Raw genomic sequence first — 55,759 nt, forward strand, 5'->3', positions numbered from 1 at the left:
CGCGCTGTCCGCGCCGCTGCTGACCTCTGGTGCGGTGCCGGCTGGCGAGTACTGCTTCCTGCTGGCCTGCTCGATGACCGGCGGGGTGGTGCTCGGCGCCGCCGGGGACCTGATCACCCTGGTCGTGGCGGTGGAGACGCTCACCCTGCCGCTGTACATCCTGGTCGGGCTGCGCCGGCAGCGGGCCGCCTCGGCCGAGTCGGCGGTGAGCTTCTTCGTGGTCAGCGTGGTGTCCACGGCGGTGGCGCTGCTCGGCGTGGCGTTGCTGTACGCCGCGTACGGCGCGGTGCACCTCGACCTGCTCGCCGGCGCCAGCGGCCTCGCCGAGCCGGCCGGTACGGTCGCCGGCGGCTCGGCCGACGGGCAGGCCCGGCTGGCCCGGGTCGGTGTGGTGCTGCTGCTGACCGGCCTGGCGTTCAAGGTGGCGGCGGTGCCGCTGCACGCCTGGGCGCCGAAGACCTACGACGGCGCGCCGCTGCCGGTCGCCGCGTACCTGTCGACCGCGTCGAAGCTCGGCGGCGTGGTGGCGATCGTCGCGGTGGTCACCGAAGGGCTCACCCCGCAGCTGGCCGCGTCCGGGCCGGTGCTGGCGGTGCTGGCGGTGGCGACCATGACGGTCGGCAACCTGGTCGCACTGCGGCAGCGGCGGATGGTGCGCCTGCTGGCCTGGTCGTCGATCGCGCAGGCCGGGTACATCCTGGTGCCGCTGGCGGCGGCCGCCGGGGTGGCCGGGCGGGGCGCCGAGGAGCAGGCGGTGGCCGTCGCAGCGGTCTTCGCGTACACCGTCTTCTTCGTGTTGTTGGAGCTGGCCGCCTTCGCGGCGGTGGTGGCGTTGCGGCCGGCGGCCGGCGACGGCGGTCCGATCGCCGCGTATGCGGGCGCGGCCCGCCGTCGGCCGTGGGTCGGTGCGGCGCTGACGCTGGCGTTGATCGGGCTGGCCGGTCTGCCGCCGGGACTGGCCGGGTTGTTCGCCAAGGTGGCGGTGGTCCGGTCGCTGCTGGCCGGCGGGGCCGGCGGGCTGGCGTTGGTGGTCGCCGCCAATGCGGTCCTCGGCCTGGTCTACTACCTGCGGGTCAGCGCCACGCTGTACGCCCGGGAGCCGGCGCCGGAGCCGGAGCCGACGCCGCCGTCGCCGTCGGCACCTGGTGGCGCGGTGGCGTGGCCGGTGGTGGCGACGCTCGCCGTCGCGACCGTTCTGGCGGTCTTGCTCGGGTTTGCACCACAGGTGGTCTTTGACGTCGTTGCGGGCTGAGCGCGAGTTCCTGCCTGAGTGAAACATGCCCGCCAGGTCTTGATTGACAGCCAACTCTCAGCTATTGCGGGATGCGCAGTGGGTACGTGAGCGTTGCACCTGCCGTGGGGTCCTCCAGATGACCCGGTGGAGAGGGAGTGAACGTGCACAGCCACCACAACGGTCTCAAGACGGCAGCCCTGCTCGGCCTGCTCACCGCCATGATCCTCGGCGTTGGCTACTGGTTCGGCGGCAGCGGCGGCCTGATCATCGCCGTCGGAGTTTCGCTGGCGATGAACGCCGGCACCTACTTCTGGTCCGACAAGATCGCGCTGCGCTCGATGCGGGCCCAGCCGGTCAGCGAAGCGGAGTTCCCGGCGCTGCATCAGATGGTCCGGGAGTTGGCCGCCGAGGCCGGGCAGCCGATGCCCCGGCTCTACGTCAGCCCGACCATGCAGCCCAACGCGTTCGCGACCGGGCGTAACCCGGCCAACGCGGCGGTCTGCGTCACCCAGGGGATCGTGCAGATCCTCGACTACCGCGAACTGCGCGGGGTGATCGGGCACGAACTGTCCCACGTCTACAACCGGGACATCCTGATCTCCAGCGTCGCGGCGTCGCTCGCCGGCATCGTCACCATGCTGGCCCACCTCGCCTGGTTCCTGCCGTTCGGCGGCGGGGACGACGACGAGGGCGCCAACCCGGCGGCGCTGCTCGCCATGCTGATCCTCGGCCCGCTGGCCGCGTCGATCATCCAGCTGGCGATCAGCCGTAACCGCGAGTACCAGGCGGACGCGTCCGGTGCCGCGCTGACCCGCGACCCGCTCGCACTGGCCAGCGCGCTACGCAAGATCCACATGGGTACGCAGCGCATGCCGCTGCCGGCCGAGGGTCAGCTGGCCAGCTCGGCCCACCTGATGATCGACAACCCGCTGCGTAAGGGCGGGTTCGCCGCGCTGTTCTCCACCCACCCGCCGATGGAGGAGCGGGTGGCCCGGCTGGAGCAGCTGGCGTACGCCGGTGCCGGCGGCCCGGTGCAACGCCGGTTGTAGATACGCCTGTGTGAGCGGCCTCGCACCCCGTACCGGACCGAAACCGGTGGGGTGCGGGGCCGTCAGCGGGTTAGGGTCGGCAGGCCGAGCGGTCGTTACCGCCGCCGGCCCATCGGCCGGTCCGCAGCACGTCGGCCGCCGGTGCCACCAGCCGGTGAAGGGAACGGAACAGTGTCCGGATTGCGGAAGTATGTCGCCGTCTGGCGCATCCCCGGCGGACCTACCCTGCTGATCCCGGGCGTCATCGGCCGGCTCAGCATCGGCATGACCCCGCTCGCCCTGCTGCTGGTGATCAGCGACTCCACCGGCCGGTACTCACTCGCCGCGATCGCCGGCGGCGTCTACGCCCTCGCCGGGGCGGCCCTCAGCCCGGTCGCCGGGCGGATCGCCGACCGGCTCGGCCCGAGTCCGGTGCTGCTGGCCACCGGGGTCGCCCACCCGGTCGCCCTGATCGCCCTGCTGTTCGCCACCCGCAGCGGCGGCTCGATCCTGCTCGTGTTCCTGGTGTCCGGCCTCGCCGGTGCCAGCTATCCGCCGCTCAGCGCCGCGATCCGGGGCGCCTGGAACAACTTGACCAGCCCGGCCAGCGGCCGGTACCCGCTGCGCAACACCGCGCTCGCCGCCGAGACCACCATCTTCGAGGTGGTGTTCGTGATCGGCCCGCTGCTCGTCGCCGGGCTCGTCGTGATCGCCGACGCCGCGGCCGCGCTGGTCGCCGCAGCCGTACTCACCCTGGCCGGCACCACCGTGGTGGCGCTCGGTAGGGCGATGCGCGGCTGGCGGCCCCACCTGCGGGAAGGCCACGCCCGGGGCCTCGGCCCGCTGCGGGTGCCCGGCTTCCCGGCGTTGCTCGCCTGCGTCGGCGGGCTCGGCATCGGCTTCGGTACGGCCGGCGTGGCGGTGCCCGCGTACGCCTCCAACTACCTGGGCACCAACGACGACGGCGGCAGCCTCGCCGGCGTACTGCTGGCGGTCTGGGCCGTCGGTAGCGCCACCGGCGGGATCTACTTCGGCATCCGCCGACCGGCGGTCGACGCGTCCCGGCAGTTCGCCTGGCTGCTCGCCGGGGTCGCCGCCAGCTTCGTCGTGTACGCGGTGATGCCGCACCCGCTGGCCCTGGGCGTGGCGCTGACACTCGGCGGCGCCGTGATCGCCCCGGCGCTGACCGTCGAGAACACCATGGTCGGCCGGATCGCGCCGGTCAGCATGCTGAACGAGGCGTACACCTGGGTGACCACCATGGCGGTCGGTGCCAGTGCGGCCGGCGGTGCGGTCGCCGGAGTGCTCGTGGACCGCGTTGGTGGCCCGGCGGCGGCGTTCCTGTTCGCCGCCGCCGCGCTCGCCCTGGCTGCGCTGCTGGCCGGCTGGCCGGCCGGTCCGATCAGCCGGGCCGAGGCCCGCGCGGCGGTTGACCTGGACCGAGCCCTGCTCGGCGATCCGGCCTGAGCTGGGTCAGCGGTAGTTGGTGAACTGCAGGGCGATGCCGAAGTCCTCCTGCTTGAGCAGCGCGATGACCGCCTGCAGGTCGTCCTTCTTCTTGGCGGTGACCCGGAGCTGGTCGCCCTGGATCTGCGCCTGGACACCCTTGGGCCCCTCGTCGCGAATCTTCTTGCTGATCGCCTTAGCCTTGTCCGACTCGATGCCCTGGATTACCTTGCAGTCGATCTTGTAGGTCTTGCCCGACGAGCGTGGGTCACCGGCATCCAGCGACTTGAGCGAGATGTTCCGCTTGACCAACTTCTCCTTGAAGACGTCCAGGCTGGCCTTGACCCGCTCCTCGGTCTCCGCCTGCAACGTCACGGCCTCCTCGCCGGACCAGGTGATCTCGGCGCCGGTGCCACGGAAGTCGAAGCGGGTGGACAGCTCCTTCTCGGTCTGCCGGAGGGCGTTGTCGATCTCCTGCCGGTCGACCTTGCTCACGATGTCGAACGACGGGTTGGCTGCCATGATCTGCTCCCTGCCAGTGCGGGTCTCGGACGGTGCGCGGGTCTCGGACGGTGTATCGGACGTTGCCGGACAGTTGACTCCCGCTGACGGTACCCGGTTGCGGGAGAGCCCCGGCATGCCGCTATCCTTTCCTGCGTCGCCTCGCGTGACGAGGCGGCACGCCCTGGCGGGTTGCCCGAGCGGCCAATGGGAGCGGACTGTAAATCCGTCGCGAAAGCTACAGAGGTTCGAATCCTCTACCCGCCACCAGGCGCACCAACAGCCCTTGACCTGCACCAACAGGTCAAGGGCTGTTGTCGTACGGGCTCCCGGCGCGTCCCGTCCGGTCCAGCCAGATCCAGCCGCCCCCGGCTTCCGGGACCAAGGCGCCGGACCCCAACGTGCCTCTGCGGCCTTGATGCCACAGGTGCATCTTGATGCACCTGTGGCATCAAGGCCGACCGGTGCCACCGACCCGGGGCGGTTGCTCTGCGTCAATCGATGGGTGCGTATCGTTGTCGGTGGGTCTCGGAGGTCAACGACGGGCCCGCGTGGTCCGGTCGGTGAAGGCCGGTCGGTTGGGGACCGGTCGGCAGGGGAGAGGTGCGTCAACTGGCCCGCGCGCCGCGCCCGCCGGCGCCGTCGATCCGGACTGGGTGGTGTTCTTGGCCGCAGTACACCGTTTGGGCTGCGATTTCCGAACTGGCGAGTAGCCACCGACACCGAGCCGTGACCGAAAAGGGTGCCATCGAGTGGCCGGCAGGGCTTAGCGTCGAGACCCGGCGACGGTCCGTTGTCGGCTGGCTGATGACTCGGTCAGTTGACCATCTATCCCGAATTTTAGTTGCATAAAAGAGCAACAAATCACTTCCTTCGTTGATTCGTAATAAATCCGGCATGTCGGTCATGATATTGGCCCAGTCGCCTCGCTGAGTGCGGGGTTTGCCTAGTGTCCGTGGCCGCCAATCCTCTTCGCGGCGTCACCGGCTGTCGCCGAGCCGGATCGCCCAGCCTGAGCAGCAGCGGGACGAAAGCCGCAGGGCAAAGCCGCCGCTAAGGTTCTCCTCGTCCGATTGGCTAGGATGGGCGGTGCCGAAGGTGCAGGCCGGCCGCGTCAACCTACCGTTGGTGCGGTCCGGTGTGGCACCATCAGGACTCTGCCCCTCATTCGCGTAACTCATTCGCCTCCTTGGACGGGAGTCTGTAACATGCGTGGACACACGATGGGCCGCCGGCTCGGCAGGGTCGTCGCGGTCGCCGCACTCGGGATTGCTGTCTCGTTCACCGCTGGGACCGCCGCCCAGGCTGCCCAAGCCTGGGTTACGGTCGGTGACGAAGTGCCTGTGGTTTCCCCGGTGGACAAGTACGGCTTCGACGCCACGGTGGATTCGCAGGTCTCGCTCTACGACTTCAGCTGGACCTGATCGCGGCATCCGACACCAAGGGGATCGAGTGCCAAGGCCACAGACGATCTCACGGCATTCTTCCGGGCGGGCCTGGTTCGTAACCGGGCCACTCGCTCTGATAGCCGTACTCATCTCTGTGGCCTTGGCCACCAGCCACCCCAATCCGACCGGAGATTGGCCGCTGGGCCTGCTGTTCTTCGGGCTGTTCCTCGCCGCGCATGCGGCAATCCTGCTGTTCGAGGTACGCCGGCAGTCGTTCACCCTCAACATCGGCGAGATCCCGTTTCTACTGGGTCTGTTCTTCCTGCCACCACTCACTCTGATCATCGGCCGGGTGCTGGCCGCCGTACTCGGCCATCTCAGCCGGCGGCAACCGCCGGTCAAGTTGTGGTTCAACGTCGCGAACGTGGCCGCCGGCACGTCGATCGCCACCGCGATAGTCGTCAACGCCGACGTGCTCGACGCGGCCGAGCCGCGTACCTGGCTGACCCTGGTCGGGGCGATGATCGCCTACCAGATCATCACCCTGGTCGCCGTGCTCGTCGTGATCACCCTGGCCCAGGGCCGGCTGTCCACCAAGGAGCTCACCACCACGACGGTCCCCGCCCTGGTCGTCGCATCCATCAACATCACCTTCGGTCTGGTGGTGCTGATTCTGCTGGCGCAGAGCGACTGGGCGCTGATCCTGCTGGTCGCGCTGATCACCTTCTTCGTGCTGGCCTACCGGTCGTACGCGAAATCACTGCGGCAGAACCGCACGCTCTCCGAGATCTACGCGTTGACCCGGGCGATCGCCGACACGCCACACGACGGGACGATCGTCGACGTCCTGCTCAAGCGGGTCCGGGAGGTGCTGCAGTCCGAGTACGCCACCCTCTGGCTGCCGAAACAGGGGCGGTACCCGGAGGTGCTGCTGTCCGCGACCGCCGACGGGCAGGGGCTGGTAGACACGGTCGGCGCCCCGGAATCGATCCGTGAACACGTCTTCGAGACCGGAAGTTCCCTGGCCGTCGGGGCGAAATTCGGCGACGGACCGTTCGACACCGCACTTCGGGAATGGGGCGCCAAGGACGCCGTCGTGGTGCCGCTGCGAGCCGGTTCCCTGGTGATCGGCTGCCTGGAGGTGTCCGGCCGGCTCGGGGACATCTCCCACTTCGGGCCCGGTGACCTGCGGCTACTGGAAGCGATCGCGGTGCACGCCGCGGTCGCCGTGGAGAATTCGCGCCTGGTCGACCGGCTGCGCTACGACGCGGCACACGACGGCCTGACCCGGCTGGCCAACCGCCGCCGGCTGACCGCCGCGCTCGACGAGTCGGTGGCCATCCGGACCCCGGGTGAAGTGGTCGCGGTCCTGCTCTTCGACGTCGACGGGCTACGGCAGGTCAACGAGTCGCTCGGCCATGCGGCCGGGGACAAGGTCCTGGCCGAGGTCGCCCGGCGGCTGCGGGACCGCGCCCCGTCGGCCGCGCTGGTCGGCCGCAGCGGCGGGGACGAGTTCGTGGTCACCCTGCGGATGGAGGCTGCGGAGTACGCCGTACAGCTCGCGGTCGAGCTCCGTGACCAGATTCGCGACCAGATGGTCTTCGGCGCGTTGACCTTGGACGTCGACACCGTGGCCGGTGTCGCGGTGCACCCCGACCACGGCAGCGACGCCGCGACCCTGCTGCAGCGGGCGGACCTGGCCGCGACGGCGGCGAAGTCGGTGTCCGGCGGCGTCCAGCTGTTCAACCCGGCGTTGGAGTCCCGTTCGGTACGCCGGCTCGGTCTCGCCGGTGACCTGCGGGTCGCGCTCGATGAGACGCAGCTGGAGGTCTACTACCAGCCGAAGGTGACGCTGCACGGCCGCCGACTGGTCGGGGTCGAGTGTCTGACCCGGTGGGAGCATCCGACCCACGGTTCGGTCTCGCCGGAGGACTTCGTCGCGGTCGCCGAACACACCGGTCAGCTCGGTCGGCTGACCGAGTTCGTGCTGCGCGAAGGGCTGCGCCGCAGCCGGGAGTGGAATGTCGGTCAACAGCCGTTGCCGGTGGCCGTCAACCTGTCCGCCCGTACCCTGACCGATCCGGAGTTTCCCGAGCTGGTCCGGACCCTGCTGGACGAGGCGCAGGTCGCTCCGGAGCTGCTCACCCTGGAGATCGCCGAGGCCGGTGTGCTGGACGGTACGGACCGGCCGATGCCGACCCTGCGGCGGCTGCGCGACCTGGGGGTGCGGCTGTCCGTCGACGATTTCGGCACCGGCTACACCTCGCTGGCGCACCTGCGCCGGCTGCCGGTGCACGAGGTGAAGGTCGACCGGTCGTTCGTGCAGGGGATGGCGACCGACCCGGGGGACCTGGCGATCGTCAACGCGGTCGTGACGCTGTCCCAGCAGTTCGGCCTGACCGTGGTGGCCGAAGGGGTGGAGAGCGAGTTGACCCTGGAGCTGCTGCAGGACATCGGCTGCCAGGTCGGGCAGGGCTTCCTGTTCAGCCGTCCGTTGCCGTACGAGCGGCTGGCCGCCTGGTACGAGGCCCAGGCCGACCCGGAGAGCCTGCAGTCCAGCGAGGTTCGCCGGCTGCGGGCCGTGCCCTGAACGCCGACCGGCAGCGCCTGAGCCCCGACCGGCAGCGCCTGATTCGCGACGGGCAGGGCCTCTGACCTGCGGCGGCGTGGCCGGGCCAAGCTGATTTCACCTCGCGGGGCGGGCCGTGTACTCTTACCCGTGCACATCCGCCCAGGCGGGTGGGTGTTCGGCCCCCTTAGCTCAGTCGGCAGAGCGTCTCCATGGTAAGGAGAAGGTCTACGGTTCGATTCCGTAAGGGGGCTCAGAGGGTTCCACTGGACCCGTCACGGCGGTGTAGCTCAGGTGGTAGAGCAAACGGCTCATAATCGTTGTGTCGCCGGTTCAAGTCCGGCCACCGCTACGGTCGGCTTCGTGGGTGAGGCCGGTGGTACGAAGTACGGGTGGGCGCCGCAGGCGCCCGCTTTGCATGTCCGCGCTGCCGCAAGCTACGCTGGCACGCTGTAGTTGTTCCGATAGCGAGGAAGGCACCCCGCCGTGGCCAAGGCGACCGACGTCCGTCCAAAGATCACTTTGGCGTGTGTGGAGTGCAAGGAGCGCAACTACATCACGCGGAAGAACCGCCGGAACGACCCGGACCGCATCGAGCTGAAGAAGTTCTGCCCCCGGGACGGCAAGCACACGCTGCACCGCGAGACCCGCTGACCATCGCCGTTCCGGGCGGCCCGCACGTCGTCCGGGTACCGGCCAGCGGGTAGGTTGCTGCGCATGCCCATGGATCCGTCCTTAGTCGGTCGCAGTTACCCGCCCGGCGGTACGTACCTGGTGGGGCGGGAGAAGATCCGCGAGTTCGCCGCCGCCATCGGGGCCAGCGATGCCGTCCACCACGATCCGGATGCCGCCCGCAAAGCGGGCTATCCGGACGTGGTCGCGCCACCGACCTTCCCGGTGGCGGTCACCATGTCCTCGTCCGAGCGGGTGATCTCCGATCCCGATCTCGCGATCGACTACAGCCGGGTCGTGCACGGCGACCAGCGGTTCCGGTACGTCCGCCCGGTGGTCGCCGGCGACGAACTGGTGTGCACCGACACCATCGAGGAGATCATGTCCCGGGGCGGACATGACTTTCTGACCGTCCGTACCGAGGTCGCCACTGCGGCGACCGGTGAGCCGGTGGTCACCGTCTGGATGAAGCTGGTCGTCCGGGGGGAGGACTGAGATGGAGCTGACTCCGCAACGGTTCCGGGTCACCCGGGCCGACCTCGTCCGCTACGCCGGAGCCTCCGGTGACTTCAACCCCATCCACTGGAGCGACCGGTTCGCCACCGGGGTCGGCCTGCCAGGTGTCATCGCCCACGGCATGCTCACCATGGCGTTGGCCGGGCGCGCGGTGACGCAGTGGGCCGGATCGGCGGACGCGGTGGTCGAGTACTCGGTCCGGTTCACCCGCCCGGTCGTGGTCCCGGACGACGACGAAGGCACCGAGATCGAGGTGACCGGGGTGGTCAAGGGCACCACCGAGGACGGGTTGACCCGGATCGACGTCACGGCCGTCTGCGGCGGCGAGAAGGTGCTCAGCCAGGCCCGGGCACTGGTTCGTACCTCGCGCTGACGGCCGGTGGTACCGGTCCGGGTACGCGCGGTGCCGGTACCGGTTGGGAAAGTGGTGGCTCTACCCGTACACTGGTCCGCCGTGGGGCCTGTGACCCCTGTTCAGTCCTGCGTGGCCCTGCGCCTCGCGGGGTTGGGTGGGGTTGCCGACCCGCACAGGGGTGTAGCTCAATTGGCAGAGCAGCGGTCTCCAAAACCGCAGGCTGCAGGTTCAAGTCCTGTCACCCCTGCGCCCAAGGCCTGACCGACCCGGTGGGTCGGCTGCCGTCCCCGTTGGCGGCCGTCCCGCAAGGGGAATGGCCGACGTGCACGACGCAGCGCGTCTGACCTGGCGCGCGACCCGATCACCCCGACGGAGGGCGAGATGGCCGAGAGGAACCGGCGTGGCGATGACGCCGCGGACGACCGCCCCGAGGACGAGTCGATCGACGAGACGTCGGTCGAGGACGAGGTCGACGACGACGAGCCGGCGGCGCGGGGTGGTACGGCCACCCGGAGCAAGGCCAAGGCGGAGTCGTCGGAGGGACGACCGAAGGCGAAGTCCGAGGCCGGGGTGGGGTTTTTCGGGCGGATCATCCGGTTCGTCCGCGAAGTGGTCGCCGAACTGCGTAAGGTCATCTGGCCGACTCGTAAGGAGTTGCTGACCTACACCGCCGTGGTGGTCGTGTTCATCGCGGTCATGCTGACCATCGTGGCCGGGCTGGACTTCGTGTTCGCCAAGGGTGTGCTGTGGGTATTCGGCAACCCCAGCTGATTTTGTGACGGAAGTGAGCAAGCGTGCCTGAGTACGACGAGACCGCCGGCGTCACCGACGACCAGTCGACGGTGGCCACGGCGGCGGCTGATGAGTCGGTTGAGGCCGCCAGCGCACCACCGGTCCCCGCTGCCGGGGCGGAGGACGAGTCCCCGGCCGACGCCAACGGCTCCGCCGTTGGGCCGGACAGTCCGGACAGTTCTGCGGCCGACGTCGCCGAACCCGTCGCCGCGGCCGACGACGAGGAGTTCGACCCGGTCGCCGAGCTGCGGCAGAAGCTGCGCTACGCGCCAGGCGACTGGTACGTGGTGCACTCGTACGCCGGCTACGAGAACAAGGTCAAGACCAACCTCGAGACCCGGATCAGCAGCCTCGACATGGAGGAGTACATCTTCCAGGTCGAGGTGCCGACCCGGGAGGAGGTCGAGGTCAAGAACGGCAAGCGGCTCCAGGTGCAGAACAAGGTCTTCCCCGGCTACATCCTGGTCCGGATGGACCTCACCCCGGAGTCGTACTCCTGCGTGCGTAACACCCCGGGCGTCACCGGCTTCGTCGGGGCGACCGACCGGGCCGACCGGCCGGCGCCGTTGTCGCTCAACGAGGTGCTCAAGTGGCTCGTCCCGGCGGTGGCGGCCGAGCCCAAGAAGGCCAAGCCCGAGGTCAAGGTGCTGGACTTCGAGGTCGGCGACTCGGTCACCGTGACCGACGGCGCGTTCGCCTCGTTGCCGGCCACGATCAGCGAGATCAACGCCGACCAGCAGAAGCTGAAGGTGCTGGTGTCGATCTTCGGCCGGGAGACCCCGGTGGAGCTGAACTTCAACCAGGTCGCCAAGATCTGACTCCGGCTCAGCCGGGCCGGCGGTTCTCCGGCGCCTGCGTAACCACTGCTGCACCGACGGCGGCAACCCCAGCTGGGGTTGCCGCCGTCAGCTGCGCTAACCTAGAACGTCGGCCCTGGGCCGCGCCTGACCGTGCGCGCGTGTCGAGGGTTCGCCAGCCCGTGCCGGACGACGGCCAGTCGCCGGTGACGTCCCGCAGATCCGGTGCGGAACACCAGATCAAGCCCCAGGAAGTGACATGCCTCCGAAGAAGAAGCTCGTCAAGACGTTCACGCTGCAGTTGCCGGCGGGTCAGGCCACCCCGGCACCGCCGGTCGGTCCGGCGCTGGGTCAGCACGGCGTGAACATCATGGAGTTCTGCAAGTCGTACAACGCGCAGACCGAATCCCAGCGGGGCGACATCGTGCCCGCTGAGATCAGCGTGTACGAGGACCGGTCCTTCACGTTCGTGCTGAAGACCCCGCCCGCTGCCCGGCTGCTGCTCAAGGCCGCCGGGATCCAGAAGGGCTCGGGTGTGCCGCACACCACCAAGGTCGGCCAGGTGACCACCGCCCAGCTGCGGGAGATCGCCGAGAAGAAGATGGCCGACCTCAACGCGAACAGCATCGAGCAGGCGGAGAAGATCATCACCGGGACCGCCCGGTCGATGGGCATCACCGTCAAGGAGTGACCGTCCCGACCCGCGACTGCGGGTCGGAGCCGACCGACGTGGGAGGGCGCGCGCACGGCGTCGCCCGCCAGTGACCACAGGAGCCAGAGACAATGCAGCGCAGTAAGAACTACCGCAAGGCCACCGAGCAGATCGACCGGACGAAGCTGTACGCCCCGGCCGAGGCGGTGAAGTTGGCCAAGGAAACCAGCTCGGCGAAGTTCGACGCCACGGTCGAGGTCGCGATGCGCCTCGGCATCGACCCGCGTAAGGCGGACCAGATGGTCCGCGGCACGGTCAACCTGCCGCACGGTACGGGCAAGACGGCCCGGGTGATCGTCTTCGCCGCCGGGGCGAAGGCGGAGGAGGCCGTCGCCGCCGGCGCGGACGAGGTCGGCACCGACGAGCTGGTCGCCCGGATCCAGGGCGGCTGGCTGGACTTCGACGCGGCGATCGCCACTCCGGACCAGATGGCGAAGATCGGCCGGATCGCGCGGATCCTGGGCCCGCGCGGCCTGATGCCGAACCCGAAGACCGGCACGGTCACCATGGACGTGACCAAGGCCGTCTCGGACATCAAGGGCGGCAAGATCGCCTTCCGGGTGGACAAGCACTCCAACCTGCACCTGATCATCGGGAAGGCCTCGTTCGGCGAGGCCCAGTTGATCGACAACTACGCGGCCGTGCTCGACGAGGTGCTGCGGGCCAAGCCGTCCGCGGCCAAGGGCAAGTACCTCAAGAAGGTCGTGCTGACCACCACCATGGGGCCGGGCGTGCCGGTGGACCCGAACGTGGTCAAGGACCTGCACGAGGCGACCAGCGAAGGCTGAGCGGTCCAGATCGACTGACGGTGGGGGTGGGGTCCGGCGGACTCCACCCCCACCGCCGTGCCGGGCGGATTTGGTGCCCGCCAGTGCGGTGCCGTACGCTTGCCGTATCCACACCCAAAGACCGCTGGTCACCGTGCCTCGGCACGGTTGAAGGTCCCGTTTCCACGGGCGGCCCGCGCAGGGGCGGAACGGACGATGAGTCATCGCCGTCGGCTGACGGCTGCCTCGCCCCGTGCGCCCTGCGCCCGGGGCGTTTTTCGTGGGCGCGGGATCTTCACGGCCGGCCGGCCACCCGCCGGCCGACCGCCAGCCTGGAGCACCAGAGAGGAGGGACATGGCGGACAAGCCGGTTCGTGCCGACAAGGCGACTGCGGTCGCCGACCTGACCGAACGGTTCCGTGCATCGGGTGCCACGGTGCTCACCGAGTACCGGGGTCTTACCGTCGCCCAGCTGACCCAGCTGCGCCGTTCGCTGGGGCAGAGCGCGACCTACTCGGTGGCGAAGAACACCCTGGCCAAGCGGGCCGCGTCGGACGCGGGCATCGACGGACTCGACGCGCTGTTCACCGGTCCTACCGCGCTCACCTTCGTCTCCGGCGACGTGGTCGAGGCCGCGAAGGGCCTGCGCGACTTCGCCAAGGCCAACCCGATGCTGGTCATCAAGGGCGGGGTCTTCGAGGGGCGCGCGATCACCGCGACCGAGGTCAACAAGTTGGCCGATCTCGAGTCCCGCGAGGTGCTGCTGGCCAAGCTGGCCGGTGGCATGAAGGCGAACCTGAGCAAGGCCGCGGCCGTGCTGCAGGCCCCGCTGTCGAAGACCGCCCGCCTGGCGGCAGCGCTGCAGGACAAGCGCGAATCCGAGGGTACGCAGGCCTGACCCGCCAGCGCCCCGTCAACGTACTCAATTCGAAAGGAAGCCGACCATGGCGAAGCTCAGCACCGACGAGCTGCTCGACGCGTTCAAGGAGATGACGCTGATCGAGCTCTCGGAGTTCGTGAAGCAGTTCGAGGAGACCTTCGACGTGACCGCCGCCGCGCCGGTGGCCGTCGCGGCCGCCGGTGGCGCGGCCGCCGCCCCGGCCGAGGCCGAGCCGGAGAAGGACGAGTTCGACGTCATCCTCGACGCGGACGGTGGCAAGAAGATCCAGGTCATCAAGGTGGTCCGGGAGCTGACCGGCCTCGGCCTCAAGGAGGCCAAGGACCTGGTCGAGGCCGCGCCGAAGGCCGTCCTCGAGAAGGCCAACAAGGAGACCGCCGACAAGGCCAAGGCCAAGCTGGAGGCGGAGGGTGCCAAGGTCACCCTCAAGTGACCTGACCCACACCGAGGTTGGTTGCGGGCGGCGATCCCCGACGGGGGTTGCCGCCCGTTTCCGTTCGCACACCCGGTGCGATTGCCCGATGATCAGGGCATTTCGCCCTTGGCCGGGGTCGACGGGCTGCCCGGCCGGCCGGCAACCGGCTGACGTAGTGGGCGATCTCCCCGTACGACAGGCCTTGACGCGGCACGGACCGGCAGGCACGCTGACTACAGCAAGCTGTTTCACGGGCTTGCGACGGCCAAAGCTGGGTAATGGCACCAGCAGCGGGTCGCCGGATCGGGAGACCGGTCAGGGGTCCCGGTGTTCGCCAGCCCCCACCAGGCTCCGTGGGAACGCCGCGTTCCGAGCGGTACGGAGGCACCGGTCCCGGTCGCCCCGACCAGCTCCGCGACGTCCTTCGGCGTCGGGCTGGACAGCGGTTAGCCGCTCGGCTACACTGCTAGTTTGCGCTGCCTTCCGACTTGCCTCGCGCTCGGAATGTCCGATCCTGGATATTTTGACCGAGGTTCTTTGGAGTGCGCGCGAAACAGCCGTCTGCAGCACCGGTCCTCGGAAGGACGCATCTTGGCAGCTTCCCGCCCTGCGAAGACCAGTCGTACGTCGAGCGCTTTCGCTCCTCGCCGAATCTCATTCGGCCGGATCACCGAACACCTCGAGGTCCCCAACCTTCTCTCCATCCAGACCGAGTCGTTCGACTGGCTGGTGGGCAACGAGGCTTGGCAGGGCCGGTCGGCTGACGACCCGCACGCACGATCCGGCCTCGCGGAGATCCTCGACGAGATCAGTCCCATTGAGGACTTTTCCGGCACCATGTCGCTCTCCTTCTCCAGCCCGCGCTTCGACGAGGTCAAGGCCTCGATCGAGGAGTGCAAGGAGAAGGACCTGACCTACTGCGCACCGCTCTTCGTCACCGCGGAGTTCACCAACAACACCACCGGCGAGATCAAGAGCCAGACGGTGTTCATGGGTGACTTCCCGATGATGACGCCGAAGGGCACCTTCATCATCAACGGCACCGAGCGCGTGGTGGTCAGCCAGCTCGTCCGGTCCCCGGGCGTGTACTTCGACAAGCAGCCGGACAAGACCTCCGACCGCGACCTGTCCAGCGTCAAGGTGATCCCTAGCCGGGGTGCCTGGCTGGAGTTCGACATCGACAAGCGCGACACCGTCGGTGTCCGCATCGACCGTAAGCGGCGTCAGGCCGTCACCGTCCTGCTCAAGGCCATCGGTTGGTCCGCCGACCGGATCCGGGAGCGGTTCGGCTGGTCCGAGCTGATGATGACCACCCTGGAGAAGGACCACATCGCCGGGGTGGACGAGGCGCTGCTCGACATCTACCGCAAGCTCCGTCCTGGTGAGCCGCCGACCCGCGAGAACGCGCAGACGCTGCTCGACAACCTGTTCTTCAACCCCAAGCGGTACGACGTCGCCAAGGTCGGCCGGTACAAGTTCAACAAGAAGCTCAACCTCGACGTCCCGATCAACTCCGGGACGCTCACCGAGGACGACATCGTCGCCACCGTCGAGTACCTCTGCCGGCTGCACGCCGGTGAGGAGGGCTACGAAGCCGACGACATCGACCACTTCGGCAACCGGCGGCTGCGTACCGTCGGCGAGCTGATCCAGAACCAGGTACGGGTCGGCCTGTCCCGGATGGAGCGGGTCGTCCGCGAGCGGATGACGACGCAGGACGTCGAGGCCATCACGCCGCAGACCCTGATCAACATCCGCCCGGTGGTGGCGGCGATCAAGGAGTTCTTCGGCACCTCGCAGCTGTCCCAGTTCATGGACCAGACCAACCCGCTGGCCGGGTTGACCCACCGCCGGCGGCTCAGCGCGCTCGGCCCGGGTGGTCTGTCCCGGGAACGGGCCGGCTTCGAGGTCCGTGACGTGCACCCGTCGCACTACGGTCGGATGTGCCCGATCGAGACCCCGGAAGGCCCGAACATCGGTCTGATCGGGGCGCTGTCCACCTTCGGGCGGGTCAACCCGTTCGGCTTCATCGAGACCCCGTACCGCAAGGTCATCGACGGCCGGGTCACCGACCAGATCGACTACCTGACCGCGGACGAGGAGGACCGGTTCGTCAAGGCGCAGGCCAACGCGCCGCTGATGGCCGACGGCACCTTCGCCGAGGACCGGGTCCTGGTCCGACGCAAGGGCGGTGAGGTCGACTTCGTCCCGCCGGCGGCCGTCGACTACATGGACGTATCACCGCGGCAGATGGTCTCCGTCGCCACCGCGATGATCCCGTTCCTGGAGCACGACGACGCCAACCGGGCGCTGATGGGCGCGAACATGCAGCGCCAGGCGGTGCCGCTGGTCAAGGCGGAGTCCCCGCTGGTCGGCACCGGCATGGAGTACCGCGCCGCGGTCGACGCCGGTGACGTGGTGATCGCCGAGTCCGGTGGTGTGGTCGAGGACCTGTGCGCCGACTACGTCACCGTGCACCAGGACGACGGCCACCGCCGGACCTACCTGCTGCACAAGTTCCGTCGCTCGAACGCCGGCTCCTGCGTCAACCAGAAGCCGACCGTCTTCGAGGGCGACCGGGTCGAGGCCGGCCAGGTCATCGCGGACGGCCCGTGTACCGACGACGGCGAGATGGCACTCGGCCGCAACCTGCTCGTGGCGTTCATGCCGTGGGAGGGTTACAACTACGAGGACGCCATCATCCTGTCCCAGCGGCTGGTGCAGCAGGACGTGCTCACCTCGATCCACATCGAGGAGCACGAGGTCGACGCCCGGGACACCAAGCTCGGCCCCGAGGAGATCACCCGCGACATCCCGAACGTCAGCGAGGAGATGCTCGCCGACCTCGACGAGCGCGGCATCATCCGGATCGGCGCCGAGGTGGTTCCCGGTGACATCCTGGTCGGCAAGGTCACCCCGAAGGGTGAGACCGAGCTGACCCCGGAGGAGCGGCTGCTGCGGGCGATCTTCGGCGAGAAGGCCCGGGAGGTCCGGGACACCTCACTGAAGGTGCCGCACGGCGAGACCGGCACGGTGATCGGCGTACGGACCTTCTCCCGCGACGACGGCGACGAGTTGCCGCCCGGCGTCAACGAGCTGGTCCGGGTCTACGTCGCGCAGAAGCGGAAGATCCAGGACGGCGACAAGCTCGCCGGCCGGCACGGCAACAAGGGCGTCATCTCCAAGATCCTGCCGGTCGAGGACATGCCGTTCCTCTCCGACGGCACGCCGGTCGACATCGTGCTCAACCCGCTCGGTGTGCCGGGCCGGATGAACATCGGCCAGATCCTGGAGACCCACCTCGGGTGGGTGGCCAAGACCGGGTGGAAGGTCGAGGGTGACGACGCCGAGTGGAAGGCCGCGCTGCGCGCCATCGGCTCGGACGACGCCGAGCCGGACACCAACGTCGCGACCCCGGTCTTCGACGGTGTCCGCGAGGAGGAGATCACCGGCCTGCTGGGCAGCACCCTGCCCAACCGGGACGGCGTGCAGCTGATCGGCAGCTCGGGCAAGGCCCAGCTGTTCGACGGCCGGTCCGGTGAGCCGCTGCCGGACGCGATCGCGGTCGGCTACATCTACATCCTCAAGCTCAACCACCTGGTGGACGACAAGATCCACGCGCGGTCGACTGGCCCGTACTCCATGATCACCCAGCAGCCGCTCGGCGGTAAGGCACAGTTCGGCGGCCAGCGCTTCGGTGAGATGGAGTGCTGGGCGATGCAGGCCTACGGCGCCGCCTACGCGCTGCAGGAGCTGCTCACCATCAAGTCGGACGACGTCCTGGGCCGGGTCAAGGTCTACGAGGCGATTGTCAAGGGCGAGAACATCCCCGAGCCGGGCATCCCGGAGTCGTTCAAGGTGCTGCTCAAGGAGCTGCAGTCGCTGTGCCTCAACGTCGAGGTGCTGTCCAGCGACGGCGTGGCCCTGGAGATGCGCGAGACCGACGACGAGGTGTTCCGGGCCGCGGAGGAACTCGGTATCGACCTGTCCCGGCGGGAGCCGAGCTCGGTCGAGGAAGTGTGAGGCGCGGTCGGCGGCCCTGACCCCAGGGCCGCCGACCGAGGCCCCGTGAACCAGCAGTAGCGACGACGACATAGGGGACACGAAACGTGCTCGACGTCAACTTCTTCGACGAGTTGCGCATCGGTCTCGCCACCGCCGACGACATTCGTCAGTGGTCCCACGGCGAGGTCAAGAAGCCCGAGACGATCAACTACCGCACCCTCAAGCCGGAGAAGGACGGGCTCTTCTGCGAGAAGATCTTCGGCCCGCAGCGGGACTGGGAGTGCTACTGCGGCAAGTACAAGCGCGTCCGCTTCAAGGGCATCATCTGTGAGCGGTGCGGCGTCGAGGTGACCCGCTCCAAGGTCCGTCGTGAGCGGATGGGGCACATCGAGCTCGCCGCTCCGGTCACTCACATCTGGTACTTCAAGGGCGTCCCGAGCCGGCTCGGCTACCTGCTCGACCTGGCGCCGAAGGACCTGGAAAAGATCATCTACTTCGCGTCGTACGTGGTGACCGGGGTGGACGCCGAGGCGCGCCACCGCGACATGTCGACGATCGAGAACGAGATCTTCGCGGAGAAGCGCCAGTCGGAGAACAGCCGCGACTCGGAGATCGAGAAGCGGGCCGCCAAGCTGGAGGCCGACCTGGCCGAGCTGGAGGCCGAGGGCGCCAAGGCCGACGTACGCCGCAAGGTCAAGGAGTCCGGCGAGCGGGAGATGCGCCAGATCCGCGACCGGGCGCAGCGGGAGATCGACCGGCTCGACGAGGTGCTCGACACCTTCCGCAAGCTGGAGCCGAAGCAGCTGGTCACCGACGAGCTGCTGTACCGGGAGCTGCGCGACCGGTTCGGTGAGTACTTCACCGGCGGGATGGGCGCCGAGGCGATCAAGACCCTGCTGCAGCACATGGATCTGGACGCCGAGGCGGACAACCTGCGGGAGATCATCCGGAGCGGCAAGGGCCAGCGCAAGATCCGGGCCTTGAAGCGGCTCAAGGTGGTCGCCGCGTTCCTCAGCACCCGGAACTCGCCCGGGGGCATGGTCCTCGACTGCGTACCGGTGATCCCGCCGGACCTGCGCCCGATGGTGCAGCTCGACGGTGGCCGGTTCGCCACCAGCGACCTCAACGACCTGTACCGCCGGGTGATCAACCGGAACAACCGGCTCAAGCGGCTGATCGACCTGGGCGCACCGGAGATCATCGTCAACAACGAGAAGCGGATGCTGCAGGAGGCCGTTGACGCGCTGTTCGACAACGGCCGCCGCGGCCGGCCGGTCACCGGCCCGGGTAACCGTCCGCTGAAGTCGCTGTCCGACATGCTCAAGGGCAAGCAGGGCCGGTTCCGGCAGAACCTGCTCGGCAAGCGGGTCGACTACTCCGGCCGGTCGGTCATCGTCGTCGGTCCGAAGCTGAAGCTGCACCAGTGCGGTCTGCCCAAGCAGATGGCGCTGGAGCTGTTCAAGCCGTTCGTGATGAAGCGGCTGGTCGACCTGAACCACGCGCAGAACATCAAGTCCGCCAAGCGGATGGTCGAGCGGCAGCGGCCGGTGGTGTGGGACGTGCTCGAAGAGGTCATCTCCGAGCACCCGGTGCTGCTCAACCGGGCGCCGACCCTGCACCGGCTGGGCATCCAGGCGTTCGAGCCGCAGCTGGTCGAGGGCAAGGCGATCCAGATCCACCCGTTGGTCTGCACCGCCTTCAACGCCGACTTCGACGGTGACCAGATGGCGGTGCACGTACCGCTGTCGGCCGAGGCGCAGGCCGAGGCCCGGATCCTGATGCTGTCGTCGAACAACATCCTCAAGCCGTCCGACGGCAAGCCGGTGACCATGCCCACCCAGGACATGATCATCGGGCTGTACCACCTCACCCACCGGACCGAGGGTCTGACCGGTGAGGGTCGGGTGTTCAGCTCGGACGCCGAGGCCCGGATGGCGTTCGACAACGGCGAACTGCACCTGCAGTCGCCGGTCCGGATCCGGCTGCACGGCGTGGTCGAGGTCGACAACGGTGCCGGCGCGTCGCGTTGGGTGGCACCCGAGGATTGGCAGCCGGGTACGCCGCTGATCGTCGACACCACCCTCGGCCGGGTGCTGTTCAACGAGGTCATGCCGGTCGGCTACCGGTTCGTCAACTACGAGGTCCGCAAGAGCCAGCTGTCGGCGATCGTCAACGACTTGGCCGAGCGGTTCCCGAAGGTGGCTCTCGCGGCGACCCTGGACGGGCTCAAGGAGGCCGGCTACCACTGGGCCACCTGGTCCGGCGTGACCATCGGCATGCAGGACGTCGTCGCGCCGCCGCACAAGCAGGAGACCCTGGAGCGGTACGAGGCGGAGGCCGCCCGGATCGACAAGCAGTACCAGCGCGGTCTGATGACCGGCGAGGAACGACGCGGTGAGCTGATCGAGATCTGGACCAAGGCGACCAACGAGATCGCCAAGGATCTGGAGACCTCGCTGCCGCACGAGAACCCGCTGTGGAAGATGATCCACTCTGGTGCCCGAGGCAACCTGCTGCAGCTGCGGCAGATCGCCGCGATCCGTGGTCTGGTGGCCAACCCGAAGGGCGAGATCATCCCGCGGCCGATCAAGTCGAGCTACCGGGAGGGTCTGTCGGTACTGGAGTACTTCATCTCCACCCACGGTGCCCGTAAGGGTCTGGCCGACACCGCGCTGCGGACCGCCGACTCCGGTTACCTGACCCGTCGACTGGTCGACGTGTCGCAGGACGTCATCATCCGCGAGGAGGACTGCGGCACCGACCGGGCGATCACCATGCAGGTCGGTGAGCGGCTCGACGGCAAGCTGGTGGTGCACGAGTTCGCCGAGACCGGCGTGCACGCCCGTACCCTCGCCGAGGACATCAAGGGTGCCGACGGCGAGGTCGTGGTCGAGCGCGGCGCGGACCTCAACTCGATCCTGGTGGACAAGCTGGTCGCCGCCGGGGTCGAGACGGTGCGGGTACGCAGCGTGCTCACCTGCGAATCCAAGCTGGGCGTCTGCGGCGCCTGCTACGGGCGTTCGCTGCCCACCGGCAAGACGGTGGACATCGGCGAGGCGGTCGGCATCATCGCCGCCCAGTCGATCGGTGAGCCGGGTACCCAGCTGACGATGCGGACCTTCCACACCGGTGGTGTCGCCGGTGAGGACATCACCCAGGGTCTGCCCCGGGTGCAGGAGATCTTCGAGGCCCGGGTGCCGAAGGGCAAGGCGCCGATCGCCGACACCCCGGGCCGGGTGCGGATCGAGGACGGCGAACGGTCCCGGAAGATCGTCGTCATCCCGGACGACGGCAGCGACGAGATCGTCCACGACAAGGTCTCCAAGCGGGTCCGGCTGCGGGTGCACGACGGTGACCACGTCACCGTCGGCGAGAAGCTCACCGAGGGCACCATCGATCCGCACGAACTGCTGCGGATCCTCGGCCCGCGGGCGGTCCAGGTCCACCTGACCCAGGAGGTCCAGGAGGTCTACCGCTCGCAGGGTGTGCTGATCCACGACAAGCACATCGAGATCATCATCCGGCAGATGCTCAAGCGGGTGACGGTCATCGACTCCGGCGGCACCGAACTGCTGCCCGGTGTGCTCGTCGACCGCGCGGTCTTCGAGTCGGAGAACCGCCGGCTCGTCTCCGAAGGCGGCGAGCCCGCCGCCGGTCGGCCGATGCTGATGGGCATCACCAAGGCGTCGCTGGCCACCGACTCCTGGCTCTCGGCGGCCTCCTTCCAGGAGACCACCCGGGTGCTGACCGACGCGGCGATCAACGCCCGCAGCGACTCGCTGATCGGCCTCAAGGAGAACGTGATCATCGGTAAGCTCATCCCGGCCGGTACCGGCATCAGCAAGTACCGCAACATCCGGGTCGAGCCGACCGAGGAAGCGAAGGCGAAGGTCTACTCGATGACCGGCTACCCGGAGACCGACTACGGGTTCGGGCCGGCCAGCGGTCAGGCCGTACCGCTGGACGACTTCGATTTCGGTTCCTACCGCTGATCAACGGCTGGTACGACTGTCCGGGCGCCTGCCCCGCCGCGACCGCGGCGGGGCAGGCGCCTTCAGCTTGTAGGCTGGCACCGTGCAGGTGACCCCGGTGCCCCAGGCCGCGCACCCGACGCCACGGCATCCGGCGGACCCCGACCCGGTGCGGTCCACCAAGGCCGGAGCCGTCTTCGCGCTCGGGCTGGTCGCGGCGATCACCGGGCTACTGGTCGGCGGCGTGGTGCCGGCCGTGGTGGCGCTGCTGCTGGCCAACCAGGCGCGCCGGGAGGCGTACTCGTCGCGGGGTTACCTGACCGGGGCGGGCTGGCTGCGCCGCGGCGAACGCCTGGCCGGGACGGGCCTGCTCCTCGCCGCCGTGACGTTGACCCTGGCGCTGGTGTTCGGCATCTTCGACTGGGCCACCGGTCCGGTCGGGCAGGACTTCGACCCCGGCATCGACTGACCGCAGCGGCACTGGCCGGCCCGGGCGACCGGGCCGCGTCACCGGCCGGTCACGGACGACCGGCTGGGCCGGTCGCAGGACGAGGAGGAACGCAGGTGACCCAGCCCTCGGGGTACGGGACCGCAGCGCCACCGGCCGGGCCGCCGATCGGGCCGCCGCCCGGTGCCCGACCGGTGGCCCCGCCACCGCCGGAGGGACGGCTGTCCCCACGGCGGGTGGAGCAGGTGCCCGGCACGAGTTTCGGGCTGGTGCACCTGGAGGTGTCGCCGGTGGTGTCCGGGCTGGCGGTGACGTCGTTGATCGCCGGCGTCATCTCGGTGCTGGTCTCGCTGACCGTCGGCTGCCTGGGCGTGGCCGGCGCGGACGGTGGCTGGGGCGGCTGGGCCGCCGGGGCGTTCACCCTGCTCGGCGTCGCCTTCGGAGGGGCGGCCGTCGGCCTGGGCCTGCTCGGTCTGCGCCAGGTCCGGCAGACCGCGCCACCGCCGGCGGTGCGGTTCACCGGCCGCGGTCTGGCGATCGCCGGGATCAGCTGCGGCGGGGTGGGGCTGGCGGTGACCCTGTTCAGCTTCGCCGTCGCGCTCCTGCTGGTCGCCGGCTGACATTCGCCGGAGTATCCGGCCAGTGCCCAGTACGCCGCCCGCCGGGCCGGCAGCCGGGCGAACCGGTACACTTGGTGACCGGAGCGGTCCGCTGCGGGCGGAGCAGACAGACGGCCGATCCGAGGTCCGGGGTTCGGGTTCCGAGATTACGGGGCCAGGGTCAGGAGTTCGGTGCCGCCGTTTTGACCTGCGCGCGCGTGGTGGGTACTCTACCCTCTTGTGCCCGGCCTGCCCGGGCAAGTCGTGCGTGCGCCCGATCCAGCCGATGGTCATCGAGCAGCGCAACGGCGGAGTGCAGATCCCGGTGGTTGACAGCTGACAGCCGGGTCCGTGTGCGGGCGACACGCCCGACCGCGGGTGCCGGTGCCCTGGCGGGTGGCCGGTCGGAGTGTAGGAGAGTCGGCCTGCGGGGCGGCTGAGGAAAAGTGCGGCCGCCTGTGCGGCCGGAGGGAGCAAAGGAACCCGGTGCCAACGATCCAGCAGCTGGTCCGTAAGGGCCGCCAGGACAAGACGAGCAAGACCAAGACGCCGGCGCTCAAGGGCAGCCCGCAGCGTCGTGGCGTGTGCACCCGTGTGTACACCACCACCCCCAAGAAGCCGAACTCCGCGCTGCGCAAGGTCGCTCGGGTGAAGCTGAGCAGCCAGATCGAGGTGACCGCCTACATCCCCGGCGTCGGCCACAACCTGCAGGAGCACTCCATCGTGCTGGTGCGCGGCGGCCGGGTGAAGGACCTTCCGGGCGTCCGCTACAAGATTGTCCGCGGTTCGCTGGACACCCAGGGTGTCCGCAACCGCAAGCAGGCTCGCAGCCGCTACGGCGCGAAGAAGGAGAAGAGCTGAGATGCCGCGTAAGGGCCCTGCTCCGCGTCGCCCCCTGGTCGCGGACCCGGTGTACAACTCCCCGCTGGTGACCCAGCTGGTCAACAAGATCCTGCTGCGGGGCAAGCGTCAGCTCGCCGAGCGGATCGTCTACGGCGCCCTGGAGGGCTGCCGGGAGAAGTCCGGCACCGACCCGGTCGTCACCCTCAAGCGCGCCATGGACAACGTGAAGCCGACCCTGGAGGTCCGCAGCCGCCGGGTCGGTGGCGCGACGTACCAGGTGCCGGTCGAGGTTCGCCCGTCCCGGGCGACCACCCTCGGGCTGCGCTGGCTCGTCCAGTACTCCAAGGCCCGCCGGGAGAAGACGATGATCGAGCGGCTGATGAACGAGCTGCTGGACGCGAGCAACGGTCTCGGCGCGGCGGTCAAGCGCCGCGAGGACACCCACAAGATGGCGGAGTCCAACAAGGCCTTCGCCCACTACCGCTGGTAAGCCGCTGTCATGCCCGCCGGCATAGCCGCGCAGACACAGTCGACGACGAGACGAAGTAGGGATTGAAGTGGCCGCCGTAGACGCGCTCGCCAAGGTACGCAACATCGGCATCATGGCGCACATCGATGCCGGTAAGACCACCACCACTGAGCGGATCCTGTTCTACACCGGTATCACCTACAAGATCGGTGAGGTCCACGAGGGCGCTGCCGTCATGGACTGGATGGAACAGGAGCAGGAGCGGGGCATCACCATCACCTCCGCCGCCACCAAGTGCGAGTGGAAGGGCCACACGATCCAGATCATCGACACGCCGGGCCACGTCGACTTCACGGTCGAGGTCGAGCGGTCGTTGCGGGTGCTCGATGGTGCGGTCGCGGTCTACGACGGCGTGGCCGGCGTGGAGCCGCAGACCGAGAACGTGTGGCGGCAGGCGGACAAGTACAAGGTCCCCCGGATGTGCTTCGTCAACAAGCTCGACCGGACCGGGGCCGACTTCTTCCGCTGCGTGCAGATGATGGTGGACCGGCTCAACGCCACCCCGCTGGTGCTGCAGATCCCGATCGGCCTCGAGAGCGGCCACATCGGTGTCGTCGACCTGGTCGAGATGCGGGCGCTCACCTGGCGTGGCGAGACGATGAAGGGCGAGGACTACGCGGTCGAGGAGATCCCGGCCGACCTCGCCGATTCGGCCGCCGAGTGGCGGGAGAAGCTGCTGGAGACCCTCGCCGACGTGGACGACTCCATCATGGAGAAGTACCTCGAGGGTGAGGAGTTGTCGGTCGAGGAGATCAAGGCGGCGATCCGCCGGGCCACCCTCGCCGACAAGGGCAACCCGGTGCTGTGCGGCTCGGCGTTCAAGAACAAGGGCGTCCAGCCGATGCTGGACGCGGTGGTCGACTACCTGCCGTCGCCGCTGGACATCCCGGCGATCGAGGGCACCGCGACGGACGGCGAGACGCCGATGCTGCGCAAGCCGTCGACCACCGAGCCGTTCTCCGGCCTCGCGTTCAAGATCCAGACCGACCGGCACCTCGGCAAGCTGACCTACGTACGGGTCTACTCCGGCACGCTGGACTCCGGGTCCCAGGTGATCAACTCCACCAAGGACCGCAAGGAGCGGATCGGCAAGATCTACCAGATGCACGCGAACAAGCGTGAGGAGCGGGCGACCGCGATCGCCGGCGACATCATCGCCGTCCAGGGCCTGAAGCAGACCACCACCGGCGACACCCTGTCCGATCCGGCGAACCCGGTCATCCTGGAGTCGATGACGTTCCCGGAGCCGGTCATCGAGGTGGCGATCGAGCCCAAGACAAAGGCCGACCAGGAGAAGCTCTCCACCGCTATCCAGCGGCTGGCCGAGGAGGACCCGACCTTCCGCGTCAAGAACGACGAGGAGACCGGGCAGACGGTCATCGCCGGCATGGGCGAGCTGCACCTGGACATCCTGGTCGACCGGATGCGCCGCGAGTTCAACGTCGAGGCCAACATCGGCAAGCCGCAGGTGGCGTACCGGGAGACCATCCGCCGGAAGGTGGAGAAGGTCGAGTACACCCACAAGAAGCAGACCGGTGGTTCCGGCCAGTACGCCCGGGTGATCATCAGTCTGGAGCCGCTGCCGCTGGACAACGAGGCGCCGACCTACGAGTTCGCCAACGCGGTGACCGGTGGTCGGGTGCCGCGGGAGTTCATCCCGTCGGTCGACGCCGGTGCCCAGGACGCCATGCAGTACGGCATCCTCGCCGGCTACCCGCTGGTCGGGGTCAAGCTGACCCTGGTCGACGGGCAGTACCACGAGGTCGACTCGTCCGAGATGGCGTTCAAGATCGCCGGTTCGATGGCGCTCAAGGAGGCCGCCCGCCGGGCGGACCCCGCGCTGCTCGAACCGATGATGGCCGTTGAGGTCACCTCTCCCGAGGAGAACATGGGTGACGTCATCGGCGACCTCAACTCCCGGCGTGGCATCATCCAGGCGATGGAGGAGCGCGGCGGAGCCCGCGTCGTCCGTGCCCTGGTGCCACTGTCGGAGATGTTCGGCTACGTCGGCGACCTGCGGTCGAAGACCCAGGGCCGGGCGAGCTACAGCATGCAGTTCGACTCCTACGCCGAAGTGCCGCAGAGCGTGGCGAAGGAGATCATCGCGAAGGCGACGGGCGAGTAACGGGTTGGGGAGTTGACCCTCCCCGGCCCGTCTCGGGCGAGCTGCATACCGGGCCTGAAGGCGTGACCGCCGCAAGACCCGAGCACTTCCCGGTCGCCGACACCGGACCGGAAAGGCTGTCGACAGAGTCCTAAGCGCCGAACGGCGCGCCGGGCGTACGAACCAAGAAGTCCACAGGAGGACACCAGTGGCGAAGGCGAAGTTCGAGCGGACTAAGCCGCACGTCAACATCGGCACCATTGGTCACATCGACCACGGTAAGACGACGCTGACGGCGGCCATCACCAAGGTCCTGCACGACAGGATGCCGGACCTCAACCCGTACACGCCGTTCGACGAGATCGACAAGGCGCCGGAGGAGAAGGCCCGCGGCATCACGATCTCGATCGCGCACGTCGAGTACCAGACCGAGGCGCGGCACTACGCGCACGTCGACTGCCCCGGGCACGCCGACTACATCAAGAACATGATCACCGGTGCCGCGCAGATGGACGGCGCGATCCTGGTGGTCGCGGCGACCGACGGCCCGATGCCGCAGACCCGCGAGCACGTGCTGCTGGCCCGTCAGGTCGGCGTCCCGTACATCGTCGTGGCGCTCAACAAGAGCGACATGGTCGACGACGAGGAGCTGCTCGAGCTGGTCGAGCTCGAGGTCCGTGAGCTGCTGTCGGCCCAGGAGTACCCGGGCGACGACCTGCCGGTGGTCCGGGTCTCCGCGCTGAAGGCGCTGGAGGGCGACCAGGAGTGGTCCGACAAGCTCATGGAGCTGATGAACGCGGTCGACACCGCGATCCCGCAGCCCGAGCGGGAGACCGAGAAGCCGTTCCTGATGCCGATCGAGGACGTCTTCACGATCACCGGTCGGGGCACCGTGGTGACCGGTCGCGCCGAGCGTGGCGTGCTCAAGCCGAACGAGGAGGTGGAGATCGTCGGCATCCGTGAGAAGTCGATGAAGACCACCTGCACCGGTATCGAGATGTTCCGCAAGCTGCTCGACGAGGCGCGGGCCGGTGAGAACGTCGGTCTGCTGCTGCGTGGTATCAAGCGCGAGGACGTCGAGCGCGGCATGGTGGTCATCAAGCCGGGTACCACCACCCCGCACACGGAGTTCGAGGCGACGGTCTACATCCTCTCCAAGGAGGAGGGCGGCCGGCACACCCCGTTCTTCCAGAACTACCGTCCGCAGTTCTACTTCCGGACCACCGACGTGACCGGTGTGGTCACGCTGCCGGAAGGCACCGAGATGGTCATGCCCGGTGACAACACCTCGATGAGCGTGAAGCTGATCCAGCCGATCGCCATGGAGGAGAACCTGAAGTTCGCGATCCGGGAGGGTGGCCGCACCGTCGGCGCCGGCCGGGTCACCAAGATCATCAAGTGAACTGGTAGCCCGATTGGCCTTGCCGTACCTCGGTACGGCATACTAGTCAGGTTGCGTCCGCGTAGGGTGGCTGGCTGCCCGGCAGCCAGCCACCCTCGCACGGCGTCCGGGGCAGATTCGCCGCGGCACCCGCACTGTTCGGCAGCGTACGGCTTCGCCGTTTCGCCGACCGGGGTGGTGATGCCGCTGGCCTGGCCCGGTGCCCAAGACCTCAGCGGTGGGGATCGTCTCCGCGTGGGGCCAGATCGCTCCGGAGTCCCGGGGCGGAGCCTGGTCAGCGGTTGCGACACGCCCGACCGCGGGGGTCGGACACCGAAATGAAACGGCAGCGCCGGGGTCCGACCGGCGGCATCCGCTCCGGCGAGCGGGCTCCATTGCGGGCGGAGAGAGAAGGAACAGAAGCCACCATGGCGGGACAAAAGATCCGCATCCGGCTCAAGGCCTATGACCACGAGGTCGTGGACTCCTCGGCGCGGAAGATCGTCGAGACGGTGACGCGCACCGGCGCTCAGGTCGCAGGCCCGGTGCCGCTGCCCACTGAGATCAACCGTTTCTGCGTCATCCGTTCGCCGCACAAGTACAAGGACTCGCGCGAGCACTTCGAGATGCGCACGCACAAGCGTCTGATCGACATCATCGACCCGACTCCGAAGACGGTCGATTCGCTGATGCGCCTCGACCTGCCGGCTGGCGTCGACATCGAGATCAAGCTGTAGGGACCGGACAATGGACAGGCAAGTGAAGGGCATCCTGGGCGCCAAGCTCGGCATGACCCAGGTCTGGGACAACAACCGGGTCGTCCCGGTGACGGTGGTGCAGGCCGGCCCGTGTGTGGTGACCCAGGTGCGGACCGCCGACAAGGACGGTTACTCCGCGGTCCAGCTCGCGTTCGGCGCGGTCGACCCACGCAAGGTGAACAAGCCGGAATCCGGTCACTTCGCCAAGTCCGGCGTGGCACCGCGGCGGCACCTGGTCGAGCTGCGCACCACGGACGCCAGCGAGTACGAGCTGGGCCAGGAGATCACCGTCGAGACCTTCGAGCCGGGTGCCCGGGTCGACGTCACCGGCCGGACCAAGGGCAAGGGCTTCGCCGGTGTCATGAAGCGGCACGGCTTCCACGGCCTGCGGGCCAGCCACGGTGTCGAGCGCAAGCACCGCTCGCCCGGCTCGATCGGCGCCTGCGCTACCCCGGGTCGCGTTTTCAAGGGCGTCAAGATGGCCGGCCGCATGGGCAGCGTGCGCTACACCGTGCAGAACCTCACCGTGCAGGCGGTCGACCCGGAGAGCAACCTGCTGCTCGTCAAGGGCGCGATCCCGGGCCCGGCGGGCGCGCTGATCCTGGTCCGCAGCGCGGCGAAGGCGCAGGCGAAGAAGGGCGGTGCCGCCAAATGACCACCGTTGACGTGATCAACCCCGAGGGTGCCAAGAGCGGCACCGTCGACCTGCCGGGCGAGGTCTTCGACGTACAGGCCAACATCGCCCTGATGCACCAGGTCGTGGTCGCCCAGCTCGCCGCCGCGCGGCAGGGCACCCACAAGACCAAGACCCGCGGCGAGGTCGCCGGCGGCGGCAAGAAGCCGTACAAGCAGAAGGGCACCGGCCGGGCCCGGCAGGGCTCGATCCGCGCGCCGCAGTTCGCCGGCGGTGGCGTGGTGCACGGCCCGGTGCCGCGTGACTACAGCCAGCGGACCCCCAAGAAGATGAAGGCCGCCGCGCTGCGCGGTGCCCTCTCCGACCGGGCGCGGGCCGGGCAACTGCACGTCGTGGAGGCGTTCGTCACCGGCGAAAAGCCGTCGACCAAGAGCGCCCTGGCCACGCTGCGCAAGGTCAGCTCCGCCAAGCGGGTGCTGGTCGTGCTGAGCGCGACCGACGAGCTCAACTGGCTGTCGCTGCGCAACCTGCGCAACAGCGAGCCGCTGGTGCACCTCATCGAGGTGGGGCAGCTCAACACGTACGACGTGCTGGTCGCCGACGACGTGGTCTTCACCAAGGGAGCTCTCGACGAGTTCCTCGGTGTTCCGGCGCAGACCGAGGAGGGCGACAAGTGAGCACGATTGCCGACCCGCGCGACATCATCGTGGCGCCGGTGGTCTCGGAGAAGAGCTACGCCGAGCTCAACCGGAACTGGTACACGTTCCTGGTCCACCCGGACGCCAACAAGACCCAGATCAAGATCGCGATCCAGCAGATCTTCGACGTCCGGGTGCTGACCGTGAACACGCTCAACCGCGAAGGCAAGCGCAAGCGCACCCGGACCGGCTTCGGTCAGCGCAAGGCGACCAAGCGGGCGATGGTGAAGCTGGCCGACGGTGACCGTATCGAGGCCTTCGGCGGCCCGGTCAGCTGAGGGGTGTAGACAATGCCAATCCGTAAGTACAAGCCGACGACGCCGGGCCGCCGTGGTTCGTCCGTCGCCGACTTCGCCGAGATCACCCGGTCCACGCCGGAGAAGTCGCTGCTGGTGCCGCTGCCCAAGAAGGGCGGTCGGAACACGCACGGCCGGATCACCGCCCGGCACCACGGCGGTGGTCACAAGCGCCAGTACCGGCTGATCGACTTCAAGCGGGTCGACAAGGACGGCGTACCGGCGAAGGTCGCGCACATCGAGTACGACCCGAACCGGACCGCCCGGATCGCGCTGCTGCACTACGCCGACGGCGAGAAGCGCTACATCATCGCGCCGAAGGACCTGAAGCAGGGCGACACCGTCGAGTCCGGTCCCGGCGCCGACATCAAGCCCGGCAACAACCTGCCGCTGCGCAACATCCCGGTCGGTTCCACCATCCACGGTGTGGAGCTGCGGCCGGGTGGCGGCGCCAAGCTGGCCCGCTCGGCCGGCACCGGCATCCAGCTGCTCGGCCGGGAGGGTGCCTACGCGACGCTGCGGATGCCCTCCGGCGAGATCCGCCGGGTCGACGTGCGCTGCCGGGCCACCATCGGCGAGATCGGCAACGCCGACCAGTCAAACATCAACTGGGGCAAGGCGGGCCGCATGCGGTGGAAGGGCAAGCGCCCGACCGTCCGTGGCGTCGCGATGAACCCGGTCGACCACCCGCACGGTGGTGGTGAGGGCAAGACCTCCGGTGGTCGCCACCCGGTGAACCCGAAGGGCAAGCCGGAGGGCCGGACCCGTCGTAAGGGCCAGCCGAGTGACCGGCTGATCGTCCGCCGCCGCTACGCCACCCGCAAGCGCGGCTAGAAGGAGTCTGGTAGCACATGCCTCGCAGCCTGAAGAAGGGCCCGTTCGTCGACGACCACCTGATGAAGAAGGTGGAGACGCAGAACGACAAGGGCTCGAAGAACGTCATCAAGACCTGGTCGCGGCGCTCGACGATCACCCCGGAGATGCTCGGGCACACGATCGCCGTGCACGACGGGCGCAAGCACGTCCCGGTGTTCATCACCGAGTCGATGGTCGGGCACAAGCTCGGCGAGTTTGCCCTGACCCGCACCTTCAAGGGTCACGAGAAGGACGACCGCAAGAGCCGTCGGCGCTGAGTCGCGGGCACGGATAGAGGATCAAGGGGTTACAGCGATGCCAGTGAAGGGCGACGCTCCGGTGCTTCCGGGCGCGCGGGCGGTTGCGCGGTACGTGCGCATCTCGCCGATGAAGGCGCGTCGGGTGGTCGACCTCGTCCGCGGTCTGCCCGCGAAGGAGGCACTCACCGTCCTGCAGTTCGCGCCGCAGGCCGCCAGTGAGCAGGTGTACAAGGTCCTGGCCAGCGCGATCGCCAACGCCGAGAACAACGAGCAGCTGGACCCCGACGCGCTGCTGGTCAGCGAGGCGTTCGTGGACGAGGGTCCGACGCTGAAGCGGTTCCGGCCACGGGCGCAGGGCCGGGCGTACCGGATCCGTAAGCGGACCTGCCACATCACCATCGCGGTGGAGGCCGTCGCCGCGGCGAAGCCGACGCGGCGGGCGGCCAAGGCCCAGCCGGCGAAGGCCGCGAAGAAGGCCCAGCCGGCCGAGGCGGCAGCGACCGACACGCAGCCGGCGGCCGTGGAGCAGACCGAGAGCACGGCGCAGGGCGGCACGACCGCGAACGAGCCGGCCGGCGGCAAGCAGAGCAGCACGGAGGGTGCCGAGTAATGGGTCAGAAAGTTCACCCGCACGGGTTCCGGCTCGGCATCTCGACCGACTGGAAGTCGCGCTGGTACGCGGACAAGCTGTACAAGGACTACATCGCCGAGGACGTCAAGATCCGCCGGATGATGTCCAGCGGTCTCGAGCGGGCCGGTATCTCCAAGGTGGACATCGAGCGGACCCGTGACCGGGTCCGGGTCGACATCCACACCGCCCGCCCGGGCATCGTCATCGGCCGCAAGGGCGCCGAGGCGGACCGGATCCGGGGCAAGCTGGAGAAGCTCACCGGCAAGCAGGTGCAGCTGAACATCCTCGAGGTGAAGAGCCCCGAGTCGGACGCGCAGCTGGTCGCGCAGGGCGTCGCCGAGCAGCTGGCCAGCCGGGTCAGCTTCCGGCGGGCGATGCGCAAGGCCATGCAGTCGGCGATGAAGAACCCGATCGTCAAGGGCATCCGGGTGCAGGTCTCCGGCCGGCTCGGCGGTGCGGAGATGAGCCGTACCGAGTTCTACCGCGAGGGTCGGGTGCCGCTGCACACGCTGCGGGCCAACATCGAGTACGGCTTCTTCGAGGCCCGGACCACCTTTGGTCGCATCGGCGTCAAGGTGTGGATCTACAAGGGCGACGCGGTCCCGGGGCGGGAGGCTCCGGCCGAGGCGCCCAGCCGTCCCCGCCGGGAGCGGCCGGACCGGCCCCGTCGCGGGCGTTCCGGCTCCAGCGGGACGACCGCCGGTGGCACCGAGGCCGGCCGGGCGGCCGCCGCGGAGATCTCCGGCGGCCCGTCGACCACGACCAGCAGTGCCGCGCCGGCTGATGCCGCGCCGGCCACTCCGGCCGCTTCGGCCGGAGCGGACAGCTCAGCGCAGGAGGGCTGACAGATGCTGATCCCGCGCAAGCCCCCGAAGGGCTTCCGCAAGCCGCATCACCCGAGCCGTACCGGCGCCGCCAAGGGCGGCACCCGGGTGGTGTTCGGCGAGTTCGGTATCCAGGCGCTCGAGCCGGCGTATGTGACCAACCGTCAGATCGAGTCGGCCCGTATCGCCATGACCCGCCACATCAAGCGTGGCGGCAAGGTCTGGATCACGGTCTTCCCCGACCAGGCGCTGACCAAGAAGCCGGCCGAGACCCGGATGGGGTCCGGTAAGGGCTCGCCCGAGTGGTGGGTCGCCAACATCAAGCCGGGACGGGTGCTCTTCGAGATGTCCTTCCCGAACGAGCAGATCGCGCGTGAGGCGATGCGTCGTGCGATCCACAAGCTCCCGATGAAGTGCCGCATCGTGACGCGCGAAGTGGGTGAAAGCTGATGGCAGCGGGCGTTTCGGCCGCCGAGCTGCGTGAACTCTCCGAGGAGGAGCTGGTCACGAAGCTGCGGGAGGCCAAGGCGGAGCTGTTCAACCTCCGCGTGCAGGCCGCGACCGGTCAGCTGGACAACAACCGCCGGCTGCAGGTCATCCGTCGGGAGATCGCCCGGATCTACACGATCATGCGTGAGCGTGAGTTGGGACTCTCCGCCGCGCCGACTGAGGTGGCTGCATCATGAGTGAGAACACCGCCCCCGAGCAGGGCGCAACGGTCGTCCGGGCCCGCCGCAAGGTTCGCGAAGGGCTCGTGGTCAGCGACAAGATGGAAAAGACCGTCGTCGTCGAGGTCGAGGACCGGGTCAAGCACCGGCTGTACGGCAAGGTCATGCGCCGTACCAGCAAGCTGAAGGCACACGACGAGCAGAACGCGTGCGGGGTCGGTGACCGGGTGCTGCTGATGGAGACCCGGCCGCTGTCCGCCACCAAGCGGTGGCGGGTCGTCGAGATCCTCGAGAAGGCGAAGTAGCCGGGCGACCCGTCCGCCGCCGTCGCGCGGCGTTCGGGTCGGTCGGGTCCGGATGGCAGCCCGCGCGTAGCGCGGACCAGGTTCTTCCAAGCTCCGGGTGACCGGAGGACTGGCAGACATAGGAGATAGACGTGATCCAGCAGGAGTCGCGACTGCGTGTCGCCGACAACACGGGTGCCCGGGAGATCCTGTGCATCCGGGTGCTCGGTGGCTCCGGTCGGCGCTACGCAGGCATCGGCGACGTGATCGTCGGGACGGTCAAGGACGCGATTCCCGGCGCCGGCGTGAAGAAGGGCGACGTGGTGAAGGCCGTCGTGGTCCGGACCGCGAAGGAGAAGCGGCGGCCGGACGGGTCGTACATCCGCTTCGACGAGAACGCTGCCGTCATCATCAAGGACGGTGGGGACCCGCGCGGTACCCGCATCTTCGGCCCGGTCGGGCGTGAGCTGCGGGACAAGCGGTTCATGAAGATCATTTCTTTGGCGCCGGAGGTGCTGTGACCGTGAAGGTGAAGAAGGGCGACACGGTCGTCGTCATCGCCGGTAAGGACAAGGGTGCCAAGGGCAAGGTCATCGCGGCCTACCCACGGCAGGACAAGGTCCTCGTCGAAGGCGTGAACCGGATCAAGAAGCACACCCGCATCCAGACCACCCAGCGCGGCGGGCAGACCGGTGGCATCGTCACCCAGGAAGCTCCGATCCACGTCTCGAACGTGCAGGTGCTCGACTCCGACGGCAAGCCGACCCGGGTCGGTTACCGGTTCGACGACAGCGGCCAGAAGGTGCGGATCGCGCGTAGCAACGGTAAGGACCTGTGATGACCACCGCTACCCAGACCAGGCCGGCGCCGCGCCTCAAGCAGCGGTACCGCGAGGAGACCATCGCGCAGCTGCGTGAGCAGTTCCAGTACGCGAACCCGATGCAGGTTCCGGGGCTCGTCAAGATCGTCGTGAACATGGGTGTCGGCGAGGCCGCCCGGGACGCCAAGCTGATCGACGGCGCCATGCGTGACCTGGCCACCATCACCGGTCAGAAGCCGCAGGTGCGTCGGGCGACCAAGTCGATCGCGCAGTTCAAGCTCCGCGAGGGGATGCCGATCGGCGCGAAGGTCACCCTGCGTGGTGACCGGATGTGGGAGTTCCTGGACCGGCTGCTGTCCATCGCGCTGCCCCGGATCCGGGACTTCCGCGGGCTGGACGGTCGCAAGCTCGACGGCAACGGCAACTACACCTTCGGGCTCACCGAGCAGTCGGTGTTCCACGAGATCGACCAGGACCGGATCGACCGCACCCGGGGCATGGACATCACGGTGGTGACCACCGCCAAGACCGACGACGAGGGCCGGGCGCTGCTCAAGCTCCTGGGCTTCCCGTTCAAGGAGAACTGAGCTATGGCCAAGAAGGCGCTGATCATCAAGGCCGCCGCGAAGCCGAAGTTCTCGGTGCGCGCGTACACCCGTTGCCAGCGGTGCGGGCGGCCCAAGGCGGTCTACCGCAAGTTCGGCCTCTGCCGGGTCTGCATCCGGGAGATGGCGCACCGCGGTGAGCTGCCCGGCGTGTCCAAGGCTTCCTGGTAACCCCACCTTGACAGGTCTTCGCCGTAGGCCCGGTGGCACAGCCACCGGGAACCCCGGCGAGAAAGGTTGACGAGACCCATGACGATGACCGACCCGATCGCAGACATGCTGACCCGTCTGCGCAACGCCAACCAGGCGTACCACGACCGGGTGACGATGCCGTACTCGAAGGTCAAGGCGAACATCGCCGAGGTCCTCAAGGCCGAGGGTTACATCTCGACCTGGCAGGTCGAGGACCCCGCGGAGGGTGCCGTCGGCCGGCGGCTGGTGGTCGATTTGAAGTACGGCCAGAACCGGGAGCGCAGCCTCGCCGGGATCAAGCGCGTGTCCAAGCCGGGTCTGCGGGTGTACGCCAAGTCGGATGAGCTGCCCCGGGTGCTCGGCGGCCTGGGCGTGGCGATCATTTCGACGTCCCAGGGGCTGCTCACCGACCGGCAGGCCCGTAAGCGGAGCGTGGGCGGGGAAGTCCTCGCCTTCGTCTGGTAATCGGGAGACTGGTAACAATGTCGCGTATTGGACGTAAGTCGATCCCGGTGCCGGCCGGCGTCGATGTCAAGATCGATGGCCAGACCATCACGGTCAAGGGCCCCAAGGGCGAGCTGTCGCACGTCCTGCCCGAGTCGATCACCGTTGAGCGGGCCGAGGACGGTCAGCTCCAGATCAACCGGGCCAACGACGAGCGCCAGGCCAAGGAACTGCACGGGCTGAGCCGCACCCTGGTGTCGAACATGGTCATCGGGGTGACCGACGGTTACCGCAAGACCCTGGAGATCGCGGGTACGGGTTACCGGGTCACCGCCAAGGGCAAGGACCTGGAGTTCGCGCTCGGGTTCTCGCACCCGGTGCTGGTGCCGGCCCCGGAGGGGATCACCTTCACCGTGGAGCGGCCGACGCTGTTCCACGTGGCCGGGATCAACAAGTGGCAGGTCGGTGAGGTCGCCGCCAACATCCGGAAGATCCGCCCGCCGGAGCCGTACAAGGGCAAGGGCATGAAGTACCAGGGCGAGGTCATCCGCCGCAAGGCCGGAAAGGCAGGTAAGAAGTGAGCGCCACACTGCTGAAGCGTCGGGCGGGCGGCAGCGTCTCCGCGCGGCGTGCCATCGGGCGGGCGCGCCGGCACTTCCGGGTGCGCAAGAACCTCAGCGGGACCGCGCAGCGGCCGCGCCTGGTGGTCACCCGTTCCCTGAAGCACATGGTCGCCCAGATCGTCGACGACACCAAGGGCCACACCCTGGCGTCCGCGTCGACCATGGACGCGTCGCTGCGGGGTACCGCAGGTGCCAAGAGCGAACTGGCCGGCAAGGTGGGCACGCTGCTCGCCGAGCGGGCCAAGGCGGCAGGTATCTCCAAGGTCGTGTTCGACCGTGGGGGCAACCGGTACGCGGGGCGGATCGCCGCGCTGGCCGACGCCGCCCGCGAAGCCGGACTCGAGTTCTAGCGGCCGTCTGATGCCTGTCCAGACGCAAATCGAAGCAAACCCCGTCACGAGTAGGAAGGAAGGCTGCTGATGCCAGGTCAACAGCGTCGTGGCGGCGGGTCCGGTGGCAACGAAGGTGGTCGCCGCGACAACCGCCGTGAGGGCGGTCGCGGCAACGCGCCCGTCGAGAAGACCCCACACCTGGAGCGCGTCGTCGCGATCAACCGGGTCGCCAAGGTCGTGAAGGGCGGTCGGCGTTTCAGCTTCACCGCCCTGGTGATCGTGGGCGACGGTGACGGCACGGTCGGCGTGGGTTACGGCAAGGCCAAGGAGGTGCCGGCGGCGATCGCCAAGGGTGTCGAGGAGGCCAAGAAGCACTTCTTCAAGGTGCCCCGGATCGCCGCGTCGATCCCGCACCCGGTGCAGGGCGAGGACGCCGCTGGCGTGGTCCTGCTGAAGCCGGCGAGCGCCGGTACGGGTGTGATCGCCGGTGGCCCGGTGCGTGCGGTGCTGGAGTGCGCGGGCATCCACGACGTGCTCTCCAAGAGCCTCGGCTCGTCGAACCCGATCAACATCGTGCACGCCACGGTCGCCGCGCTGAAGAGCCTGGAGTCGCCGGAGGCGGTCGCCACCCGGCGTGGCCTGCCGGTCGAGGACGTGGCCCCAGCCGCGATGCTCGCGTCCCGCGCGGGCGCAGGGGCGTGACAGCGAAGATGAACGGAGGGCGGCTGTGATGGCACGTCTGAAGGTGACCCAGGTCCGGTCCGGGATCGGGACCAAGCGCAACCAGCGGGAGTCGCTGCGGTCGCTCGGTCTGAAGCGGATCAACGACGTGGTGGTCAAGGAGGACCGGCCCGAGATCCGGGGCATGATCTTCACCGTGAACCACCTCGTGAAGGTCGAGGAGGTCGAGTAATGGCGATCAAGGTCCACCACCTCCGGCCGGCGCCGGGGGCCAAGACCGCGAAGACCCGGGTGGGCCGCGGTGAGGGCTCCAAGGGCAAGACCGCCGGTCGGGGCACCAAGGGCTCCAAGGCCCGCAAGAACATCCCGGCGGCGTTCGAGGGTGGGCAGATGCCCATCCACATGCGTCTGCCGAAGCTGAAGGGCTTCAAGAACCGGTTCAAGGTCGTCTACCAGGTGGTCAACCTGGACCGGTTGGCGGAGCTCTTCCCGAACGGTGGTGAGGTCGGTCCGCAGCAGTTGGCCGAGTCCGGTGCGGTCCGCAAGGGCCAGCCGGTCAAGGTGCTGGGCAGCGGCGACCTCGGTGGTGTGTCTCTCCAGGTGTCGGCGCACGCGTTCAGCGGGTCGGCCAAGGAGAAGATCACCGCAGCTGGCGGCTCGGTCACCGAGCTCTGAACACCCAGCTTGGACGTGGCGCTCGCTCAGTTGTCCGCGACTGACGGGCGCCACGGCCTACTGGTGAAGCCTCCGTCCCGTTAATATCGGGACCGGTGTATGTTCTAGGGCACGCCTGCCCAGACCGACGCCGGACTGTTAGAGTCCGATGCCAGCCATGGATATCGGGCGCTCCGCACCCACCCCGACCCGCCAGAACATCCGGCGGCCGCCTCGCGCAGGAGGAAGAAGTTGCTCTCCGCCTTTCTCAGTGCGTTCCGCACGCCTGACCTGCGCAAGAAGCTGCTGTTCACGGTCTTCATCGTCGCGATCTACCGGCTCGGCGCCACGCTGCCGAGCCCAGGCGTGTCGTACGGCAACGTGCAGCAGTGCATCACCGCCCTGGAGTCCGGGGACTCCAGCGGGGTCTTCACCCTGCTGAACCTCTTCTCCGGCGGTGCGTTGCTGTCCCTGTCCGTCTTCGCGCTGGGCATCATGCCCTACATCACCGCGTCGATCATCCTGCAGCTGCTCACCGTGGTGATTCCGCGGTTGGAGCAGCTCCGCAAGGAGGGGCAGTCCGGCCAGGCCAAGATCACCCAGTACACCCGGTACCTGACCCTGGGCCTGGGCATCCTGCAGGCCTCGGCGTTCGTCGCGCTGGCCCGCTCCGGGCAGCTGTTCAACAACCAGTGCGACCAGTGGCCGATCATCCCGGACGGGACCGGCCTGCCGACCTGGTTGACGCTCAGCGTGCTGGTCATCACGATGACCGCCGGCACCGGCATGGTGATGTGGCTCGGCGAGCTGATCACCGACCGGGGCGTCGGCAACGGTATGTCGGTGCTGATCTTCACCTCGATCGCGGCGCGGCTGCCCAGCGAGGGTTGGGCCATCAAGAACACCCACGGCTGGGGCATGTTCGGCCTGGTGATCGTGCTGGTCCTGGTGGTCATCACCGCAGTGGTCTTCATCGAGCAGGCACAGCGCCGGATCCCGGTGCAGTACGCCAAGCGGATGATCGGCCGGCGGATGTACGGCGGCACCTCGACCTACATCCCGTTGAAGGTCAACCAGGCCGGTGTCATCCCGGTGATCTTCGCCTCGTCGGTGCTCTACCTGCCGCAGCTCGGGCTGCAGTTCTTCGATCCGAACGACCCTGGTCAGGTCCAGGCGTGGATCCAGAACAACCTGGCGAACCCGACCAGCCCGATCTACATCGTCACGTACTTCTTTATGATCATCTTCTTCACGTACTTCTACGTGTCGATCACGTTCAACCCGACCGAGGTCGCGGAGAACATGAAGAAGTACGGTGGCTTCGTGCCCGGCATCCGGCCGGGCCGGCCCACGGCCGAGTACCTCGACTTCATCCTCAGCCGGATCACCCTCCCCGGTGCGCTCTACCTCGGCCTCATCTCCGTCCTGCCGAACTTCTTCTTCATCTGGCTGGACAGCGACCAGTACGTGAACTTCCCGTTCGGTGGCACCGCCGTGCTCATCATGGTCGGTGTCGGTCTGGAAACCGTGAAGCAGATCGAGAGCCAACTCATGCAGCGCAACTACGAAGGGTTCCTCCGGTAGATGAGGCTGGTACTGGTCGGTCCCCCCGGGGCGGGGAAGGGGACCCAGGCCGAGTTCATCGCCGCTCACCTGGTCGTGCCCAAGATCTCGACCGGGGACATCTTCCGGGCCAACGTCTCCCAGGGCACGCCGCTGGGTGTCGAGGCCAAGCGATACATGGACGCCGGCAAGCTGGTCCCGGACGAAGTGACCATCAACATGGTCCGGGACCGGCTGGCCGAGCCGGACGCCGCTGAAGGCTTCCTGCTCGACGGTTTCCCGAGGACCACTCCGCAGGCCGCCGCGCTGGACAAACTGCTGGCCGACCTCGGCACCGCGCTGGATCTGGTGCTGGAGCTGGTCGTCGACGACGACGAGGTGATCCGGCGGCTGTCCGGTCGGCGTACCTGTCGCGGCTGCGGCAAGATCTGGCACGTCGAGTTCGACGCGCCGGCGACCGAGGGCCGCTGTGACCGGTGCGGCGCCGAGCTGTTCCAGCGCGACGACGACAAGCCGGAGACCATCGCCCAGCGCCTGGTGGAGTACGCCGAGAAGACCGCGCCGCTGGTCGACTTCTACGGTGCCCAGGGCAAGCTGGTCGGGATCGACGCCACCGGGCCGGTCGAGGACGTCACCGTACGCGCGATCGACGCCCTGCGTTCGTACGGCGGGTAGCGTCCGATGCGCCGCCAGCAGTTGGACATCCAGCTGAAGACCCCGGAGCAGATCGACCGGATGCGCGCCGCCGGCCTGGTGGTCGCCGACGCCCTGGCCCGGATGCGGGCGGCGATCGCCCCCGGCGTCTCCACCGCCGACCTGGACGCCATCGCCGCGGAGACGATCCGCGACGCCGGCGCTGTCCCGTCGTTCAAGGGCTACCACGGCTACCCGGCGACCATCTGCTCCTCGGTCAACGAGCAGGTGGTGCACGCGATCCCGGCCGCCGGGCAGGTGCTGCGCGACGGTGACGTCATCTCGGTCGACTGCGGGGCCGTACTGGACGGCTGGCACGGCGACGCGGCCTTCACCGCTCCGGTCGGGGAGGTACGTCCGGAACTGCTGCGGATGATCACGGTCGCCGAGGACGCGCTGTGGGCCGGGATCGCCGCTGCGGCGCGCGGTGCGGTCAGTGGCCGTGGCCGGCTCACCGACATCTCGTACGCGGTGGAACGGGCGATCCGGGCGGGCGGCCGGTACGGCATCGTCGAGGGCTACGGCGGCCACGGGATCGGCACCGAGATGCACCAGGACCCGCACGTGCTCAACTACGGCCGGCCGGGCAAGGGCCCGCGCCTGGTCCCGGGGATGGCGTTGGCCATCGAGCCGATGATCACCGAGGGGTCGGCCCGCACCGACGAGCTCGCCGACGGCTGGACGGTGGTGACCCGGGACGGGTCGATGGCGGTGCACGTCGAACATTCGATGGCGCTGCTGCCGGACGGCGTCTGGGTGCTGACCGCGCCGGACGGCGGCCGTTCCCGGCTCGGCGATCTGGTGACCGCCCGTCAGCCGGCCGATTCCCGACGCTGACCCGGGGCCTGCCCCGGCTCCGGCCGCTCTCTGGTCAGGTCCGGTGCCGGTCTGGTCGGGCTGGCACCGGGGTGTCAAGCTGGTAGCCATGGATCGGCGGGACGGGATGCGGGCGGCCGACGCCGACCGGGAAGCAGTGGCCGAGCGGTTGCGTAACGCGCTGAGCGAGGGTCGACTGGATCTTGCCGAGTTCGACGAGCGGCTGCAGCGGGCCTACGCGGCGAAGACATACGGCGATCTGGACGGCCTGCTCGACGATTTGCCGCCGGTGACCGCCGCCGGACGCTCGCAGTTGGCCCCGGTCGTCACCGACGGGTTGCCCGCCGAGTTGACTCCCGGCCCGGACGGACGCTACCCCGCTGCGACCCGTCGGTGGCTGGTCAACGAGTGGGACGGGTACGGCACGGCGGTCGGGATCACCATCGCGATCTGGGCGGTGACCTGCGTCATGAGTCAGGACCTGCTGTACTTCTGGCCCGGCTGGGTGGCCGGCCCGTGGGGCGCGGTGCTGCTGGTGACCACCGTGCTGGGTCTGATCAAGGGCGAGCCGCAACAGTGGGCGGCCAAGCAGGCCCGGCGGCACCTGGCGAAGCAGGAGAAGGCGGAACGCAAGCGGCTCGAGCATGAGTCCGGCGGGGCCGACGGTCCGGCCCCGGGCCAGGGGTAGCCACCGGGCCGCACAGCGGACGCCATGCGGTCGGCCGGCGGCCGAAGGCCTGACTGACGCCCGGCGGGTCGCCGGTAAACTCCCTGCTCCTGCTGCTTTGTCGGGTATGCTGACCTGCGGCAGCGCGCGGTTTGCTGTCCGCGTGACAACCCGCGTACACTGATAGATCGGCGCACAGCGTCCACTCCAGCGTGCCTGCTCTGCGCTTCGGCAGGCCGTGTCTGATCGGGTGTCGCCTGGGTTTCCGTAACCCGGGTCGAGCCCGTCGTCAGACGTCTGGAGCCGCGGCTGGCGCGGTCGAATCGGTACGGTCGGCAGGCCGGACGGGTCCGTCCGCGAATGGTGTTGTGAGCCGATCCCGAGCAACCGACGTCAGGACAGCGGAGGACATGCCGAAAAAAGACGGGGCCATCGAGATCGAAGGTCGAGTGATCGAGCCACTACCGAACGCCATGTTCCGGGTAGAGCTCGCCAACGGCCACAAGGTACTGGCTCACATCAGCGGCAAGATGCGGCAGCACTACATCCGCATCCTGCCCGAGGACCGGGTCGTCGTCGAGCTTTCGCCGTACGACCTCACCCGAGGGCGCATCGTCTATCGCTACAAGTAACCGCCTGACGGCGGCCGGGGCGTCCCGTGTCCGTCCTCAAGCCCGCACCGTGTATGCGGTCGGGCGTCAACGGAAGTAAGGCACACCGTGAAGGTCAAGCCGAGCGTCAAGAGGATCTGCAACAAGTGCCGGGTGATCCGCCGGCACGGCCGGGTGATGGTCATCTGCACCGACCCCCGGCACAAGCAGCGCCAGGGCTGACCCCGAGCCGACCGGCAGGAGCCGGGCCGGCGACGGGGCGGTTCAGGCGGCCGATCGCACAACAGCACATGCTCGTTCCAGCCGCGAGCACCCGGTGACCAGGTCGCCGTGTCCGCGGCGCAACCCCCGGTCGGAGGCCGGGGCCCGGCATGCCGGCCCACCCAGGTGGGTGGTCGGCGAGGGCAGCCGGGGTGGGGCGGGCTCAGACCTCCGTGCACACCACTTGAGGAGTACGCCCGCACATGGCACGTCTAGTCGGCGTGGATCTGCCCCGCGAGAAGCGGATGGAGATCGCGCTCACCTACATCTTCGGGATCGGCCGGACCCGTTCGATCGCCACGCTTGCCGCGACTGGCATCGACCCGAACAAGCGGGTCCGGGACCTCACCGACGAGGAGCTGGTCCAGCTCCGGGATCACATCGAGGCCAGCTTCAAGGTCGAGGGTGATCTGCGTCGGGAGGTTGCCGCAGACATCCGCCGCAAGGTGGAGATCGGCTGCTACGAGGGCATCCGGCACCGCCGCGGGTTGCCCGTGCACGGCCAGCGCACCCGGACCAACGCCCGGACCCGCAAGGGCCCGAAGCGGACCGTCGCCGGCAAGAAGAAGCCGGGCAAGAAGTAGTCCTGGCCGACGCCGGGCTCGCCCGGATACCTCGATCGTTCAATAGGAGCGCAGAAAACTTATGCCACCGAAGGCTCGCGCTGGAGCCGCTGTCAAGAAGGTCCGGCGCAAGGAACGCAAGAACGTCGCCCACGGGCAGGCGCACATCAAGAGCACCTTCAACAACACCATCGTCTCGATCACCGACCCGACCGGTGCGGTGATCTCCTGGGCCTCCGCCGGCCAGGTCGGTTTCAAGGGCTCCCGCAAGTCGACGCCGTTCGCCGCACAGCTGGCCGCCGAGGCCGCCGCCCGGCGGGCGATGGAGCACGGCATGCGCAAGGTCGACGTCTTCGTCAAGGGCCCCGGCTCCGGCCGGGAGACCGCCATCCGTTCGTTGCAGGCCGTCGGCCTGGAGGTCGGGCAGATCTCCGATGTCACGCCGCAGCCGCACAACGGGTGCCGTCCGCCGAAGCGTCGCCGGGTCTGAGAGGTTAGGAAGAGATGGCTCGTTACACGGGTGCTGACTGCCGCCGTTGCCGGCGGGAGAAGATGAAGCTGTTCCTCAAGGGCAGCAAGTGCGATGGGCCGAAGTGCCCGTTCGAATCCCGGCCCTTCCCGCCCGGCCAGCACGGCCGTGGTCGGACCAAGGAGACCGAGTACCTCCTCCAGCTGCGGGAGAAGCAGAAGGCCCGCCGGGTGTACGGCGTGCTGGAGAAGCAGTTCCGCGGCTACTACGAGGAAGCAGTGGCCAAGCAGGCGAAGACCGGTGAGGTGCTGCTGCAGATCCTGGAGTCCCGGATTGACAACGTCGTGTACCGGGCTGGCTACGCCAAGTCCCGGGACATGGCGCGCCAGCTGGTCAAGCACGGGCACTTCATGGTCAACGGCAAGAAGGTCGACATCCCCTCGTTCCGCGTCAAGGAGCACGACATCGTCGAGGTGCGGACGAAGTCGAAGGAGCTGACCCCGTTCCTGGTCGCCCAGGGCGAAGCCGGTTCCAAGACCGTCCCGGCCTGGCTGGAGGCGATCCCCAGCCAGATGAAGATCCTCGTGCACTCCATGCCGGCGCGTCAGACGATCGACACGCAGGTTCAGGAGCAGCTGATCGTCGAGCTCTACTCGAAGTGAGCCACCCCGTCGACGGGGGGTCGCGGTCGACCGGCGTCACCGACGTACGGCACCGGCCCGGCCCCCGTCGACGGGCGCACGACCGACGGGCGTCATATAGCGGTCGCCCCGACCCAAGGAGAAGTACGTGCTCATCAGCCAGCGGCCGACTCTGTCCGAGGAGTCGATCAGCGACACGAGGTCCCTGTTCACCATCGAGCCGTTGGAGCCGGGTTTCGGCTACACGCTCGGCAACTCGCTGCGGCGTACCCTGCTCAGCTCCATTCCGGGCGCGGCGGTCACCAGCATCAAGATCGACGGCGTGCTGCACGAGTTCACCACGATCCCCGGCGTCAAGGAGGACGTGGTCGAGCTGGTCATGAACGTCAAGGAGCTGTGCGTCAGCTCCGAGCACGACGAGCCGGTCAGCATGTACCTGCGCAAGCAGGGCCCCGGTGACGTGACCGCCGGAGACATCCAGCCGCCGGCCGGGGTCTCGGTGCACAACCCGGACCTCAAGTTGGCCACCCTCAACGGCAAGGGCCGCCTCGACATGGAGCTCACCGTCGAGCGGGGTCGCGGGTACGTCACCGCCGCGCAGAACAAGCAGGCCGGTGCCGAGATCGGCCGGATCCCGGTCGACTCGATCTACTCGCCGGTGCTCAAGGTCACCTACCGGGTGGAGGCGACCCGGGTCGAGCAGCGGACCGACTTCGACCGGCTGATCATCGACGTCGAGACCAAGGCGTCGATCGGGCCGCGTACCGCGCTGGCCTCGGCCGGCTCCACCCTGGTCGAGCTGTTCGGCCTGGCCCGCGAGCTGGACGAGACCGCGGAGGGCATCGACATCGGGCCGTCGCCGCAGGACGCCCAGCTGGCCGCTGACCTGGCGCTGCCGATCGAGGAGCTGGACCTGACCGTACGGTCGTACAACTGCCTCAAGCGCGAGGGCATCAACAGCGTCGGCGAGCTGATCGGGCGGACCGAAGCGGACCTCCTCGATATAAGGAATTTCGGTCAGAAGTCGATCGACGAGGTCAAGATGAAGCTCGCCGGGATGGGGCTGGGTCTGAAGGATTCGGCGCCCAACTTCGACCCGGCACACGTCGTGGACTCCTTCAGCGAAGCCGACTACGACACCGACGACTACCGCGAGACCGAGCAGCTGTAACGCCGGCTGCCGCCACCACTGAGGAGCACCAACCATGCCCACGCCCACCAAGGGCCCCCGCCTCGGCGGCAGCCCCGCGCACGAGCGGATGATGCTGGCCAACCTGGCCACCTCGCTGTTCCGGTACGGCAAGATCAAGACCACCGAGACCAAGGCGAAGCGGCTGCGTCCCCTCGCGGAGCAGCTGATCACCAAGGCCAAGCGGGGCGACCTGCACTCGCGCCGTCGGGTGCTGACCGTCGTGCGGGACAAGGACGTGGTCTTCGAGCTGTTCGACCAGATCGCGCCCCGGTTCGCCAACCGTCCGGGTGGCTACACCCGGATCGTGAAGACCGGACCGCGTAAGGGCGACAACGCCCCGATGGCGATCATCGAGCTGGTCGAGGAGCTGGTGGTGACCACCCCGGCGCCGGCCAAGGCCGACCGTCGGGCGGCCGCCCAGCAGGACAAGGTCGAGGCGCTCGCCGGTGCCGACGAGGCACCGGCCGCGCGTACCGACGCGGACACCGCGGCCGACCAGGACGCCGAGCCGCCGGTGTCGGCCTCCGGTGACACCGACACCGCTGCCACCCAGGCCGCCCCGGCCGGCGAAGGCGACAACAAGGCCTGAGCCGCCGATTAGGGCGACACGGCCTGGTCGGTGACGACCACATCCGGTGGGACCCGGCGCTGCGACAGCGGCGTCGGGTCCCACCGTCTTTCCGGCAACCACGCGACCTTTCCGGCAACCATCCGACACAGGAGGATCAGGTGCGGCAGGGGTACGTCCGGCTGCGGCTCGATGTCGCGTACGACGGCACCGACTTCTCCGGCTGGGCGGTGCAGCCGCAGCGGCGGACCGTCGCCGGGGTGCTGACCGAGGCCCTGGACCGGGCGTTCGGGCCAGGCGTCGCACTTGGGCTGACCGTGGCCGGGCGTACCGACGCGGGGGTGCACGCCACCGGCCAGGTGTGCCACCTCGACGTGCCGGCCGAGGTGTGGAGCGAACGGTCCGCGACGCTGCTGCGCCGGTTCGCCGGTACGCTGCCCCGCGACGTCCGGGTGCGGGCGGTCACCGAGGTGCCGGCCGACTTCGAGGCCCGGTTCGCGGCCACCTACCGGCGGTACGCCTACCGGGTCACCGACGCCCCGTACGGTGCGGAGCCGCTGCGCCGGCACGACACCCTCGCCTGGCCCCGTCCGCTCGACCTGGCCGCGCTGAACGCCGCCGCCGCCGAGCTGGTCGGCGAGCACGACTTCGCCGCGTACTGCCGGCGCAAGGAGCACGCCACCACGATCCGGCAGATCACCCGGCTGGACTGGCACCGGGACGCGGACGGGACACTGATCGGCACCGTACAGGCGGACGCGTTCTGCCAGGCGATGGTGCGTAGCCTGGTCGGGGCGATGCTGTTCGTCGGTGACGGCCGCCGGCCGGTCGACTGGCCGGGCAGCCTGCTGACCCGGCGGGAACGGTCCAGTGAGGTCACCGTCGCCCCGCCGCACGGACTCACCCTGGTCGAGGTCGGCTACCCCACCGACCCGGCAGGTTACGCGGCCCGCGCCAGCGTCACCCGCCGGCTGCGGCTACCGGCTGCCGACTGACGGCCGGTCACCGAGCTGCTGCCGCGTCGGCCCCGGCGTCGGCTGCATCCGGTGCCGACTCGCCGTCGGCCGCTGCGGGATCGCCGTCGGACTCGGCCGGCTCGTCCGGTGCTGCCGGTTGCACTGCCCGCTTCTCCAGCACGTTCGCCTGCAGGTGCAGTTGCAGCATGTCGAAGAGGATCTGCCGGGCGTACGGGTCGTCGGCGGGCACCGGTTCGCTGTCGGCGCGGGCGATCACGCAGTACATCAGGAAGTGGCCGAGCGAGTGCCAGCCGACCTGGGCGGAGGAGAGCGCGATCGCCTCGGTCCCCTCGTCGGCGATCATGCCCTGAAAGCGGCCCTTCTCCTCGTCGACCATCGGCTTGATCCGGGTGTGTGCCCATTCCGCGCCGGAGGCGTCGGCCAGATTGAACACCCCGGTGGTGATCAGGTACTCGCCGGTCGGTGACCGTAGCGTGCCGCGGACCACCTGGTTGCAGCCGAGCTCGTCGAGCAGGGTGCCGATGTCGCCGGCGACCGCCGCCCGGCAGCGCTCCTCGATCTGGGTCTTCAGCAGCCGGTACGGCGGCTCGGCCGGGTCGATCACGATGTCACCGGTCGGGAAGACCTCCTCAACGGTGAGCGGCTGCGGGTCGGCCTCCCGGGAGCTGATGTCCCGGGGGACCACGGTCGGTGCCGCCGCCGGTGCACCCGCCGCCGCCCGCCCGTTACGTTCGTCCACGACGATGAAGTACGAGCTCAGCCCGCAGACGCCGAGCATCAGCAGGACGGCGACGCCGCTGATCACGACCTGCCACAGCTTTGTCGACGACCACACTGCCGTGGCCGGCCCGGTCGGTCGCCGGCCGTGAGGTTCAGTGGGACCGTCGGTCGGGGGTCGACGCGGTCGGGGGGTCCTGCCCGGCGGCGGGGCGGTGCCCGGCCGCCGACGTCCGGCCTGACGACGTGTCCTGGGACTCCGAGGCGATCCGGGCGCGGTAGGTCCGCCGGCGGGCGGCGCGCCGCCCGCCGGGCTCGGTGCGGCCGGCGGCGGGAATGCCGGCGGGGGCCGGAATGCCTGCGGCGGTGGCACAGCGTAGTGTGCCGGGCCGGCACCGCGCTGCGGCGGCGCGACGCCCGGCGGCGGTACGGCGTAGCGCGCCGGCCCGGTGCCGCGCGGTACGGCGTAGTGCGCCGGCCCGGCACCCGGCGGCGGTGCGGCAGGCGGCGGCCGACTCGGCAGCCCCGGATGCGGTTGGGGCTGAGCGCGGGGATGCGGTTGGGGCTGGGCGCGGGGGTGTGCTCCCGGCGGCGGCTGGGCCCCGGGGCGCGGTCGCGGTGACGGCTGTCCACCGGGGTGTGCTCGGGGTGTCGGCTGGGGCCGGGGGCGCGGTGGCGTCGGCGGTACACCGGCGGACCCCGGCGGCCGAGCCGATTGATCGGGTCGAATCGGCCGGCGGTCCGCGCCGGATTCGTACCCGTACGTCATATCGCACAGAGTAACGGACGGATTGGGGGGAGAGCTGCCGGTCAAGACTTGCATCAATTGAAGATCGGGCATAAGCCCTATCGATCGTGGTGACCGCCGTCAACGCCGTACCCAGGTTGGGCGACAATGCCCCGGTGACCGGCGACCACTACTTCAGCCCGCAACCCGGCACCGCGGACGTACGGTCGGAGATCGAGTTCACGGTGGCCGGGCGCGACTACCCGCTGACCGCCGCCGCCGGGGTGTTCTCCGCCGGCCGGCTCGACCCGGGCACCGCCGTACTGCTGCGCAAGGCCGACCTGCCCGCGCCGACCGACCCCGGTCCCTTCCTCGACCTCGGCTGCGGGTACGGCCCGATCACCTGCGTGCTGGCCGACCAGGCACCGGCCGCAACGGTCTACGCGGTGGACGTCAACGCCCGCGCCCGCGAGCTCACCCTGCTCAACGCCGACCGGCTCGGCGTCGCCGACCGGGTCCGGGTTGCTGATCCGGATTGCGTGCCGCCGGAGCTCACCTTCACCCAGCTGTGGTCCAACCCGCCGATCAGGGTCGGCAAGGCGGAACTGCACGCCCTGCTCGCCCGCTGGCTGCCCCGCCTCGCCCCGGGCGGCGTCGGCTGGCTGGTCATCGCCCGCTACCTGGGCGGCGACTCGGTGCAGCAGTGGCTGCGGGAGCAGGGCTGGCAGGTGGATCGGCACGCCAGCCAGAAGGGCTACCGGGTGCTGCGGGTCACCCACCACGCCGACTGACCGGTAGGCCAGGTAAGCCAGAGCCAGTGCCGGACGCCCAGCCGGCGGCGCGAATCTCAGCTGCCGACGACAGGCCCGATCAGGCACCATGCCTGGGTGGGATACGTGGACGTGGCCGCGGTGGGGCACACCCTGCCGGATGGTCGGGAGCTCTTTGCCGACGTGTCGTTCCGGGTCGGTGAGGGTGCGAAGGTGGCACTGGTCGGTCCGAACGGCGCCGGCAAGACGACGCTGCTGCGGATGGTCGCCGGTGACCTGCCGGTGGCCACCGGAGCAGTCGCCCGCGCCGGCGGGCTCGGCGTGATGCGGCAGTTCATCGGCATGATCGGCGACGACCGTACCCTCGCCGACCTGGCACTGTCGCTCGCCCCGCCGCCGCTGCGGGCCGCAGGAGAACGGCTCGCCGCCGCCGAACGGGCCGTGCATGCCGCGGAGGCCGCCGGCGCGACCCCGGCCGCCGCCGAGAAAACCCAGATCGGGTACGCCAACGCCCTCGCCGCCTGGGGCGAAGCCGGCGGCTACGAGGCCGAGGTCGTCTTCGACACGGTGGCCACCGCCGTGCTCGACCTGCCGTGGGAACGGGTCCATGACCGTCCCGTCCGGACACTCTCCGGTGGACAGCAGAAACGGTTCGCGTTGGAGTTGCTGCTGCGTGGCACCGACGAGGTGCTGCTGCTCGACGAGCCGGACAACTTCCTCGACGTACCCGGGAAACGGTGGCTGGAGCAGCGGCTGCGCGAGTCGACCAAGTCGGTGCTCTACGTCTCGCATGACCGGGAGCTGCTGGCCCAGACCGCCGACCGGGTGGTCGCCGTCGAAGGCGGCTCCGCGTGGACCCATCCGGGCGGCTTCGCCAGCTGGCACTCCGCGCGGGTCGCCCGGCACGCCCGGCTGGAGGAGCAGCGTCGCCGGTGGGACGAGGAGCACGAGAAGCTGCGCGAGCTGATGCTGATGTACAAGCAGAAGGCGGCGTACAACGACGGGTTGGCCTCGCGGTACCAGGCCGCGCAGACCCGGCTGCGCAAGTTCGAGGAGGCCGGCCCGCCGCCGCTGCCACCGAAGGACCAGTCGCTGCGGATGCGGCTGTCCGGCGGCCGCACCGGCAAACGGGCGGTGATCTGCGAGCAGCTGGAGCTTGACGGGCTGACCTACCCGTTTGACCTGGAGATCTGGTACGGCGACCGGGTCGCGGTGCTCGGCGCCAACGGCACCGGCAAGTCGCACTTCCTGCGGTTGCTGGCCCGGGGCGGCACCGACCCGGACCCGGCGGCCGGCCCGATCGCCGGCGCGACGCTGGCCCCGGTGGCCCACGACGGCATGGTCCGGCTCGGCGCCCGGGTGCGTCCCGGCCACTTCTCGCAGACCCACGACCGGCCGGAACTGCTCGACCAGACCCTCGCCGACGTACTGTGGCGCGGCGACGACCACCGCGACGGGATGGACCGGCACGCGGCGATGGCCGTGCTGTCCCGCTACGACCTGGCCGGCCAGGGCGACCAGCGGTTCGGCACCCTCTCCGGTGGCCAGCAGGCCCGGTTCCTGGTGCTGCTGCTGGAGTTGTCCGGCGCGACCCTGCTGCTGCTCGACGAGCCGACCGACAACCTGGACCTGGCGTCGGCGGAGGCGCTGGAGGAAGGGCTGAAGGCCTTCGAGGGTACGGTGATCGCGGTCACCCACGACCGTTGGTTCAGCCGGTCGTTCGACCGGTTCGTGCTGTTCCAGGGCGACGGCGAGGTGGTCGAGGTCCCCGAGCCGGTCTGGGACGTCCGTTGACCGTCGTAGGCTGGCCGGTGTGACTGAGATGATCTACCGCCGGTTGGGCAACTCCGGGCTGATGGTGTCGGCGGTCGGGGTCGGCTGCAACAACTTCGGCCGCAAGCTCGACGCCGCCGGCACCCGGGCGGTGGTCGACGCGGCGATCGACGCCGGGATCACCCTGTTCGACACCGCCGACATCTACGGCACGCCTTCGGGCGGTTCCGAGGAACAGCTCGGGGCGGCGCTGCGCGGCCGCCGTGACGACGTGGTGCTGGCCACCAAGTTCGGCATGGACATGTCGGGGATGAACGGCGTCGACCACGGGGTACGCGGCTCGCGGCGGTACATCGTGCGGGCCGTCGAGGCGTCGTTGCGTCGACTCGGCACCGACCACATCGACCTGTACCAGTTCCACGAGCCGGACCCGGTCACCCCGATCGAGGAGACCCTGCAGGCCCTGGACGACCTGGTACGCGGCGGCAAGGTCCGCTATCTGGGCTGCTCGAACTTTGCCGGCTGGCAGATCGCCGATGCGGCGTGGACCGCGCGTACCGGTGGGCTGTCGCCGTTCGTCAGTGCGCAGAACGAGTACAACCTGCTGGACCGGCGGGTGGAGCAGGAAGTGGTGCCGGCCTGCCAGCGCTTCGGACTGGGGCTGCTGCCGTACTTCCCGCTCGCCGACGGGCTGTTGACCGGCAAGTACCGCCGGAGTGAGGCGCCGCCGCCCGGCAGCCGGCTGGCCGGCGAGAGCAGCCGGTACGCCGCCCGGCTCGCCGGGGCGCCGTGGGACGTCATCGAGGCCCTCGACGCGTACGCCGCGAAGCGAAACCTGCCGCTGCTCACCGTCGCGATCGGCGGCCTGGCCGCGCAGCCGGCCGTGGCGTCGGTGATCGCCGGGGCGACCACCCCCGAGCAGGTACGGGCGAACGCCGCCGCCGGGACCTGGCAGCCGGACGCCGCCGACCTCGCCGAACTGCGGTCGATCCTGCCGGAGCCCGCCGGCCCCGGCGGCTCGCTGAGCTGACCGGAACTGCATCCACAAGATCATGTGAGGCTCAGATACCCTACGTCGCGCTCGTAAGGTATCTGAGCCTCACATGATCTTGTCTCCTCGGCTGGACTTCCGCCGATGATCAATTAGCGGTTCAGCAATGGCGTCGTGGCGTTGTGGTAGAGATATGTCCACTCGATAGTGAATGTCGTCTGTCGATCATTCTGTCGTCGGTGAGTGGCATATCAGGAGGTGGCAACGTGCCCGCAGCATTGTTGAACTCGTCGGTGCCGCGGCGGCAGCTCGGTCGGGAGCTGCGTCGGTTGCGGGAGCGGCTGGCCCGTGTTCCGCAGACCACGGCGGCTCGGGAGTTGGAGTGGTCGGCGACCAAGCTGCTGCGGATGGAGCGCGGTGAGGGCTGGTGGCACGACTACGCCAGCATCCCGTCCTGGTTCGAGCTCTACATAGGTCTCGAAGAGGCTGCTTCAGCGCTCCGCCAGTACCACACGTGCTTCGTCCCTGGCGTGTTGCAGACCCGCGAGTACGCGACTGCGGTGTTCAGCATGAACCAGGACGAGGTACCTGCCGAGGAGGTCGAGCGCAGGGTCGAGGTGCGGATGCGCCGCGCGCGGCTGCTGACCCGGCTCGAGCCGTACCTGCCCAGGTTTGACATCCTGCTGGACGAAGCGATCCTGCGCCGGCCGATCGGCGGTGCACAGATCATGGCTGGCCAACTCCGGCGTCTCGCCCAGGCCAGCGAACTGCCGAACGTCTCGATCCGGGTGCTGCCGTTCAGCGCAGGGCTACATGCCGGTCTGATGGCCCACGGTTCGTTCATAGTTCTGGATTTCCCGGAAAAATACGAACCGACCACTGTCTACGTGGAGGGTCTGACCGGCGCGCTCTTCCTGGACCGGCCGGACGAGCGCGACAGCTATGCTTGGAGCTTCAGCGGCGTGGGTGATCTGGCAATGGACGAGCAGCGCAGCCGCGATCTGCTCTGGCGGACGGCGAGGGAGTACGACGGTGATCGACTTTAGTTCCGCCAACTGGCGGAAGATCAGCCGGTCGAACAACCAGGGCCAATGTGTCGAGGTGGCTGACGGGCTGGGCGGGGTCGTCGGGGTGCGGGACTCGAAGGATCCGGCTGGTCCGGTGCTGGTGATCGCCCCGGCAAGCTGGTCGAGCTTCGTCGCCGCCGCGAGGGCTGGCACCTTCACCAGCTAACGCTTCTGGGTCCGGCCGACCAGAGGATCGCGTAGGGCGGCCGTCGCCAACGAGCGCATGTGGTCCTGGGTGCAACCACGGGTCTACCACACGTGGTGTTGGAATCCGGCACGCCAGACGCACAAAGGGCCCGCGTGAGCGGGCCCCAAGGCGGCTGCGGGAACCCCGAAGGGCCTCCTGCGCTACCGAAAATAGCATGACTACCGGTAGTCACCTGCGCCAATGACGCATCCGGGCTGCGCGTGATCTTCGTCCGTCCAGCTGATGGTGAGCCTGGTCACGGCCGACAGCGGCGGGGTGGGCAGCGACCGAAGGTTGCCTCGGATCGGCCCTTGGCGGATCGACGAGACCGTCGTACGGTAACAGGCAAGTAACCCACGGGAGCCCGGTGCACCGGGCTGAGAGGGAGGCTGACGCGGCCTCCGACCGTCGAACCTGATCCGGGTAATGCCGGCGCAGGGAGGAGCGTTGCCGTGCCGTCCCTTGGGCGACTGCATCTGATCACCGACACCCGACCCGGGCGTGACCCGCTCGGCGTACTGCGGGCCGCGCTCGCGGCCGCGCGGTCCGCCGACGCCGCCGCCGACCTGGTCGTGCAGGTCCGGGTCGAGGACGACATGTCGGACCGGGACGCATACGAGCTGACCGGCCGCGCGGTCGCCGAATGTGCCGCGTACCAGGTGACCTGCCTGGTCAACGACCGGCTGCACGTCGCGCTCGCCACCGGCGCGGCCGGCGCGCACGTCGGCGCGCTGGACCTGCCGGTCGACGCCGCCCGCCGGGTGCTCGGCCCGGACGCGGTCCTCGGCGCCACCGCCCGCGACCCGGCCACCGGGCGGGCGGCGGTCGCTGCCGGGGCGACGTACCTGGGGGTCGGTCCGTGCTACGCCACCGGCACCAAGACCGGGCTGCCCGACCCGATCGGGCCGGCTGGGCTGGCCGCCGTCGTCGCCGCCGTCGACGTACCGGTGGTGGCGATCGCCGGGATCACTGTGGACCGGGTGCCGGACCTGCTGGCCGCCGGGGCGCACGGGGTCGCGGTGGTCGGCGCGATCGCCGCCGCCACCGACCCGGGGCGGGCCACGGCTGAGCTGCTGGCGGCGGTACGGCAACGGCCGGCCGCCGCCGACGGAGCGCCGGCATGACGGTGACAGGCAGCGGAAACGCCAACGGCCGGGCCGATGTCGCGGTGGTCGGCGGCGGGCCGATCGGGATGAGTATCGCCTGGCGGTGCGCCAAGCGCGGGCTGCGTACCGTGCTCTACGATCCGGCACCCGGGTCCGGGGCGTCCTCGGTGGCCGCCGGGATGCTCGCCCCGGTCGCCGAGTCGCACTTCGGCGAGGCTGAGCTGACCCGGCTGCTGGTCGAATCGGCGGCCCGCTGGCCGGCGTTCGCCGCCGAGCTGACCACCGTCACCGGCCAGGACATCGGCTACCGCACCGACGGCACGCTGGTCGTCACGCTCACCGGCGACGACCGGCGCGAGGCGGAGCGGCTCTGGGCGTACCAGCAGAGTCTGGACCTGCCGATCACGCTGCTGCGCGCCACGGCGCTGCGCGAGCGCGAACCGGCGCTGGCGCCGAGGGTGCGTGGCGGTGCGCTGATGCCTGACGACCACCAGGTCGACCCGCGTCGGCTGGTCGCGGCGTTGGACACCGCGTTGGACCGGGCCGGGGTGACCGTCGTCCCGCAGCCGGTCACCGATCTTTCCGCACTGGACGCGCGGGTCGTCGTGGTCGCCGCCGGCTGCGGATCGGCGGCGCTGACCGGGCTGCCGGTCCGCCCGGTGAAAGGCCAGATTTTGCGGCTGCGGGCACCCGCCGGCGCCGTCGGGTTCCGGCACGTGATCCGGGGGTACGCCGACGGCCGGCACGTCTACCTGGTGCCGCGCGCCGACGGTGAGGTGGTCGTCGGCGCCACCGTCGAGGAGCGCGTCGACACCACCGTCACCGCTGGAGCGGTGCTGGAGTTGCTGCGCGCCGCCGCCGACCTGCTGCCGGAGATCGCCGAGTACGAGATGGTCGAGGCACAGGCGGCGGCCCGGCCCGGCACCCCGGACAACGCGCCGCTGCTCGGCTGGCACCAGCAGCCCGAGGTCAACTCGGCCGGCGGCACCGCAGGCCGGGAAGTGCTGGTGGCGACCGGGCACCACCGGCACGGCATCGTGCTGACCCCGGTGACCGCCGACCTGATCGCAGACCTGGCGGCCGGGGGCGACCCGGATCCGGCGCTGGCACCGTTCCAGCCGGCCCGGTTCACCGCCGCGACCAGCGAGATCGCGAGGGAGGAGCAGCCGTG

The 55,759-nt window shown here is 69.2% G+C and carries 65 protein-coding genes, 4 tRNA genes and 1 riboswitch (3 of these 70 cut by a window edge); of the genes, 67 read left to right on the forward strand and 2 right to left on the reverse strand.

Features of this window, described 5'->3' with window-relative positions; translation table 11 throughout:
* The 3 genes from O7629_RS30500 to O7629_RS30510 form a co-directional block, all read left to right on the forward strand.
* Positions 1 to 1,252 carry the 3' portion of a proton-conducting transporter membrane subunit gene (locus tag O7629_RS30500; protein WP_278173647.1) on the forward strand. It extends 347 nt beyond the left edge of the window, so only the last 1,252 of its 1,599 coding nucleotides appear in the window; its start codon lies off the left edge, out of view; the stop codon is at positions 1,250 to 1,252.
* 143 nt (positions 1,253 to 1,395) lie between these two features.
* Positions 1,396 to 2,283 (forward strand): zinc metalloprotease HtpX, encoded by an 888-nt coding sequence (gene htpX, locus O7629_RS30505; RefSeq protein ID WP_278174742.1) that lies wholly within the window; start codon positions 1,396 to 1,398, stop codon positions 2,281 to 2,283.
* A 171-nt stretch (positions 2,284 to 2,454) separates the two neighbouring features.
* Positions 2,455 to 3,729 (forward strand): MFS transporter, encoded by a 1,275-nt coding sequence (locus O7629_RS30510; protein ID WP_278173649.1) that lies wholly within the window; start codon positions 2,455 to 2,457, stop codon positions 3,727 to 3,729.
* A 6-nt stretch (positions 3,730 to 3,735) separates the two neighbouring features.
* Here the strand turns inward: O7629_RS30510 and O7629_RS30515 are convergent, their stop codons facing one another.
* The gene (locus O7629_RS30515) at positions 3,736 to 4,230 is read right to left on the reverse strand and encodes a YajQ family cyclic di-GMP-binding protein (RefSeq protein ID WP_278173651.1); all 495 of its coding nucleotides are present in this window, start codon (positions 4,228 to 4,230) and stop codon (positions 3,736 to 3,738) included.
* A gap of 165 nt (positions 4,231 to 4,395) precedes the next feature.
* Between O7629_RS30515 and O7629_RS30520 the strand changes: the two genes are divergently transcribed.
* From O7629_RS30520 to truA, 56 genes are all read left to right on the forward strand, one after another.
* Positions 4,396 to 4,479 (forward strand) — tRNA-Tyr (locus O7629_RS30520).
* 938 nt (positions 4,480 to 5,417) lie between these two features.
* Complete coding sequence (locus O7629_RS30525) at positions 5,418 to 5,633, forward strand: hypothetical protein (RefSeq protein ID WP_278173652.1); 216 nt, start codon at positions 5,418 to 5,420, stop codon at positions 5,631 to 5,633.
* 28 nt (positions 5,634 to 5,661) lie between these two features.
* Positions 5,662 to 8,187: a sensor domain-containing phosphodiesterase gene (locus tag O7629_RS30530; protein WP_278173654.1), complete on the forward strand. Its 2,526-nt coding sequence runs from the start codon at positions 5,662 to 5,664 to the stop codon at positions 8,185 to 8,187.
* 160 nt (positions 8,188 to 8,347) lie between these two features.
* Positions 8,348 to 8,420 (forward strand) — tRNA-Thr (locus tag O7629_RS30535).
* Between the two features lie 25 nt (positions 8,421 to 8,445).
* A tRNA-Met gene (locus O7629_RS30540) sits at positions 8,446 to 8,518 on the forward strand.
* Positions 8,519 to 8,652: 134 nt separating this feature from the next.
* Positions 8,653 to 8,820 carry a 50S ribosomal protein L33 gene (gene rpmG / locus O7629_RS30545; protein WP_046567246.1) on the forward strand — a complete coding sequence of 56 codons (168 nt, stop codon included), beginning with the start codon at positions 8,653 to 8,655 and terminating at the stop codon, positions 8,818 to 8,820.
* 63 nt (positions 8,821 to 8,883) lie between these two features.
* A complete protein-coding gene (locus O7629_RS30550; protein WP_278173656.1) occupies positions 8,884 to 9,333 on the forward strand; it encodes a MaoC family dehydratase N-terminal domain-containing protein in 450 nt (149 codons plus the stop codon).
* 1 nt (position 9,334) lies between these two features.
* Positions 9,335 to 9,727 (forward strand): MaoC family dehydratase, encoded by a 393-nt coding sequence (locus O7629_RS30555; protein WP_278173657.1) that lies wholly within the window; start codon positions 9,335 to 9,337, stop codon positions 9,725 to 9,727.
* A gap of 156 nt (positions 9,728 to 9,883) precedes the next feature.
* A tRNA-Trp gene (locus tag O7629_RS30560) sits at positions 9,884 to 9,956 on the forward strand.
* A 134-nt stretch (positions 9,957 to 10,090) separates the two neighbouring features.
* A complete protein-coding gene (gene secE / locus O7629_RS30565) occupies positions 10,091 to 10,480 on the forward strand; it encodes a preprotein translocase subunit SecE (protein WP_123606162.1) in 390 nt (129 codons plus the stop codon).
* 23 nt (positions 10,481 to 10,503) lie between these two features.
* Positions 10,504 to 11,319, forward strand: coding sequence for a transcription termination/antitermination protein NusG (gene nusG, locus O7629_RS30570; RefSeq protein WP_278173658.1), 816 nt, complete (start codon positions 10,504 to 10,506; stop codon positions 11,317 to 11,319).
* A 238-nt stretch (positions 11,320 to 11,557) separates the two neighbouring features.
* Complete coding sequence (gene rplK, locus O7629_RS30575; RefSeq protein ID WP_278173660.1) at positions 11,558 to 11,989, forward strand: 50S ribosomal protein L11; 432 nt, start codon at positions 11,558 to 11,560, stop codon at positions 11,987 to 11,989.
* A 92-nt stretch (positions 11,990 to 12,081) separates the two neighbouring features.
* On the forward strand, positions 12,082 to 12,798 hold the full coding sequence (gene rplA / locus O7629_RS30580) for a 50S ribosomal protein L1 (RefSeq protein WP_278173661.1): 717 nt from the start codon (positions 12,082 to 12,084) through the stop codon (positions 12,796 to 12,798).
* A 334-nt stretch (positions 12,799 to 13,132) separates the two neighbouring features.
* Complete coding sequence (gene rplJ, locus O7629_RS30585; RefSeq protein WP_278173663.1) at positions 13,133 to 13,675, forward strand: 50S ribosomal protein L10; 543 nt, start codon at positions 13,133 to 13,135, stop codon at positions 13,673 to 13,675.
* 46 nt (positions 13,676 to 13,721) lie between these two features.
* Positions 13,722 to 14,108: a 50S ribosomal protein L7/L12 gene (gene rplL / locus O7629_RS30590; RefSeq protein WP_278173665.1), complete on the forward strand. Its 387-nt coding sequence runs from the start codon at positions 13,722 to 13,724 to the stop codon at positions 14,106 to 14,108.
* Between the two features lie 573 nt (positions 14,109 to 14,681).
* Positions 14,682 to 18,113, forward strand: coding sequence for a DNA-directed RNA polymerase subunit beta (locus tag O7629_RS30595; protein WP_278173667.1), 3,432 nt, complete (start codon positions 14,682 to 14,684; stop codon positions 18,111 to 18,113).
* An 86-nt stretch (positions 18,114 to 18,199) separates the two neighbouring features.
* A complete protein-coding gene (locus O7629_RS30600) occupies positions 18,200 to 22,087 on the forward strand; it encodes a DNA-directed RNA polymerase subunit beta' (RefSeq protein ID WP_278173669.1) in 3,888 nt (1,295 codons plus the stop codon).
* Positions 22,088 to 22,169: 82 nt separating this feature from the next.
* Complete coding sequence (locus O7629_RS30605; RefSeq protein WP_278173671.1) at positions 22,170 to 22,535, forward strand: hypothetical protein; 366 nt, start codon at positions 22,170 to 22,172, stop codon at positions 22,533 to 22,535.
* A 224-nt stretch (positions 22,536 to 22,759) separates the two neighbouring features.
* Positions 22,760 to 23,134: a hypothetical protein gene (locus O7629_RS30610; protein ID WP_278174744.1), complete on the forward strand. Its 375-nt coding sequence runs from the start codon at positions 22,760 to 22,762 to the stop codon at positions 23,132 to 23,134.
* Positions 23,135 to 23,599: 465 nt separating this feature from the next.
* The gene (rpsL, locus tag O7629_RS30615) at positions 23,600 to 23,974 is read left to right on the forward strand and encodes a 30S ribosomal protein S12 (RefSeq protein ID WP_123606153.1); all 375 of its coding nucleotides are present in this window, start codon (positions 23,600 to 23,602) and stop codon (positions 23,972 to 23,974) included.
* Between the two features lies 1 nt (position 23,975).
* Complete coding sequence (gene rpsG / locus O7629_RS30620) at positions 23,976 to 24,446, forward strand: 30S ribosomal protein S7 (protein WP_278112081.1); 471 nt, start codon at positions 23,976 to 23,978, stop codon at positions 24,444 to 24,446.
* 67 nt (positions 24,447 to 24,513) lie between these two features.
* On the forward strand, positions 24,514 to 26,610 hold the full coding sequence (gene fusA, locus O7629_RS30625; protein ID WP_278173675.1) for an elongation factor G: 2,097 nt from the start codon (positions 24,514 to 24,516) through the stop codon (positions 26,608 to 26,610).
* A 187-nt stretch (positions 26,611 to 26,797) separates the two neighbouring features.
* Entirely contained in the window at positions 26,798 to 27,991 is a 1,194-nt protein-coding gene (gene tuf, locus O7629_RS30630) for an elongation factor Tu (RefSeq protein WP_123606150.1), read from the forward strand.
* A gap of 407 nt (positions 27,992 to 28,398) precedes the next feature.
* On the forward strand, positions 28,399 to 28,707 hold the full coding sequence (rpsJ, locus tag O7629_RS30635) for a 30S ribosomal protein S10 (RefSeq protein ID WP_007073037.1): 309 nt from the start codon (positions 28,399 to 28,401) through the stop codon (positions 28,705 to 28,707).
* A 10-nt stretch (positions 28,708 to 28,717) separates the two neighbouring features.
* Positions 28,718 to 29,383, forward strand: a complete 666-nt coding sequence (gene rplC / locus O7629_RS30640; protein ID WP_278173677.1) for a 50S ribosomal protein L3 — start codon at positions 28,718 to 28,720, stop codon at positions 29,381 to 29,383.
* On the forward strand, positions 29,380 to 30,039 hold the full coding sequence (gene rplD, locus O7629_RS30645) for a 50S ribosomal protein L4 (protein WP_278173679.1): 660 nt from the start codon (positions 29,380 to 29,382) through the stop codon (positions 30,037 to 30,039). The genes rplC and rplD overlap by 4 nt, the downstream gene beginning before the upstream one ends.
* Positions 30,036 to 30,338, forward strand: coding sequence for a 50S ribosomal protein L23 (rplW, locus tag O7629_RS30650; RefSeq protein ID WP_278173680.1), 303 nt, complete (start codon positions 30,036 to 30,038; stop codon positions 30,336 to 30,338). Before rplD ends, rplW begins: the two co-directional genes overlap by 4 nt.
* A gap of 12 nt (positions 30,339 to 30,350) precedes the next feature.
* Positions 30,351 to 31,190 carry a 50S ribosomal protein L2 gene (gene rplB, locus O7629_RS30655; protein WP_278173683.1) on the forward strand — a complete coding sequence of 280 codons (840 nt, stop codon included), beginning with the start codon at positions 30,351 to 30,353 and terminating at the stop codon, positions 31,188 to 31,190.
* Between the two features lie 17 nt (positions 31,191 to 31,207).
* Positions 31,208 to 31,489 (forward strand): 30S ribosomal protein S19, encoded by a 282-nt coding sequence (gene rpsS, locus O7629_RS30660; RefSeq protein WP_123606145.1) that lies wholly within the window; start codon positions 31,208 to 31,210, stop codon positions 31,487 to 31,489.
* A gap of 37 nt (positions 31,490 to 31,526) precedes the next feature.
* Complete coding sequence (gene rplV / locus O7629_RS30665; protein ID WP_278173685.1) at positions 31,527 to 32,081, forward strand: 50S ribosomal protein L22; 555 nt, start codon at positions 31,527 to 31,529, stop codon at positions 32,079 to 32,081.
* Positions 32,081 to 32,947, forward strand: a complete 867-nt coding sequence (gene rpsC, locus O7629_RS30670; protein ID WP_278173687.1) for a 30S ribosomal protein S3 — start codon at positions 32,081 to 32,083, stop codon at positions 32,945 to 32,947. Before rplV ends, rpsC begins: the two co-directional genes overlap by 1 nt.
* A 3-nt stretch (positions 32,948 to 32,950) precedes the next feature.
* A complete protein-coding gene (rplP, locus tag O7629_RS30675; protein WP_123606142.1) occupies positions 32,951 to 33,376 on the forward strand; it encodes a 50S ribosomal protein L16 in 426 nt (141 codons plus the stop codon).
* Entirely contained in the window at positions 33,376 to 33,612 is a 237-nt protein-coding gene (rpmC, locus tag O7629_RS30680) for a 50S ribosomal protein L29 (protein ID WP_278173689.1), read from the forward strand. The genes rplP and rpmC overlap by 1 nt, the downstream gene beginning before the upstream one ends.
* Complete coding sequence (gene rpsQ / locus O7629_RS30685; protein WP_123606140.1) at positions 33,609 to 33,899, forward strand: 30S ribosomal protein S17; 291 nt, start codon at positions 33,609 to 33,611, stop codon at positions 33,897 to 33,899. The genes rpmC and rpsQ overlap by 4 nt, the downstream gene beginning before the upstream one ends.
* A 131-nt stretch (positions 33,900 to 34,030) precedes the next feature.
* Complete coding sequence (gene rplN / locus O7629_RS30690; protein WP_123606139.1) at positions 34,031 to 34,399, forward strand: 50S ribosomal protein L14; 369 nt, start codon at positions 34,031 to 34,033, stop codon at positions 34,397 to 34,399.
* Positions 34,396 to 34,716 carry a 50S ribosomal protein L24 gene (rplX, locus tag O7629_RS30695; protein ID WP_123606138.1) on the forward strand — a complete coding sequence of 107 codons (321 nt, stop codon included), beginning with the start codon at positions 34,396 to 34,398 and terminating at the stop codon, positions 34,714 to 34,716. The genes rplN and rplX overlap by 4 nt, the downstream gene beginning before the upstream one ends.
* Complete coding sequence (gene rplE / locus O7629_RS30700; protein WP_278173693.1) at positions 34,716 to 35,285, forward strand: 50S ribosomal protein L5; 570 nt, start codon at positions 34,716 to 34,718, stop codon at positions 35,283 to 35,285. The genes rplX and rplE overlap by 1 nt, the downstream gene beginning before the upstream one ends.
* Before the next feature lie 3 nt (positions 35,286 to 35,288).
* Complete coding sequence (locus O7629_RS30705) at positions 35,289 to 35,474, forward strand: type Z 30S ribosomal protein S14 (protein WP_007465272.1); 186 nt, start codon at positions 35,289 to 35,291, stop codon at positions 35,472 to 35,474.
* A gap of 78 nt (positions 35,475 to 35,552) precedes the next feature.
* Positions 35,553 to 35,960, forward strand: a complete 408-nt coding sequence (gene rpsH, locus O7629_RS30710) for a 30S ribosomal protein S8 (RefSeq protein WP_123606136.1) — start codon at positions 35,553 to 35,555, stop codon at positions 35,958 to 35,960.
* Positions 35,961 to 35,977: 17 nt separating this feature from the next.
* Positions 35,978 to 36,520: a 50S ribosomal protein L6 gene (gene rplF / locus O7629_RS30715; protein WP_278173695.1), complete on the forward strand. Its 543-nt coding sequence runs from the start codon at positions 35,978 to 35,980 to the stop codon at positions 36,518 to 36,520.
* Positions 36,521 to 36,528: 8 nt separating this feature from the next.
* The gene (rplR, locus tag O7629_RS30720) at positions 36,529 to 36,912 is read left to right on the forward strand and encodes a 50S ribosomal protein L18 (protein ID WP_347403741.1); all 384 of its coding nucleotides are present in this window, start codon (positions 36,529 to 36,531) and stop codon (positions 36,910 to 36,912) included.
* Positions 36,913 to 36,981: 69 nt separating this feature from the next.
* Entirely contained in the window at positions 36,982 to 37,596 is a 615-nt protein-coding gene (rpsE, locus tag O7629_RS30725) for a 30S ribosomal protein S5 (RefSeq protein ID WP_123606133.1), read from the forward strand.
* Positions 37,597 to 37,624: 28 nt separating this feature from the next.
* Entirely contained in the window at positions 37,625 to 37,807 is a 183-nt protein-coding gene (gene rpmD, locus O7629_RS30730; protein WP_199757998.1) for a 50S ribosomal protein L30, read from the forward strand.
* Positions 37,807 to 38,250 carry a 50S ribosomal protein L15 gene (gene rplO / locus O7629_RS30735; protein WP_278173697.1) on the forward strand — a complete coding sequence of 148 codons (444 nt, stop codon included), beginning with the start codon at positions 37,807 to 37,809 and terminating at the stop codon, positions 38,248 to 38,250. The genes rpmD and rplO overlap by 1 nt, the downstream gene beginning before the upstream one ends.
* A 231-nt stretch (positions 38,251 to 38,481) precedes the next feature.
* Positions 38,482 to 39,813 carry a preprotein translocase subunit SecY gene (gene secY, locus O7629_RS30740; RefSeq protein WP_278173699.1) on the forward strand — a complete coding sequence of 444 codons (1,332 nt, stop codon included), beginning with the start codon at positions 38,482 to 38,484 and terminating at the stop codon, positions 39,811 to 39,813.
* Positions 39,814 to 40,467 (forward strand): adenylate kinase, encoded by a 654-nt coding sequence (locus O7629_RS30745; RefSeq protein WP_278173701.1) that lies wholly within the window; start codon positions 39,814 to 39,816, stop codon positions 40,465 to 40,467.
* A 6-nt stretch (positions 40,468 to 40,473) separates the two neighbouring features.
* On the forward strand, positions 40,474 to 41,322 hold the full coding sequence (map, locus tag O7629_RS30750; RefSeq protein WP_278173702.1) for a type I methionyl aminopeptidase: 849 nt from the start codon (positions 40,474 to 40,476) through the stop codon (positions 41,320 to 41,322).
* 88 nt (positions 41,323 to 41,410) lie between these two features.
* Complete coding sequence (locus tag O7629_RS30755; RefSeq protein WP_278173703.1) at positions 41,411 to 41,989, forward strand: DUF1707 domain-containing protein; 579 nt, start codon at positions 41,411 to 41,413, stop codon at positions 41,987 to 41,989.
* A gap of 389 nt (positions 41,990 to 42,378) precedes the next feature.
* The gene (gene infA / locus O7629_RS30760; RefSeq protein ID WP_007073013.1) at positions 42,379 to 42,600 is read left to right on the forward strand and encodes a translation initiation factor IF-1; all 222 of its coding nucleotides are present in this window, start codon (positions 42,379 to 42,381) and stop codon (positions 42,598 to 42,600) included.
* 87 nt (positions 42,601 to 42,687) lie between these two features.
* Positions 42,688 to 42,801, forward strand: coding sequence for a 50S ribosomal protein L36 (rpmJ, locus tag O7629_RS30765; RefSeq protein ID WP_012184307.1), 114 nt, complete (start codon positions 42,688 to 42,690; stop codon positions 42,799 to 42,801).
* Between the two features lie 242 nt (positions 42,802 to 43,043).
* Positions 43,044 to 43,424 carry a 30S ribosomal protein S13 gene (rpsM, locus tag O7629_RS30770; RefSeq protein ID WP_123606127.1) on the forward strand — a complete coding sequence of 127 codons (381 nt, stop codon included), beginning with the start codon at positions 43,044 to 43,046 and terminating at the stop codon, positions 43,422 to 43,424.
* Positions 43,425 to 43,485: 61 nt separating this feature from the next.
* The gene (rpsK, locus tag O7629_RS30775) at positions 43,486 to 43,893 is read left to right on the forward strand and encodes a 30S ribosomal protein S11 (RefSeq protein ID WP_007073011.1); all 408 of its coding nucleotides are present in this window, start codon (positions 43,486 to 43,488) and stop codon (positions 43,891 to 43,893) included.
* 14 nt (positions 43,894 to 43,907) lie between these two features.
* Positions 43,908 to 44,534 carry a 30S ribosomal protein S4 gene (gene rpsD / locus O7629_RS30780; RefSeq protein WP_278173704.1) on the forward strand — a complete coding sequence of 209 codons (627 nt, stop codon included), beginning with the start codon at positions 43,908 to 43,910 and terminating at the stop codon, positions 44,532 to 44,534.
* Between the two features lie 127 nt (positions 44,535 to 44,661).
* Positions 44,662 to 45,684, forward strand: a complete 1,023-nt coding sequence (locus O7629_RS30785) for a DNA-directed RNA polymerase subunit alpha (protein WP_278173705.1) — start codon at positions 44,662 to 44,664, stop codon at positions 45,682 to 45,684.
* Between the two features lie 34 nt (positions 45,685 to 45,718).
* Complete coding sequence (gene rplQ, locus O7629_RS30790; RefSeq protein WP_278173707.1) at positions 45,719 to 46,294, forward strand: 50S ribosomal protein L17; 576 nt, start codon at positions 45,719 to 45,721, stop codon at positions 46,292 to 46,294.
* A 140-nt stretch (positions 46,295 to 46,434) separates the two neighbouring features.
* Positions 46,435 to 47,268 (forward strand): tRNA pseudouridine(38-40) synthase TruA, encoded by an 834-nt coding sequence (truA, locus tag O7629_RS30795; protein WP_278173709.1) that lies wholly within the window; start codon positions 46,435 to 46,437, stop codon positions 47,266 to 47,268.
* 7 nt (positions 47,269 to 47,275) lie between these two features.
* On the opposite strand, the gene O7629_RS30800 is transcribed toward truA, so the two are convergent.
* Positions 47,276 to 48,055 (reverse strand): hypothetical protein, encoded by a 780-nt coding sequence (locus O7629_RS30800; RefSeq protein ID WP_278173711.1) that lies wholly within the window; start codon positions 48,053 to 48,055, stop codon positions 47,276 to 47,278.
* An 815-nt stretch (positions 48,056 to 48,870) separates the two neighbouring features.
* Here O7629_RS30800 and O7629_RS30805 point away from each other — a divergent pair.
* A complete protein-coding gene (locus O7629_RS30805; RefSeq protein WP_278173713.1) occupies positions 48,871 to 49,485 on the forward strand; it encodes a methyltransferase in 615 nt (204 codons plus the stop codon).
* Positions 49,486 to 49,581: 96 nt separating this feature from the next.
* Entirely contained in the window at positions 49,582 to 51,258 is a 1,677-nt protein-coding gene (locus O7629_RS30810) for an ATP-binding cassette domain-containing protein (RefSeq protein WP_278173714.1), read from the forward strand.
* A gap of 28 nt (positions 51,259 to 51,286) precedes the next feature.
* Positions 51,287 to 52,267 (forward strand): aldo/keto reductase, encoded by a 981-nt coding sequence (locus tag O7629_RS30815; RefSeq protein ID WP_278174745.1) that lies wholly within the window; start codon positions 51,287 to 51,289, stop codon positions 52,265 to 52,267.
* 290 nt (positions 52,268 to 52,557) lie between these two features.
* The gene (locus O7629_RS30820; RefSeq protein ID WP_278173716.1) at positions 52,558 to 53,274 is read left to right on the forward strand and encodes a DUF5753 domain-containing protein; all 717 of its coding nucleotides are present in this window, start codon (positions 52,558 to 52,560) and stop codon (positions 53,272 to 53,274) included.
* Positions 53,261 to 53,461 carry a DUF397 domain-containing protein gene (locus O7629_RS30825; RefSeq protein ID WP_278173717.1) on the forward strand — a complete coding sequence of 67 codons (201 nt, stop codon included), beginning with the start codon at positions 53,261 to 53,263 and terminating at the stop codon, positions 53,459 to 53,461. Before O7629_RS30820 ends, O7629_RS30825 begins: the two co-directional genes overlap by 14 nt.
* A 367-nt stretch (positions 53,462 to 53,828) precedes the next feature.
* Positions 53,829 to 53,940, forward strand: a riboswitch (TPP riboswitch).
* Positions 53,935 to 54,606, forward strand: coding sequence for a thiamine phosphate synthase (locus O7629_RS30830; protein WP_278173718.1), 672 nt, complete (start codon positions 53,935 to 53,937; stop codon positions 54,604 to 54,606). Its footprint overlaps the riboswitch before it by 6 nt.
* Positions 54,603 to 55,759 carry the 5' portion of a glycine oxidase ThiO gene (gene thiO / locus O7629_RS30835; protein WP_278173719.1) on the forward strand. It continues 7 nt past the right edge of the window, so 1,157 of the gene's 1,164 nt are visible here — the first part of the coding sequence; the start codon lies at positions 54,603 to 54,605; its stop codon lies off the right edge, out of view. Before O7629_RS30830 ends, thiO begins: the two co-directional genes overlap by 4 nt.
* On the forward strand, positions 55,757 to 55,759 hold the 5' end (the start) of the coding sequence (thiS, locus tag O7629_RS30840) for a sulfur carrier protein ThiS (protein ID WP_278173720.1). It continues 198 nt past the right edge of the window; 3 of the gene's 201 nt are visible here — the first part of the coding sequence; the start codon lies at positions 55,757 to 55,759; the stop codon falls past the right edge of the window. Before thiO ends, thiS begins: the two co-directional genes overlap by 10 nt.

Origin of the sequence: Solwaraspora sp. WMMD792 (assembly GCF_029626105.1) — a bacterium.
GTDB lineage: Bacteria > Actinomycetota > Actinomycetes > Mycobacteriales > Micromonosporaceae > Micromonospora_E.

Bases quoted from the DNA above. Each gene is read 5' to 3' on its own strand.
- O7629_RS30515 (WP_278173651.1), bottom strand. From the start codon at position 4,230: ATGGCAGCCAACCCGTCGTTCGACATCGTGAGCAAGGTCGACCGGCAG.
- O7629_RS30525 (WP_278173652.1), top strand. From the start codon at position 5,418: ATGCGTGGACACACGATGGGCCGCCGGCTCGGCAGGGTCGTCGCGGTC.
- O7629_RS30550 (WP_278173656.1), top strand. From the start codon at position 8,884: ATGCCCATGGATCCGTCCTTAGTCGGTCGCAGTTACCCGCCCGGCGGT.
- O7629_RS30555 (WP_278173657.1), top strand. From the start codon at position 9,335: ATGGAGCTGACTCCGCAACGGTTCCGGGTCACCCGGGCCGACCTCGTC.
- secE (WP_123606162.1), top strand. From the start codon at position 10,091: ATGGCCGAGAGGAACCGGCGTGGCGATGACGCCGCGGACGACCGCCCC.
- rplK (WP_278173660.1), top strand. From the start codon at position 11,558: ATGCCTCCGAAGAAGAAGCTCGTCAAGACGTTCACGCTGCAGTTGCCG.
- rplA (WP_278173661.1), top strand. From the start codon at position 12,082: ATGCAGCGCAGTAAGAACTACCGCAAGGCCACCGAGCAGATCGACCGG.
- rplJ (WP_278173663.1), top strand. From the start codon at position 13,133: ATGGCGGACAAGCCGGTTCGTGCCGACAAGGCGACTGCGGTCGCCGAC.
- rplL (WP_278173665.1), top strand. From the start codon at position 13,722: ATGGCGAAGCTCAGCACCGACGAGCTGCTCGACGCGTTCAAGGAGATG.
- rpsG (WP_278112081.1), top strand. From the start codon at position 23,976: ATGCCGCGTAAGGGCCCTGCTCCGCGTCGCCCCCTGGTCGCGGACCCG.
- rpsJ (WP_007073037.1), top strand. From the start codon at position 28,399: ATGGCGGGACAAAAGATCCGCATCCGGCTCAAGGCCTATGACCACGAG.
- rplC (WP_278173677.1), top strand. From the start codon at position 28,718: ATGGACAGGCAAGTGAAGGGCATCCTGGGCGCCAAGCTCGGCATGACC.
- rplD (WP_278173679.1), top strand. From the start codon at position 29,380: ATGACCACCGTTGACGTGATCAACCCCGAGGGTGCCAAGAGCGGCACC.
- rplB (WP_278173683.1), top strand. From the start codon at position 30,351: ATGCCAATCCGTAAGTACAAGCCGACGACGCCGGGCCGCCGTGGTTCG.
- rpsS (WP_123606145.1), top strand. From the start codon at position 31,208: ATGCCTCGCAGCCTGAAGAAGGGCCCGTTCGTCGACGACCACCTGATG.
- rplV (WP_278173685.1), top strand. From the start codon at position 31,527: ATGCCAGTGAAGGGCGACGCTCCGGTGCTTCCGGGCGCGCGGGCGGTT.
- rpsC (WP_278173687.1), top strand. From the start codon at position 32,081: ATGGGTCAGAAAGTTCACCCGCACGGGTTCCGGCTCGGCATCTCGACC.
- rplP (WP_123606142.1), top strand. From the start codon at position 32,951: ATGCTGATCCCGCGCAAGCCCCCGAAGGGCTTCCGCAAGCCGCATCAC.
- rpmC (WP_278173689.1), top strand. From the start codon at position 33,376: ATGGCAGCGGGCGTTTCGGCCGCCGAGCTGCGTGAACTCTCCGAGGAG.
- rpsQ (WP_123606140.1), top strand. From the start codon at position 33,609: ATGAGTGAGAACACCGCCCCCGAGCAGGGCGCAACGGTCGTCCGGGCC.
- rplE (WP_278173693.1), top strand. From the start codon at position 34,716: ATGACCACCGCTACCCAGACCAGGCCGGCGCCGCGCCTCAAGCAGCGG.
- O7629_RS30705 (WP_007465272.1), top strand. From the start codon at position 35,289: ATGGCCAAGAAGGCGCTGATCATCAAGGCCGCCGCGAAGCCGAAGTTC.
- rpsH (WP_123606136.1), top strand. From the start codon at position 35,553: ATGACGATGACCGACCCGATCGCAGACATGCTGACCCGTCTGCGCAAC.
- rplF (WP_278173695.1), top strand. From the start codon at position 35,978: ATGTCGCGTATTGGACGTAAGTCGATCCCGGTGCCGGCCGGCGTCGAT.
- rpsE (WP_123606133.1), top strand. From the start codon at position 36,982: ATGCCAGGTCAACAGCGTCGTGGCGGCGGGTCCGGTGGCAACGAAGGT.
- rpmD (WP_199757998.1), top strand. From the start codon at position 37,625: ATGGCACGTCTGAAGGTGACCCAGGTCCGGTCCGGGATCGGGACCAAG.
- rplO (WP_278173697.1), top strand. From the start codon at position 37,807: ATGGCGATCAAGGTCCACCACCTCCGGCCGGCGCCGGGGGCCAAGACC.
- O7629_RS30745 (WP_278173701.1), top strand. From the start codon at position 39,814: ATGAGGCTGGTACTGGTCGGTCCCCCCGGGGCGGGGAAGGGGACCCAG.
- map (WP_278173702.1), top strand. From the start codon at position 40,474: ATGCGCCGCCAGCAGTTGGACATCCAGCTGAAGACCCCGGAGCAGATC.
- O7629_RS30755 (WP_278173703.1), top strand. From the start codon at position 41,411: ATGGATCGGCGGGACGGGATGCGGGCGGCCGACGCCGACCGGGAAGCA.
- infA (WP_007073013.1), top strand. From the start codon at position 42,379: ATGCCGAAAAAAGACGGGGCCATCGAGATCGAAGGTCGAGTGATCGAG.
- rpsM (WP_123606127.1), top strand. From the start codon at position 43,044: ATGGCACGTCTAGTCGGCGTGGATCTGCCCCGCGAGAAGCGGATGGAG.
- rpsK (WP_007073011.1), top strand. From the start codon at position 43,486: ATGCCACCGAAGGCTCGCGCTGGAGCCGCTGTCAAGAAGGTCCGGCGC.
- rpsD (WP_278173704.1), top strand. From the start codon at position 43,908: ATGGCTCGTTACACGGGTGCTGACTGCCGCCGTTGCCGGCGGGAGAAG.
- rplQ (WP_278173707.1), top strand. From the start codon at position 45,719: ATGCCCACGCCCACCAAGGGCCCCCGCCTCGGCGGCAGCCCCGCGCAC.
- O7629_RS30815 (WP_278174745.1), top strand. From the start codon at position 51,287: ATGATCTACCGCCGGTTGGGCAACTCCGGGCTGATGGTGTCGGCGGTC.